The sequence below is a fragment of the Streptococcus sp. HMSC073A12 genome (assembly GCF_001812815.1).
Classification (GTDB): Bacteria; Bacillota; Bacilli; order Lactobacillales; family Streptococcaceae; genus Streptococcus; species Streptococcus vaginalis.
This window is the reverse complement of sequence record NZ_KV810530.1, coordinates 173,014-215,827: the sequence shown is the minus strand read 5'-3', so window position 1 is coordinate 215,827 and position 42,814 is coordinate 173,014. Positions and strand designations below refer to the sequence as shown.

Below are 42,814 nucleotides of genomic sequence, written 5' to 3'. Positions count from 1 at the left end.
GACAAGAACGAACCTAAGGCTAAAGACCAAACGGAAAACCAATCTAATACCAATTCAGGTACAAAAGCTTTACCAAATACTGGTGAAACTAATAGCCCATTCTTTACAGCTGCTGCAATGGCTGTCATTGTAAGTACAGGTGTATTATATGGTTTAGTACATAACAAGAAAAGTGAAGAGACAGAGTAGTAAGTCTGGTAACGTACTCATATAGGCTCTTTATTAACTGTAGTGAGTTGACTGCATCTAACATCGAGAGAGGACAAAAAGTTGTCTTCTCTCTTTTGATGTTTAAGGCAATGAAAATGTGTGTTTTAAAGTTTGAAAAGTTTTAAAATCCGGAAGCTAGGTATTTGAGGTCCTTGATAAGCTTACTGATTGACTCCAAATTGGCATTGAAAATAAGAAAGCTTCAAGGTGCTCAGGATCTTGTTCTTGCCTTTCAAGAATGTCCTGAAGATAATCTGAAAGATAGGACGGACATTCGAGTAGGAGAAGTCGTTTTTGAATGAAAACTCTTTTAGTTTTGAGCCGTATATTTTTGTAGTAAAAAATATACCCGACAAAGGTAAGTGTAACAGTGGTACTGACATCTTAGATGATAATAGTAAATCAGTCCGTTCTCTTTGTAAGTTAATTTCATCGAAAAAGCACCCCAAAAGTTAGTCAGGAAATCTAACTTTTGGGGTGCAGTCTATAAAGGTAAGTGCTAGTTTTTTTATTGTTCAATCTTTACTGAAAAAGAATGGAGGTGCAAATTGTTTTAATTTGTTAAAACAGTCTTGCGCTTTTTGATTGTCCTCACAGATAATCAAGCAGACATCATCACCACAGACGGTTGCAACAATCTCAGAAAACTCCAAAGCGTCTAAGATAGAGCCGAATGATTGTGCCAAACCAGGGAGCGTTTTCATGACAACTTGATGTTGAACAGGACGCAACATAATCAAGGCATCTTCCATATAGAGACGCAGGCGTTTTTCCCAGCGTGAAGGTGCCATGCTATTGATAATATAATAAGAAATATCTGCTTCATGTACTTTTACTAAGTTCAAAGCTTTAATGTCTCGAGAAAGTGTGGATTGCGTCACTGTAACGCCATTTGCTGAAAGCAAATCTTGTAATTCTTGTTGTGTGTGAATTTTTTTCTCTAGGACAAGCGAGCGAATGAGTCGATGACGGCTTTCAATTTTATTCATATTTCACCTATTATTTTATAAACATAGCATCTCCAAAGCTGAAAAAGCGGTATTTTTCATCAATGGCATGTTGATAAGCGGAGAGCACCAATTCTCGCCCTGCAAAGGCTGAAACGAGCATGACGAGAGTGGACTTTGGAAGGTGGAAATTGGTAGAAAAAGCATCTACGATTTTCCAATCGTAGCCAGGTTTAATAAAGATGTTGGTCCAACCAGAGTCAGCTTTTATTTCCCCGTTAAACTTTGAACCAATTGTTTCCAGTGTACGGATAGAAGTTGTTCCAACTGCAACGACATGATGTCCACTAGCTTTGACTTGTCGAAGCGTGTTAGCTGCTTCTTCAGACAATGTATAGAATTCTGAATGCATCTCGTGTTCGTCTACATTGTCTACAGAGACAGGACGGAAGGTTCCTAGACCAACATGAAGCGTCAGATAGACTAATTTTACGCCTTTAGCTTCAATCTGAGCCAGCAGCTCTTTGGTAAAATGAAGCCCGGCAGTAGGAGCAGCCGCTGAGCCATTTTCTTTAGCATAAACAGTCTGATAGCGTTCACGGTCTTTTAATTTTTCATGAATATAAGGTGGCAAAGGCATTTCGCCCAGACTTTCAAGCACTTCCAAGAAAATCCCTTGGTAATGGAAACGTACAATTCGTCCGCCGTGTTCTAATTCTTCTAAGACAGTTGCTGTTAAGCGCCCGTCACCAAAAGATATAGCTGCTCCGACTTTTAAGCGCTTGGCTGGCTTCGCTAGCACTTCCCAATCATCTCCTGTGATGTTTTTCAACAGTAGTAATTCAACATGTCCGCCTGTTTCAGACTTTTCACCATGAAGGCGTGCTGGCAAGACGCGCGTATCATTCATAACCAAAGCGTCTCCAGGATGTAATTGATCAATAATGGCATCAAAGTGCGTATCTTCCATTTGACCAGTTTCGTGATTGACGATTAAAAGGCGGGAAGCATCTCGCTTTTCTAAAGGGGTTTGTGCAATTAATTCTTCTGGTAAATGAAAGTCAAAATCAGCAGTATTCATACATTCTCCTTAGGCTGTAATTAAAATCCATAACGAATAACAACAAGCAACAAGTGGCAGGCACATGAGTAAAATGCCTAAAATCAATAGGGTATAATACCAGATTCGCTTGGTTTTGAAAAGGAGCGCAGCGATAACAAATGCAACTCCCAGTAAAAATAAACAGAGTAAATAGACTAACATTCTTCTATTATAGCACGATTTTTCGTGCAAACAAGCTCGGATTTTTTAAAAAGAAACAAATTCTCTTGACAAAAATCGGTCTATACCATATAATGTAATTAAATAAGGAAAAGGAGTTTAGCGATGAGAATTATTCAAGTGGAAAATCAAGTAGACGGCGGTAGAGTAGCCTTTGAATTATTAAAAGAAAAATTAGCTGAAGGAGCTAAAACGTTAGGCTTAGCGACAGGGAGCAGTCCTTTGAGTTTTTACGAGCAAATTGTTGAAAGTGACCTTGATTTGTCAGGCTTAACCAGTGTGAATCTAGACGAGTACATAGGATTAAGTGGGGAAAATCCTCAGTCTTATCGTTATTTTATGCAAGAACATTTATTTAATCAAAAGCCTTTTAAAGAAAGCTTTTTACCAAATGGTGTTGCTGAAGATGCGGAAGCAGAAGTGAAACGCTACAACCAAATTTTGGTAGAACATCCTGTTGATTTGCAAATTTTGGGAATTGGTACAAATGGTCATATTGGGTTTAATGAACCAGGGACGAGCTTTGATAGCACGGTTCATGTAGTGGATTTGGAGCAATTAACTATTGAAGCGAATGCTCGTTTCTTTGATAAAATAGAAGATGTACCGACGCAAGCTTACTCAATGGGGATTCGGAATATTCTCGATGCAAAATCTATTATTTTATTTGCTTATGGTGCTTCAAAAGCTAAAGCGATTGCAGGAACAGTAGAAGGACCGATTACAGAAGAACTACCAGGAAGCGTCCTTCAAAAACATGAAGATGTTGTCATTATCGCAGATAAAGAAGCTTTAAGCATTTTGAAAAAATAAGAATCTATTTCCTATCTAATTTTTAGGTAGGTTTTTTGACATTTTGAAAAAAGTTCGTTATCTTATGGATAAAGTGTGCTATACTAGAAGATAAGTGAGAACTTAGGAGGATTCTAGTGAAAAAGCTGTTAGCTATTGTTTGTCTTTTTGTGTTGTATGTGGGAGTAACTGCTGCTCGTGCAGATGAGTTGGTTGATATGGCACAAAAAATGTATCCAAACGAGAAGATCAATCCAATCAATCGACCTAAATCGTCCTTGATTGTAGATGCTAATACGGGAAATATCCTTTGGCAAGACAATATTGATGAAGTTCGTGATCCTGCCAGTATGAGCAAATTGATGACCTTGTATTTAGTTTTTGAAGCAATTCAGCAAGGAAAGTTGAGCGAAAATACAGTTATCAAAGCAACACCACGTGATGAAGCAATTGCCAAAATTTACGAAATTTCCAATAATAAAATTGTGGCGGGAGTAGATTATACTGTCTCTGAATTGATTACGATGACAGCTGTTCCATCTTCAAATGCGACAACTGTTATGTTAGCCAATTATTTATCTAACAATGATCCAGATACATTTTTGGACATGATGAATGCCAAGGCAAAAGAATTAGGTATGACCAATACAAAATGGTTCAATGCTAGCGGAGCTGCAGCTGTTTCTTTCAAAGGCTTGTATACTCCACAACGGTATGATAACAATGCAGCCAATCAGACAACGGCGCGCGATTTAGCCATTTTAGGGTACCATTTCGTCAAGAATTATCCAAATATTTTAAATTACACCAATAAACCAGTCGTAACGGTAAAAAAGGGAACGCCGTATGAAGAAACCTTTGAAACCTATAATTACTCACTTCCCGGTGCCAAATATGGCATTGAAGGCGTCGAAGGTTTAAAGACGGGGTCAAGTCCACGAGGAGCTTTTAATTACATCGCAACGATTAAGCGAGGGGAACAACGTTTGATTAGTGTTATCATGGGAGTTGGGAATTGGTCTGACCAAGACGGAGAATATTACCGCCATCCATTTGGCAATGCCTTGATTGAGAAAGCTTATGCTGATTATGAGTACAAAAAAATTTTCAAGGCTGGAGAACAAACAATCAATGGAAAAAGATATAACCTGTCAAAAGATTTCTATGCAACAGTGAAAAAAGACACAGCAGCAAAAGCAGTTGTGGAAAATGACGTATTGAAAAATGATAATGGTTTGGAGCAACTTTCTTCGCTTATTTCAAACGGAGATAATGTCACAGAAGTAAAGAATACAGCAATTAAAAACAGTACAGCTAAATCAACTGTAAAAACTACAACAGCAAAATCTAGCGGAAAAAGTTTGAAGCAACTCTTTTTAGATTATCACATTCTGGTCGCAGTTCCGTTGCTTATTCTTTTGCTTATTGTCGTTTTTGAAGCAACGAAACGTAAGCAAAGAAGAAAACAGCGTACGACTAACGATACACAATTATCTCGTCGTCAGAAACGTTAATTACTCATTTGTAGAATAGAAAGCTCGATTGGTTGGTCCAATCGGGCTTTGTCACCTTTTTAGGGAGAAGGAAAAATCATGTTTAGGAAATTTCAAAATAGCTATTTTGCTTATTTTTTGATGTATAATTTTTATTTTTTATCATACTCATTGTTTTCAACTTTAATTTCAGTTTATATGCTGGATAAGGGGTATTCGGCTAGTCAGGTTTCACTTGTTGTCTCTGCCTCGTTCTTTTCTTCAATGCTTGTACAGCCTATTATGGGTGTTTTGAATGACGCGATTGGCATTAAAAAAGTAACCATTTATAGCTTTCTTTTCATCATCGTTGGAGCAATTTTTTTCATGCAAGCCAATAATCTCTTGCTCTTGACAATTTGGTACAGCGCTGTTTTAATGCTAATCAACGGTGTGAATCCTGTTATGGACGTTCTAGCTGCTAGAAGCCCTTATACTTATGGGAAAATCCGTATCTGGGGGACTTTTGGCTATGCAATGGGCTCACAATTAGCAGGGCTGATTTATAAGTTCATCTCTCCGCAAGCGATTTTCATCGTGTTTATCGGTATGATGTGTGTGAGTATTCTTGGAGTGCTGGGAATTGAGCCAAAACAAGATCAGCGTCCTAAAAAAACGACACAAACGAAAAATGATTCCTATATTGGACAGATTTTTAAAAATAAAACATATTTGTTTTACCTCGTTATTGTAGCGCTCTATTCTGGAGTCGGGAATACTGGTCACACTTATATACCATCTATGTTAGAGCATAGTGGTTTAAGTGTCAATGTGGCGACGACTGTGGTAGCTATTTCTGTTATTTGTGAGTCGCCCTTGATCTTCTTTTCTTATCTTTTTATGGATAAACTTCCGATTAAAAAATTGCTTTATATTCCCCTGCTCATTTTGCTCTTACAGTATGTGATTTATGGTCTGGATTTTGGATTGACTTCCAAGATTCTTTTGACCTTGATGTCAAAGCACGCCACAGGAATGTTGTTGATTATGGTGACTTTAAAGATTGTTGCTAATGTAGTAGATGAAAAATATATGGTGACAGCTATTGTCCTTGTTCAAACAGCCCGAAATTTGGGAACCATTCTTATCCAAAATATTGCAGGAGACATTATTGACAAATCTGGCTATGAAATGATGAGCTTTTTCTTAGCTGGTGTGATGATTGTAGTGCTTGTTTTAGCCTTCTTTTTGAAAGTGCCAAACAAGCCAAATCAGAAATTATTCGGTTAAAATAAGAGAGGTATAAAAAATCTGGATTGAAAGTCTCCAGCTTCATAGCATATTGTATAATAAAGCAATGACGAATTAGTTACCGGATAAGGCTCATGAAACGAGTCTTAACCTTGTTTGCTTTTTAAGATCGAAAAAACACTTTTGATGAAAACGTCGTTTTTGTCATTCACCATCTCAACAGTCTCTCAGGCTGTGGGGTGAGACAGAACTAAAAATTTTCAAATTTTAGTTCTGTTTCACTCTTTTTAATTTACTCATTTAGTTTTTTCTTAAATAAAAAGAGCCAAACATAGGCAATCAGGCTGACACATCTATAAACGACTAAAAATGGAAGTGTAATACTAACAGGCTTGATACCAAGTAGAAAAAGTCCTGTTTTTAAAACTCCGTCTATAAAACCAGCAAAGATAAAAGTAGAAACTTTCTTTTGCTGAAAGAAAGGAGGTAAGCTAAAAGGAAAAGTAAAGAGGGAAAGATAAAACGGGCGTGAATCAATGGGTAAAAAGTACAATAAAAAAGCTATCATAGTACAAGTTATAGCAATAATAGGTATATAAATCAAAAACTTTTTGTAATCATGAAAGAATTTTGTAATCATAGCGGAATGAGATGACCTTTCTTAGATAGAGAAACATAATGTAGATTTTATATTCTTTTCCTTCATTATAGAAAGAAATGAGCCAAAAAAGCAACCGCTTTCACAAACTTTGGATTTATTTTCCGCATTGCTGTGGCAAAAATATGGGTTTTAAAAGCGCTTTCTTAGGAGTATAATAAAAGTATCAAAATCAGGAGGACTTTAGACATGTCAACATTTAAAGACGGATTTCTCTGGGGTGGAGCAGTTGCAGCTCATCAACTAGAAGGTGGTTGGCAGGAAGGCGGCAAGGGCATTAGTGTGGCTGATGTGATGACAGCAGCTCGCCATGGGGTTCCGCGTGAAATTACGGCTGGAGTGTTGCCAGGCAAATACTACCCAAATCATGAAGCAATTGATTTTTATCATCTTTATAAGGGGGACATTGCTCTGTTTGCGGAAATGGGTTTCAAGTGCTTCCGAACTTCTATTGCTTGGACGCGGATTTTTCCTAAGGGAGACGAAGAGCAGCCCAATGAAGCTGGTTTGCAGTTTTATGATGACCTTTTTGATGAATGTCTCAAATACGGGATTGAGCCAGTTATTACTCTGTCGCATTTCGAAATGCCTTATCATTTGGTGACCGAGTATGGTGGCTGGAAAAATCGTCAGGTGATTGACTTCTTTGTCCGTTTTGCAGAAGTTGTTTTTGAGCGTTATAAGGATAAAGTCAAATACTGGATGACTTTCAATGAAATCAATAACCAAGCTAATTATCAGGAGGATTTTGCTCCCTTCACTAACTCTGGGATTGTCTACAAGGAAGGCGATGATCGCGAAGCAATCATGTATCAGGCGGCTCACTATGAGCTGGTAGCTTCTGCGCGAGCAGTTAAAATCGGTCATGAGATCAATCCTGACTTCCAAATCGGTTGTATGATTGCCATGTGTCCGATTTATCCAGCTACTTGCAATCCTAAGGACGTCCTCATGGCGATGAAAGCTATGCAGAAGCGTTATTACTTTACAGATGTGCATGTCTTTGGCCGATATCCTGAGCATATTCTCAAATACTGGGAAAGGAAGGGAATCAAGGTGGACTTTAGCGAGCAGGATCAAAAAGACTTGCTAGAGGGCACTGTTGACTATATTGGTTTTAGCTACTACATGTCCTTTGCTATTGACTCCCATCGGGAAAATAATCCTTACTTCGACTATATAGAGACTGAAGATTTGGTTAAAAATAACTTTGTCAAGGCTTCTGAATGGGAATGGCAGATTGACCCAGAAGGCCTGCGCTATGCTCTCAATTGGTTTACGGATCATTATCATCTACCGCTTTTCATTGTGGAAAATGGCTTTGGAGCTATTGACCAAGTGGAAGCAGACGGTATGGTACACGATGATTACCGGATTGACTATCTGGGTGCTCATATCCGCGAGATGAAAAAGGCCGTGGTAGAAGATGGTGTGGATCTCATGGGCTACACGCCTTGGGGCTGTATTGACCTAGTATCAGCAGGTACGGGTGAAATGCGCAAACGCTATGGATTTATCTATGTCGATAAGGATGACGATGGCAAGGGGAGTTATGAACGTTCACCGAAGAAGTCCTTTAACTGGTATAAGGAAGTCATTGCATCAAATGGAGAAACTGTAGACTAGATAAGGGATTTTATGAGTAAAAAAATAACCTATGTCATCAAATTTTCTAAAGGAGTCGCTGTGCCAGACTTGGCTGCCAATCCAGCTATCACTCAGCATTTGACGATTAAGTTGAAAAATGCAGACGGCTTTTTCGTAGACAGTGACATCAATGATGCCAAGATTCGCGAATTGATTATGGAAATCTATGGTTTGGAAAAGAAGGATGTCCAGGTCCTGTTAAAATATCCAGGTATCATGAATGCCTACATCTGATGGAAAGACACTGATCCCAAAAGGAGTGGAAGAGGAATGGAGATTTTTCTTCCGCCCATTTTCTTTGAGAGGAAAATGTACTTTTCTTCGTCAAACTCTTCAAAATAGATGGTTGGTGGGTATTTCCAGTCAATAAAATTTGATACAAGTTGAAGAGTTTTTCGTAGACTATGCGTCACTTGGCCATAGGCTCATCAAGAGCGCTGGTCGTTACTTATTATTCAGGAGATAAACATGATTGGCAGTATTGCTGCTATTTTAACAACCTTTGCCTTTTTGCCCCAGGTTTTCAAAGTCATCAAGACCAAGGACACAGAGTCTATTGCGCTTGGCATGTATCTGATGCAAGTTGTTGGTATTGCTTTGTGGCTGTTTCATGGCTTGGTGATTAACGATCTGCCTTTGATTATGGCTAACAGCGTTTCTTTGGTTTTATCAGGAACTATTCTCCGTTATAAGTTAAAATATAAGTAAAAAAAGTGACTAAGGAAATGTTTCCGTTTAACTAAGGAAAAAAATAAGATGGAAGTTGCAACCGTTTTCATATATAATGAGTTTATAAAATAAATTTTATTTATAAGGAGAAAATCTTATGGCTAAAGCATTGATTATCTGTGCAGCAGGTATGTCATCTTCTTTGATGGCAAAGAAAACAACGGAATTTTTAAAGAGCAAAGGGCATGACATTGAAGTAGATGCTATTAGTGCGACAGAAGGTGGAAAAGCCATTGCTGCTGCTGAATTTGATCTTTATCTCATTAGCCCTCAAACAAAAATGTATTTCAAGCAATTTGAGGATGCTGGAGCAAAAGTCGGCAAACCTATTGTACAAATTCCTCCGCAAGCCTACATTCCTATTCCAATGGGAATTGAAAAAATGGCAAACCTCATCTTGGAAAAGATTTAAATTTTCAGCTCAAAAAGGGTAAAATAGTTCTTATAAATGCGGAAGGAGAACTGTATTGCTACATCAGAAAGAAAAATTGATTCTTCAATCTTTGTTGGAAAATAAAGATCATTATATTACAAGTAAGGAATTAGCTAGTCAGCTTTCTTGCTCTGATCGTACGATAAGAACTTACCTGAAATCATTGATGGATTGGAAGCCTGATGAAACTGGTTGGAAGATTACAGCCAAGCAAGGTTATGGTTATCGACTTGAACTTCAAGATAAAGCTCTCTATCGAAACTTTATAGAAACAGAATTTTTTACAGAGCAAAACTCTGCTAAGACTGAAAATATAGAGGATCGTTACAATTACATTTTAAATAAATTGCTCTTTGAGCAGGAAAAACTTTATTGTGATGACTTAGCAGAAGAGCTGTTTGTCAGTCGTTCAACCTTGTCAGCAGATTTCAAGAAAATCAGACAAGACTTGGCAAAGTATGATTTACAAATCGAGAGCAAAGCCAATCGTGGTATTTATGTAAAAGGCAGCGAACGGAATAAACGACGTTTTATCATGGATTACTTTTTTCGTGATAATTTCTTTCAAAGTTTGCACAATTACATTAACATTGAAGTTCCAGGACGGCAAATCAGCTTAGAAGAATTGACGATTATCGTATTGGACGAATGTCGTGAAGGTCACTTAAAGTTGTCAGATTTTGTGATTCAAAATTTAGTCATTCATATTGCCTTATCGTTTAAAAGGATTGCAGAAGGCTTCCAAATTAGCAAGATTGAAGACTGGGAACAAGGTAATTATCTGGCAGAACGAAAGATTGCTGAGAAAATTTTACACAGAGTGTATTTGGCAACTGGGCTGGAATTTCCCAAAGAAGAAGTAGACTATATCACGCTCCATTTGATTTCAAAAGCTTCTTGTCAAGAAAGCCAGAATACCAAAATAGACACCAATCAAGAAATTCGCAAGCAGCTACTAGAGGCGTTAGAGCAAGTCGAGCATGTCAAGGCTTATCAATTTCAGCATGATTTTCAATTAGTTGAAGGAGTTGTTGTTCATTTATCTACTTTCTATGTGCGTTTGCAAAATCATGTGATGCTTGAAAATCCCCTTTTACAGGATATTCAACAGCAAGCACCAGCAGTTTTGGAAATGACACGAGAAATTTTGCAGGAAATGCCGATTTTTTCTAAGGAAGACTTATCAGATGATGAAGTGGCTTATGTGGCACTGCATTTCATGGCTGCTTTGGAGCGATTAAAGGAAAAGCAAAAGTTTAACATTTTGGTGATTTGTGCTACGGGTTATGGATCGGCATTAATGCTAAAAAATCGGATTGTCAATGAGCTGGGTAACTTAGTTCACATTGTAGATGTGATTGGTTATTATGAGTTGGATGATGAACGTTTGAAAGATATTGATTTCATCATTTCGTCTATTGACTTGTCAAATTTAGTCTTTAGTGTTCCTGTTTTTACTGTTAGTATCTTTTTAAATGCAGAGGAATTAAAGTCCATCAAGCAAAAGGTCAGTCAGTTAAAGCCGATTGGAACCTGTTTGCCAGTTAAAGCGATGATAACATTTGATAAAGATAGTGAAAGGATTTTTGATGAATATTTCTCTCCATCTTGTTTTATTCTCATGCAGGATGCGTCAAAAGAGCAGATTTTGCAAGAATTATTAACAAAAATGGAGCAGGGAGAAGAAAAGGATTTTGTTACACATATGCAAGAGCTAATCAAGCAGCGTGAAAAGATGAGTTCTGTCGTTTTTTCAGAACAAGTTGCGGTGCCTCACCCGATTAAGCCCCTTGCAAAGAATCATAAAATTGGTGTTGCCATTGTGAGAAATGGCGTGCAGTGGAATGAAGAAAGTCCTAAAATTCAACTCATTTTTCTCCCTTCTCCGTCCGTTTATGGGAATGAAGAAATGGCAACGTTGACATCAAAGATTGTTGATTTGTTAGAGCAGCCTGACCTGCAAGCAAAGATATTGAGCTGTCAGTCGTTTACAGAATTTAAAGCATTATTTTTAAACATAAAGTAAAGGAGATTGTCTATGAATCAGGAAGAATTACAAGTTGCAGCTTTTGAAATTATCCTGCATAGTGGTTCAGCAAGAACAACAGTTCATGAAGCATTTGCAGATATGCGCGAAGGGCATTATGATGAAGCTGCTGAAAAGTTAGAAGCTGCCAATGCAGAGCTATTGGAAGCTCATCATGCACAAACAAATTTGCTACAAGAATACGCAAGTGGAACGGAAATCAAAATTGAAATTATCATGGTGCATGCTCAGGATCATTTGATGACAACTATGACCTTGCGTGAGGTAGCACTTGAAATGCTCAGTCTTTATCGAAAGATTGAAAAGTAAAAGATGAATGAAAGGGGAAAACATGACTGAAAAAGAGAAACAAGAACTAGAAGCAAGACGAAAAGAAGCAGCAATAAAAAACATGTACTACACGCGTTTCTTTTCAGTCCGCTACGCGACAGCATTTTTCTTCTTTGCTAATCTTTATTGGATGCTAATGCTGTATCTTTCAAAGGCTGGTTTAGTTTTGCTGTTGCCTTTGTTGCTAACTGTTCTAGCGGCGTTGGCAATGTGGGAACAAACACGAATGTACAGCGTTCATCAAAAAGAAGCGACATTAACGCGGTTCTTTTACAATATTTCTGCTTTAGCAAATGTTTTGCTACTGATAATTGTTTTTGTGGGACAGTATCATTTCCTCTTTCCATTTTTTTCGATTAGTACAACCACTGTAACCGTTTTAACGGTTGTACTTTTATTGGGGCTACTTTTAGCCATTCTAATGTTAAGAAAATTAAGTCGGATTCATCACCATACAGATAAGCAATATAAACGCATTCAAGAATATATTGCCACTGTTCAACGTTAGTTTATAAATTATATTTCAAACATCATAGGAGGATATATTATGAATAAATTGTTTGAATTTCTAGAAAAGTACCTCATGGGACCAATGGGGAAAGTCTCTACTTGGCGTCCTGTTCGTGCTATTGTTGCTGCCGGGATGGCCAGCATTCCCTTTACAATCGTAGGGTCTGCTTTCTTGGTTCTTAGTGTTATACCGCAAGCCTTTAATCTTCAATTTATTGTTGATTTGTGGGCGAATTCATTTGATAAGATTCAAGCTCTATACTTGTTAGCTTATAAGTGTACAATGGGGATTTTGTCTCTCTATTTTGCCATTGTTATTGGGTATGAATACACAAAAATTTATGTCGAAGAAGAAGGGCTCAACCTCAATCCACTCAATGGTGGTCTCTTAGCGGTATTTGCTTACTTTTTGACCATTCCTGAATTAACTTATTCTAAAGGAGTGATTTCAGCCGTTACAGGAAAAGCAACAATTGGTGGTTGGACTGTTGGCGGAGATAGTTTGACACGTTTATCTACATCAGGTATGTTTACTGCGATTCTGATGTCCATTTTCGCTGTGCAACTATATCGCCTTTGTGTGCAGAAGAATTGGGTCATCAAGATGCCTGAAGCTGTTCCAGAAGGAGTTGCTCGTTCATTTACAGCCCTCATTCCAGGTTTTGTCATTGCATTTGCAGTACTCTTCATTAACGGTATCTTTATCCTATTTGGTACAGATATTTATAAAGTTATTGCAATTCCGTTTGCCTTTGTTAGCCATATCACTAATACATGGCTAGGTATCGTTGTGATTTACTTATTGGTTCATGCTCTTTGGATTGTCGGTATTCACGGTGCTAATATCGTTATGGGACTGGTTAATCCGATCTTGCTTGCTAATATGGCACAAAACGTTGACGGCAAATTCATTGCTTATGCAGGTGAATTTACCAACTCTTATGTAACAATCGGTGGTTCTGGTGCGACCTTATTGCTTTGCTTCTATATTGCTTTCCGTGCGAAGTCAGATCAATTACGTATGCTTGGAAAAGCAGCTATGGGTCCAGCTATTTTCAACATCAACGAACCCCTTATCTTTGGTCTACCAATTGTGTATAATCCAATGTTGACCATTCCGTTTATTTTGGCTCCAATTGTCTCTGCTTCAATTGGTTACTGGTCTGTCCGACTTGGACTAGCTGGTAAAGCAATTGCCCAAACACCATGGCCAACACCTATTGGTCTTGGAGCTTATGTTGGTTCAGGTGGTAATATTGGTGCTTTCGTAGTTGCACTTGTCTGTGCTCTGTCTGCCTTTGTGATTTGGTATCCATTTATTAAGATGTATGATACGAAGTTGTACAAAGAAGAAATGGGCGGCGCTGAAGCGATTCAATAATTTTGTTTCCCCTTATAAAAAATTTGAAGCTGGAACGAAAGTCTCCAGCTTCAATTTATATAGTGCAATAAACCAAGGTCGCAGTAGCTGTTTGCTCAAAGCACTACTTTGAGGTGGAGGATGAGAGTGGGGCAGAAATCAGTAGTTTTGTAGAAACTTGATTTCATCGTCCCACCTCCGCACGGTTGAGTAGGGCTGTAAAAGTTGATTTATCAACATATTAGAGTCCACTCAACTACTGCGTCTTATAATTCTAACTATATAAACAAAGGAAGCTGAGCACTTTGCCCCACCTTCAAAGTTCTTCATTTTTCAAGCTCAGAAAAGCACTTTTGATAAAAACTTTGTTTTCTTTATCCACCAGCTCAACAGTCTGGAAGACTGTTGAGCAACTTTGCGGGGGTGAAACAGAACTTAACTTAAAATTTTTAAGATGAGTTCTGTCTCACTCTTTTTTTACGAATAATTTAAGTAAAAGGGGAAAATAATCTATGTTAATGGCTTGTCAGGAAAACGGAAAAATGCTAAATGCTGTGGAAGATACGGTAAATCCGTTGGATAGGTTTCTCTGCCCGGCTTGTAAGGAAGCGGTGCGATTTAAGAATGGCAAGGTGATGCGATCGCATTTTGCTCATATTTCCTTGAAAAACTGCCATTTTTCTACGGAAAATGAAAGTGCAGAGCACCTAAATCTGAAAACTGCTTTGTTTACTTGGGCTAGAAAATCCAATCATGCGATTCAAGTAGAAGCTTATTTACCAGAATTGCAGCAAATCGCAGATTTGTTAGTTGAAAAACAAATTGCGCTTGAAGTTCAGTGTAGCTCGCTTAGTCAAAAACGCTTAAAAGAGCGTACGGACAGTTATCGTCAGCATGGTTATCGCGTCTTTTGGCTCTTGGGAAAGAAACTTTGGCTGAAAGATTCCTTGACCAATTTACAAAAGGACTTTCTCTATTTCAGTCAAAATATGGGCTTTCATCTATGGGAATTAGACGAACAGCAACAGCTCTTGAGGCTTAAATACTTGATTCATGAAGATTTGCATGGCAAGGTTCAGTATAAGGAGAAAAGTTTTGCTTTTGGTAAAGGAAACCTTTTAGACATCTTTCGTCAGCCATTCTGCAAGCAGGAAATGACGAGTTTTCTGGCAAAAGAAGATAAAAATATTTGCAGTTATGTGCGCCAGCAGCTCTATTATCAGCAGCCCAAATGGATGAAATGGCAGGCAGAATTGTATCAAACGGGTGATAATTTATTAACCAAAACGGCTAGTGACTTTTACCCGCAAGTCCAACCTGTTCGTTCCAGCTCTTTCTGCCAGATTTTTCAAGATCTCACACCTTATTACCAGCAATTTTCAGCTTATTATGAAAAAGAAAAAAATAAAAATTTCCAAATTCTCTATCCTCCAGCTTTTTATGCAAAGATTTTTGGCAATATTTATGATAGAATAGGAAGGACGGAGGAAATTTTATGGCAAAACAAAGAAATGAAATTGAAGAAAAATACACTTGGGACCTAACAACGATTTTCACAACAGATGAAGCTTTTGAGGCAGAGTTAACTCAAGTTTCAAAAGAATTAAAAGAAGCCAGCAGCTTAGCAGGGCATCTTTTGGACTCATCTGACAGCCTTTTAAAAACAACAGAAATCCAATTGGACTTGATGCGTCGTATCGAAAAACTCTATTCCTATGCTCACATGAAAAATGACCAAGATACGCGCGTGGCAAAATATCAAGAATACCAAGCCAAAGGAATGGCCATTTATAGTGAGTTCGGACAGGCCTTTGCTTTTTATGAGCCAGAATTTATGGCAATCACAGACGAGCAATATCAGACTTTCTTAGCTGAAAAGCCCGAATTGCAAATCTATCAGCATTTCTTTGATAAGCTACTGCAAAAGAAACCTCACATCCTTTCTCAACGTGAGGAAGAATTGTTAGCAGGAGCTGGTGAAATTTTTAGTGCTGCGGGTGAAACTTTTGGAATCTTAGATAATGCTGATATTGTCTTTCCAACCGTGCACGACGAAGAAGGAAATGAAGTGCAATTGACGCACGGAAATTACATTAGTTTAGTGGAGTCGAAAAATCGTACAGTCCGCAAGGAAACTTATGAAGCGCTTTACAGCGTCTATGAGCAATACCAACATACTTATGCTAAGACACTCCAAACGAATGTTAAAGTTCATAATTACAATGCCAAAGTTCGTAATTTTTCTTCTGCGCGTGAAGCTGCTTTGTCTGCTAACTTTATTCCAGAAAGTGTTTATGATAGCTTAGTGTCTGCGGTCAACAAACACTTGCCACTCTTACATCGCTACATTGCCCTACGTGCAAAGATTTTAGGCCTTTCTGATTTGAAAATGTATGACCTCTATACACCATTGTCAGAAGCAGATTACAAATTTACTTATGAGGAAGCCTTGATGAAAGCAGAAGAAGTCTTAGCTATCCTTGGAGAAGATTATCTAGGTCGAGTAAAAGAAGCCTTTTCAGATCGTTGGATTGATGTTTATGAAAACCAAGGCAAGCGCTCTGGGGCTTATTCTGGTGGTTCTTACGATACCAATGCTTTTATGTTGCTCAACTGGCAAGATACGTTGGACAATCTTTTCACGCTGGTTCATGAAACAGGTCACAGTATGCATTCTAGCTATACTCGTGAAAATCAGCCATACGTTTACGGAGATTATTCTATTTTCTTAGCTGAGATTGCTTCTACGACCAATGAAAATATCCTGACGGAGAAATTATTGGAAGAAGTAGATGACGATCAAACCCGCTTTGCGATTCTGAATCATTTCTTGGACGGTTTCCGTGGAACTGTTTTCCGCCAAACTCAATTTGCCGAGTTTGAACATGCCATTCACAAAGCTGACCAAGAAGGTCAAGTCTTGACGAGTGAATTTTTGAATGATTTGTACGCAGATTTGAATGAAAAATATTATGGTTTGACGAAAGAAGACAACCCACAAATTCAATACGAATGGGCACGGATTCCGCATTTCTACTATGATTACTATGTTTTTCAATACTCAACCGGTTTCTCAGCTGCTTCTGCCTTAGCAGATAAGATTGTTAACGGAACGCAAGAAGATAAAGAGAAGTATCTCAACTACTTGAAAGCAGGAAATTCTGATTATCCGCTAAATGTCATTAAAAAAGCTGGTGTAGATATGGAAAAAGAAGACTACCTCAATGCTGCTTTTGCAGTCTTTGAACGTCGTCTTGATGAATTTGAAGCACTCGTAGAAAAGTTAGGACTGGCATAAAATGGTTGAATCCTATAGTAAAAATGCCAATCACAATATGCGTCGTCCCGTTGTCAAAGAAGAAATCGTCGATTTTATGCGGACACGGCAAAAGCAAGTTTCGGGCTCCTTAAAAGAGCTCGAAACTTTTGCTCATGCAGAAAATATTCCCATTATTCCTCACGAAACAGTTGCCTATTTTCGTTTTCTGTTAGAAACTTTACAGCCACAGAAGATTTTGGAAATTGGGACAGCCATTGGTTTTTCAGCTCTTTTAATGGCAGAACATGCACCGCACGCACAAATCACAACGATTGATCGAAATCCAGAAATGATTGCTCTTGCCAAAGCGAACTTTTCCAAGTTTGATAAGCGCAGGCAAATTACATTGCTGGAAGGAGATGCAATGGATATTCTTCCTCATTTGAAAGATTGCTATGACTTTGTCTTTATGGACTCTGCTAAGTCCAAATACGTTGTCTTTCTGCCAGAAGTTCTGAAGCGCCTTTCTTCAGGAGGAATTATCATCATAGATGATGTTTTTCAAGGTGGAGATGTCACAAAGGAGATGAGTGAAGTTCGCCGAGGTCAACGAACGATTTATCGAGGGTTGCACCAATTATTTGATAAAACACTGAATCAGCCTGAATTGACTTCAACCTTGCTACCACTTGGCGACGGCATTCTGATGATTAGAAAAAAATGAGAGATTTAATATTTTCTAAACTTTCACAGTTTTTAGGAAAATTTAAGATATTAAATCTATTTTATGGTACAATAAGAAAGTGAATTAAAAAAAGGAGTTTTCATAATGAAGAAAAAAATTCTAGCAGGAGCCATTACGCTTTTGTCAGTTGTAACATTAGCGGCATGCTCGCAAGCTGGTGGTAAAGATATTATCACGATGAAAGGAAATACAATTACTGTCAATGATTTCTATGACAAAGTAAAAAATAATGCAGCTGCTCAACAAGTACTTCTCAATATGACCATTCAAGAAGTTTTTGAAAAGAGCTATGGTAAACATGTTACAGAAAAAGAAGTCAATGAAACGTTCAATAAGAGTAAGAGCACTTACGGAACTGCTTTCCAACAAGTATTGGCAAGAGCAGGATTGACGGAAGATACTTATCGTGAACAAATCAGAACCAATAAATTGGTCGAATATGCTGTCAAAAAAGCAGCTGAAAAAGAATTGACAGATGCAAACTATAAAAAAGCATACGAATCTTATACACCAGAAGTGACTGCTCAAATCATCAAGGTAGATAGCGAAGATAAGGCAAAGGAAGTATTGGAGAAAGCAAAAGCTGAAGGTGCTGATTTCGGACAAATTGCCAAGGAAAATTCTACGGATACGAAGACCAAAGATAAGGGTGGGGAAGTGAAGTTTGACTCAGCTTCAACAGATGTTCCAGATGCTGTTAAAAAAGTGGCTTTTTCCCTTGAAGCAAACGGTATTTCTGATGTTATCACCGTTAAATCATCAACCTATTCTTCAAGTTATTATATTGTGAAACTAAATAGTAAGTCTGAAAAATCAGCAAACTGGAAAGACTACAAGAAACAACTGAAAAATGTTATCTTGACACAAAAACAAAATGATCGAACCTTTATCCAAAAAATTGTTGCCAAAGAATTACAAGCAGCCAATATTAAGGTGAAAGATCAAGCTTTCCAAAATCTGTTCTCACAATATGTCAAGTCAGATAGCAAATCAACATCTAGCTCGTCATCTTCATCAAAATAAGTTGACGAAAAGCTCATAAGTGAGTATAATAGGACTATTGAGAATTGATTTTTGACCTCTTAGTTCAGAGAATTGGCGGTGCTGCAAGCCATGTAAGAACGAAAATCATGCTACTCAAAGGAAAAATTGCATATATAATGAGAATGACAAGTTCATTGAATGAAGGTGGTACCGCGGTTTTTCGCCCTTCGTCTAGTGGACTTGTCTTTTTGCGAGGAACCGTCATGAAGACTTATCTTGTAAAACAAAAATTTCGCTTTGGTGGTGAGAAATTTGACATCAAAGATGATCGTGGGAACATTGATTATCAAGTGGAGGGAAGCTTTTTAAAAATTCCCAAAACTTTTACGATTTATGATGACAAGGGTGAAGTGGTCAGCCAAATTCAAAAGACTGTGCTAACAGTCTTACCTCAATTTGAAATTCAATTGCGCAATGGTTCGAGTTTTTATATCCGTAAAAAATTCACTTTTTTACGAGATAAATATGAATTTGATAACTTAGATCTGCGCATCGAGGGGAATATCTGGGATTTAGAATTTCGTCTGCTGGATGCGCAGGGACAAGTGATTGCAGAGATTTCAAAAGAACTCTTGCACCTGATGTCCGCTTATCAAGTTGTAGTTTATGAAGATGCCTACGCGGATTTAGTGGTTTCATTGTGTGTGGCTATTGACTATGTAGAAGCTCTTGAAAGTAGTTCTTAAAACTCACATGGGCAATAGAAAAATCAGTTAGAGAAATGTTTTAAGGAGAAGAAAATGAAACAATTATCAAGTGCTCAAGTACGCCAAATGTGGCTAGATTTTTGGGCCTCAAAAGGACATGCTGTCGAACCGTCTGTTAGTCTAGTACCGGTCAATGACCCGACTCTACTCTGGATTAACTCTGGCGTTGCAACATTAAAGAAATATTTCGACGGGACTATTATTCCAGAAAATCCACGGATTACCAATGCGCAGAAAGCGATTCGGACGAATGACATTGAAAATGTCGGAAAAACAGCACGTCATCATACTATGTTTGAAATGCTGGGGAATTTTTCTATTGGTGATTACTTCCGTGATGAAGCGATTGAATGGGCATTTGAGCTCTTGACTAGTCCTGATTGGTTTGATTTTCCAAAAGACAAGCTCTACATGACTTACTATCCAGATGATCATGATTCTTATAATCGTTGGATTTCAGTTGGTGTCGATCCAAGTCATTTGATTCCAATTGAAGACAATTTCTGGGAAATTGGTGCAGGACCTTCTGGACCAGATACAGAAATCTTCTTTGACCGTGGGGAAGCATTTGACCCTGAACATCAAGGAATTCGTTTGCTTGCAGAAGATATTGAAAATGATCGTTATATTGAAATTTGGAATATTGTTTTGTCTCAATTCAATGCTGATCCAGCTGTTCCAAGAAGTGAATACAAGGAGTTGCCGCACAAAAATATTGATACGGGTGCAGGTCTAGAGCGCTTAGTAGCTGTTATTCAAGGGGCAAAGACCAACTTTGAAACAGACCTTTTCATGCCGATTATTCGTGAAGTAGAGAAGTTATCTGGTAAGAATTACAATCCAGATGGTGACAATATGAGCTTCAAGGTCATTGCAGACCATATCCGCTCTCTGTCATTTGCTATTGGCGATGGTGCGCTTCCAGGAAATGAAGGACGTGGCTATGTTCTGCGTCGTTTGCTCCGTCGTGCTTCGATGCATGGTCAAAAATTAGGAATCAATGAGCCTTTCCTTTATAAACTTGTTCCAACTGTCGGAAAAATTATGGAAAGCTATTATCCAGAAGTGCTTGAAAAGCAAGATTTTATCGAAAAAATCATTAAAAGTGAAGAAGAATCTTTTGCTCGCACGCTTCATTCAGGTCAACACTTTGCACAAAGTATTGTAGAAGAGTTAAAGGTAAAGGGACAGTCTGTTATTTCAGGAACGGATGTCTTTAAACTGTACGACACCTATGGTTTCCCAGTAGAATTGACCGAAGAAATTGCCGAAGAAGCTGGTATGACAGTAGACCGCGAAGGCTTTGAAGCTGCTATGAAAGAGCAGCAAGAACGCGCACGGGCTAGTGTTGTTAAAGGTGGATCTATGGGCATGCAAAATGAAACCTTGCAAAACATTACAACTGAAAGCCACTTTAACTATGAAAAAGAGGCTTTATCTGCGGAGTTGGTTGCGATTGTGGCAGATGATAAAGAAGTAGAAGAAGTGGCTTCTGGTAAAGCTTACCTCGTTTTTGCAGAAACGCCATTTTATGCTGAAATGGGCGGACAAGTAGCAGACCACGGACAAATCTTTGACCTTGCAGGCAATCTCGTTGCACAAGTCGTAGATGTTCAAAAAGCGCCGAATGGACAACCGCTCCATACGGTAGAAGTGGTGTCACCACTCACGCTAAACCAAGAATATAAGCTTGAAATTGACCACAATCGTCGTCACCGTGTTATGAAGAATCACACAGCAACACACTTGCTTCATGCGGCTCTTCACAATGTTTTAGGCAAACACGCAACGCAAGCAGGTTCTCTCAATGAAGTAGAATTTCTTCGATTTGACTTCACTCATTTCCAAGCAGTTACAGCAGAAGAGCTACGTCGCATTGAGCAAGAAGTTAATGAAAAAATTTGGGAAGCGATTGACATCAAAACGATTGAAACAGACATTGATACGGCTAAAGAAATGGGTGCGATGGCTCTCTTTGGAGAAAAATACGGAAAAGAAGTTCGTGTGGTGACAATTGGAGATTACTCTATTGAGTTGTGTGGCGGTACTCACATGAAGAATACTTCTGAAATTGGTCTTTTCAAGATTATCAAAGAAGAAGGAATTGGCTCAGGAACTCGTCGTATCCTCGCTGTGACGAGCAAAGAAGCATTTGAAGCTTACCGTGAGGAAGAAGATGCTTTGAAAGCTATTGCAACGACACTGAAAGTCCCACAAATGAAAGAAGTTTCGCATAAGGTTGAAGCCTTGCAAGAACAACTTCGCCAATTGCAAAAAGAAAATGCTGAACTGAAAGAAAAAGCAGCAGCAGCAGCTTCAGGTGAAGTCTTCAAGAATGTTCAGGAAGCTAATGGACACAGCTTTATTGCCAGCCAAGTTTCTGTATCTGATGCGGGTGCTCTACGCACTTTTGCAGACACTTGGAAACAAAAAGACTATTCAGACGTTCTTGTCCTTGTGGCAGCCATTGGTGAGAAAGTGAATGTCCTTGTGGCTAGCAAGACAAAAGATATTCATGCTGGCAATTTAATCAAGGAACTTGCTCCAATCGTAAATGGTCGTGGTGGTGGTAAACCAAACATGGCTATGGCTGGAGGAAGCAACCAAGCAGCTATTCAAGAATTACTTGCAGTTGTTCCTGAAAAAGTATAATGTCATATACTTTAAGTGAGATAGATCTGTGCTTGTCTCTACAAGGATTTCAAAAAATGAAATCTAAGAGAGTTGCATAAAAATCATACAAAAAACGAACAGTTTCGATATTCTGTTAGTCAGAACATCGGAATTATTCGTTTTTTTATTTATACGATTAAGTTCTGGCGTTTTATAAATCCAAAAATAGCTTTCATATTTTTGATAGTTACAATTTTATAAAAATATGGTAAAATAGTTTTGGAGATAAAACGCTTTCATACAGCTAATTATGTTGCGATAAAAAGACAAATATTGCCAGTTAGCGTATGATTTTTTGTAAAAATTTACAAATTTATGATAAAGGAGATGATGTCGTTCAGTAGTACAGTGTAAGGTAGCGGAAACATGCTTTTTAAAGAGAGAAAGGAGATTCTTATGGGACTCATTAAAGCAGGAATTGGTGCCGTAGGCGGCGTATTGGCTGACCAATGGAAATAATTCTTTTACTGTGATGCCATGGACAAGTCCGTCATGGTGGTCAAAGGACAAAAGCAAGTATCTGGACGTTCATCTAATACGAAGGGCAGCGACAACATTATTTCGAATGGTTCTGGAATTGCTGTTGCAGATGGTTAGTGTATGATGATTGTTGAGCAAGGAAAAATTGTTGAAGTCTGTGCTGAGCCTGGTCAATTCACTTATGACACTTCTAGCGAGCCGAGTATTTTTACAGGTAATTTAGGTGATTCCATTAAGAAGACCTTCAAACAAATCGGAAAACGGTTCACTTATGGTGGTGACACAGGCAAAGATCAACGTGTTTATTATTTCAATACAAAAGAGCTGATTGATAATAAGTTTGGCACACCAAATCCGATTCCGTTTCGTGTGGTGGATTCAAAAATCGGCTTAGATGTGGATGTTTCTGTCCGTTGTTCTGGTGTTTATTCTTATAAGATTGCAGACCCACTTATTTTCTATACCAATGTCTGTGGCAATGTCGAAAAAGAATATTTGCGTGAAGAATTAGAATCACAGCTAAAAACCGAATTTATCAGTGCCCTCCAACCAGCTTTCGCTGCATTATCTGATCTAGAATTGCGGCCAAATCAAATCGTTAGCCACAATACAGAACTTGAAAATGCTATGAATGAAGCACTCTCTAGCAAATGGGGCGAGCTTCGTGGCTTGAAAGTCGTCAGTGTAGCTCTTGGTTCAGTAACTCTTCCAGACGAAGATGCTGAAATGATTAAGCAGGCTCAACGTGTGGCTATTATGAAGGACCCAACCATGGCAGCGGCTACCTTAGTCGGTGCACAGGCAGATGCTATGAAAGCAGCGGCTGAAAATCCAGGCGGTGCGATGACTGGCTTTATGGGAGTAGGAATGGCAGCGGGCGCAGGCGGCATGAATGCTCAAAATCTTTTTGCGATGGGACAAGAGCAAGCAGCTAGTCAGCAAACGCAAACAGCGAGTGCAACCTCTCAAACCCAAACTACTGCAGATAAATTGACTTGTCCAAATGGACATGAAGCTTCAGGTAAATTCTGTCCTGAATGCGGTTCACCAAAACCTGTGAGTGACAGCTGGACTTGTACTTGTGGGACTGTCAATAATGGTAAATTCTGTTCAAACTGTGGTCAACCGAAACCAGAAACCCGCCGTCAATATCGTTGTAGCAATTGTGGCTGGCAACCAGAAGATGCTTATAATCCACCTAAATTCTGCCCTGAATGTGGCAATGTATTTGATGAAAATGACCTTGTTTAAAAGCTTTTCTAACTATCTCATAGCTCGATGACAGTAGAAAGGAGGTCATCATGGCTGATTTACAAGAATATAAATGTCCAAATTGTGGTGGTGCTCTTGAATTTAATAGTTCAATCCAGAAAATGAAGTGCCCTTATTGTGATTCCGAATTGGATATGTCAAGTTTGAAGGAATTGGATGAACAATTAAAAACCCAGACTGATGAAAATATGACTTGGAGTACGCAGGCTGGTGGTGAATGGGATACGGGCGAGATTGATCAGCTATCAGTTTATGTCTGTAAATCTTGTGGTGGTGAAATTGTTGCTGACGAGTCAACAGCAGCCACTTCGTGTCCATTCTGCGATAATCCTGTTGTTATGATGGGACGCTTTGCTGGTGATTTAAAGCCAGATTATGTGATTCCATTCAAATTAGATAAAAAGGCAGCAAAGGCGAATCTGAACAAGCATCTCATGGGGAAACGTCTCTTGCCAAAAGTTTTTAAAGACCAAAATCATATTGATGAAGTAAAGGGGGGTTATGTTCCGTTCTGGCTTTTTGACACAGAAGCAGATGCGGATGTTCATTATAAAGCAAGCAGGATTAGAACATGGAGTGATAGTGAGTATGACTATACCGAAACAAGCTATTTTTCAGTTATTCGTTCCGGTCAGTTAGCGTTTGAACATATCCCGGTAGACGGTTCAAGTAAATTGGATGATCAATTAATGGAATCCATTGAACCCTTTGATTTTTCAGAAGCTGTTGATTTTCAGACAGCTTACCTAGCAGGATACCTAGCAGATAAATATGATGTCGGAGCCGAGGAGAGCATTACTCATGCTAACAGCTGTGTCAAGCAAAGCACGGAGGAAACCTTTGAAGATACAGTTACGGGGTTTTCTACCGTTACCCCAGAATCTTCGAATATTCGCTTGATAAATGGTTCAACTAAGTATGTTCTCTATCCAGTTTGGCTCTTAAATACGACTTGGAGGGGCAAAAAGTTTGTCTTTGCAATGAATGGTCAGACTGGTAAATTCGTCGGAGATTTGCCCTTAGACAAGCAAGCTTATAGACGTTGGCTAATCGGACTGGGCGTGGCGGCAAGTATAGTTAGTTATGCGGCTGTATGGCTGATTCACTTACTGTAAGAAGGGAGGATGAGATTATGTTGAAGAAATTCATAACATTACTGACAACTCTTCTTCTCTCCTTTCTCATGATTGGGACTGTCTGTGCAGAAGAAACCAGCTATATTCGTGATGAAGTCTCAGCCTTTTCAAGCAAGGAAATAACAGAGATTAACAAAGCGGCTAAAGCTATTGAAGAACAATATCATTTTAAAGTTTACTTTTTGGCAGCAAAATCAGTAGGTGAAGATGGTATTTTGTCTGATGCTGAAAAGGTTTATCAAGAATCTGCAGGCACAGCTGAAGGTATTCTCCTTGCTGTTGATAAAGAAAAAAAAGAATGGATCCTATATTATGCCGGAAACGCTAAAGAAAAGCTAGGAGCAAAGAGTGACGACATACTTTGGAAAGCTTTTGAGAGTGGGAAAAATATTTATAGCGGTGTTCGGTATTATCTCAATAAAGTAACCAAATTGCTCAATGCATCGGCCAATCCATTACTGGTAGATGAAGCGGACTTGCTGAAGCCGGATCAAGAAAAAGCCTTGTTAGCAAAGCTCAAAGATGTTAGCAAACGCCAAAAATGTGATGTCGTTGTCGTGACCGTTAAGAGTCTGGAAGGAAAAAGTGCTCAAGACTTCGCAGATGACTACTTCGACTACAATGGCTACGGTCAAGGAAAAAATCATGATGGGGTGCTTTTCTTAATCAGTATGGCAGAACGGAAGTGGCATATTTCAACGACAGGCTACGGCATCACTGCTTTTACCGATGCTGGCTTAGACTACCTATCAAAGCAGTTCTTGCCTGATTTAAAAGATGGTGACTACAATGCTGCTTTTACAACCTACGCTGAGCAGTGTGATGAATTCCTCACTCAAGCACGAAAAGGGCAGCCTTATGATGTAAAAAAGTCTCCCTAAGGAGCCTTTAAGTTGGTACTGGATTCCTGGAGCATTGGCTATTGGCTTTGGTATCGCCTTTCTCATCGTAACAGGAATGAAAGGTCAGCTCAAATCTGTCTATCATCAAACCGGAGCCACTGATTACATCAAGAAAAATAGTCTCCAGATTACCAATGCTCAAGAATTCTTCCTCTACTCAAATGTAGATAAGAAAGCAAAACTGGAGCCTAGCAGCTCCAGTGATTCTGGGGGTAGTAGCACACATACATCTTCATCAGACAGAAGTCACGGGGGCAGTGGTGGAAGTTTTTAGATGGATAATAGTGGAAGTTAAAAAAGGTCAGGATATTTATGCTAGCCTTTTTATTACACTTCATTTTACAACGGGGCGAATTTTAAAATTTTCAAACGATGTTGTCCACAATAATTTTATTGCTAGGGAAATTCAACGAGGAATGGTAAAAGATATCAATTTGCTTTACATCATTTTCCAAGTCAGAAAGAATATCTTCATTTTTTGCACTTAGATTGTAAATTCAAGTACAAAAAAGTAGCAAACATCTTTCCTTTTATATTTGCATTGAAATCTGCAATGACTTTTGCATAAAAATAGCGTTTGCCTACTAAACCTAAGACAATCAGCATATTTCCAAGAATTCCCAACATCAAGATTTGCCAGAGAATTTTTAAATTTTTCGTTTGAAAACTATCAATAATCATCCGAACGAGCGTTGGGTTTAAAACTGACTCAATCCATGTCAGCACGATAAACAGAAAGTAAATCGCTAGTAGTTTTTTTGAAATAAATCGTTTCAGCATATTTGATAAGTCCTATCTAAAATACGAATATTTAAAAACTCTCAAAAAGCTGTTTGAGAGTTTTAAGCGCGCCGTAGCAGTTTTTTAATCAAACTGAGAATTTTAAATTTAAGTGGTTGTGGATAATAGCGGAAGGTGCCCATTTTGCGAACAATGTAGCCATTGAAATTTTGCTTGAAACGGAGCACGCCGTCTGAGCCATCGAAAATTCCTGTAATACCAAGAAAATTGTAAAAGGGAATATGTCGCTTGATAGCTTCTTTCATGACATATTCTTGGAGAAGCGCTGGGGCATAAAATTTGTTAAATTCAGGATAGGAACCACTAAAGAGGTAGGTCGCTTCTTGTGGTGTATAGAGGAAGAGGCTGCCAGCAAGCACTTGGTCTTCCATTCCATATTTATCTATCAATTCTTGTGCTCCGGCTTTACGTGTTTCAAAGCTTTCAAATTGGCTGGAGAATTCACGCAGTTGATTGTGTTTTTTCTCTGACTGAGGATTTTTTTCTAAATCCGCTTTTAATTTTTGAATTTTTTGTTTTAGTTTTTCTTGATCATGTTGCAGATGTTGCAGATAATCTTGAAAATTAAGCGTTGCAATCATAAAGTCCGCTTGATTGCCAAAAGCATCGTAGAAATCTTGGTAATAATCCAAAGGTTTGTCACTATATTCACGCCGTTCGGAAGTGGCAGAAGTGATTTCCTTGAAAATATTTAATTCATCTCGCTTCAATTTTTTTAATTGAATGCCGAAAGTATTGGCTTTTTTTACAGTCGATTTACCATTTTTGCTGAAGGATTTGAGCAGATCTTTTTCAGTTAGTTCAGTCAGGTCTTTGACATAGTGCCAATCAGGTTCGCCGCCTGGATAACCTGTCTGCAATCCATCAAATTCATAACCTAAGTCTGTCAACTCTTTTATCAATTCTGTTTTTTCGGGCGAAGTAGGTTGACCATTGCTGTCAAATGTTTGATAAGTTTCATAAGGTTTGATAATTAGCTCTAAAGCACCATTTTCTTTGGCGTAGGTCTTGAGTTCACGGTAAAAAGCTTGTAGGTCGTGAGGATTTGTTGAAACAGGACCGCAATTGATTTCCATGTGCAGTCCGCCTGTCATGGGCATACTGTAGAGCACGGCTGAAACGGTTAATTCACCGTGTTCATCTGTGTGACCGACATATTGGCAAGTAAAACCGCGTTTCGCTAAGAGCATTTCCATTTCTACTGTTTGCATAAAAGAACGTTGAGTGCAAGACGCGCTATGGTTTACAAATTCTTCCTGACTAAGTCGTTTGAATGTCATACGATTCCTTTCTTAGTGTTTGCTGCGGAATTTCTTTCTCAAAGTATAGGCAAGGTTAGAGAGATGATAGAGTGGATTGGTTGGCAAGTTAAACTCACCGACAAACTCTTCAATGGTTGGATTGAACTTGGACTTAAAGTGATAAAGTCCGCCGTCTAAATCATTTTCAACACCACCCATGTTTTGCCAGTTCGCCCCACGGTCAAAGGCGTGCTTTGCTGTTTCATACCAAGTGAGGAGAGCTGGCTGGTAGCGGCGGTATTCTTCATCCATTCCAGCATAGATATTTTCAGAAGTGGCACCATATTCGAGAACCAAAGTTCCAGAGAGAGGAACAATAGTTGCTCCCTGTGCTATTTTTTCTGACAAGAAATCCATTTCTTCTTGCAGTCGTTTTTGTTCTTGCTTATTGTTTTCAATTTTACCAGGTTTAGTTTTTTCAGTGAATTTGCTGGCTTCTTTTTCAGCTTTGGCTTTTTGAGCTTGAAGACTTTCTAGACGCTCATTTAGGTCAATGCTTGCAAGTGTGATATAGGAATGCTCTGGGTAAGTATCAAGGAGTTTTTGATAATAGTCCTTCCCCCGCAAGTGAATACTCTTTCGATTCTCGGTTTTTTTCATCAAAGCAGAGAAATCATCCAAAAGTTCTTTGCCACCAAACTGGACTTGAATGCCTTTGTTTCGTGCAGTGCGAATGGCTTGGCGTGTACTTTTTGATAAAAGTTCTTCGCTGAAATTATCCTTATAAATATTTGCTTGAAAACGTGGCTGAATCGTTTCATCAAGTGATTCTGTTCGCCCCACCCAAATAGCTCCCGCTTTCTGGAGATTTTGAATCACGTCAAGTGTTTCTTGCTGTTCTTTTCTGTTTTCTCCGATTTGAGCCTGCACGAGGAAAAGACTCGGATCAAACTTGATAAAAAGGGCTTTTTTAGTTTTAGCAAATTGTTTCAAGGAAGTCAGGACAAATTGCAGTAATTCTTGATTCTGATAATCCATAATAAGACCGCGAGGAATATAAAGCATAGTCATACCGAGCGGCAAAGGCTTAATGAGAATACTAGCAGAAGCCACTAATTGGTTATTTTTGTAAAAGCCAATTCGTTCATTGTTCCAATTATCTTTGACCTTTGCCCAAGAAGCACTTTGAAGCAAGTTGGTTTGAGAACTTTTCTTAACAAAATCATCGTGTTCTTGAGCAGATATTCCTATTTTATAAGTGTACATTAGTTTAAAACCCACTCTCTAATAGCGTATGCAACGCCGGATTCATCGTTTGATTTGGTGATATATTTGGCAATTTTCTTCAACTCGTCAGTCCCATTTTCCATTACAACAGGATTTCCCACAACTTCTAGCATCGCACGGTCATTTTCTTCATCACCAATTGCCATGGTTTCCTCTTTTGTCAATCCTAATTTTTCCGCTAGATGCACGACTGCAGCCCCTTTATTGACGGATTTTTTGACAATTTCTAAGTAAAAAGGTGCTGATTTCACGAGTGTGTATTTGTCATACAATTCTTTAGGGAGTTTGGCGATTGCTTGATCTAAAATTTCTGGTTCGTCAATATACATGATTTTGACGATTTCTTTGTCTACCATCTCTTCTGGAGTGCGGTAGTAGACTGGCATATTGACCAGTCCGGCTTCGTAAACGGTATATTTTCCAATGTTACGGTTAGCAGTATAAATACCGTCCTTGGTGATAGCGTGCATGTGAACCCCTAATTTGCGACTGAGACATTCAATATCCAAATAATCATCGTAGGTTAGAGTTTCTTTGATATATTCTTCCCCTGTAACTGTATCTTGAACCAGCCCGCCATTGAAGGTAATGACATAATTACCTGGCTCGTTTAGGTGTAACTCTTCAAGCAAATTTCTCACTCCTGGAATGGGGCGTCCAGTTGCAATGACAATCTTTACTCCAGCAGCTTTGGCATCTTGTACAGCAGAAAAAACTTCTGGTGTGACTTCTCTTTTGGTGTTTAATAAGGTTCCGTCAATATCAACGGCAACTAGTTTAATACTCATGTTCGTATGCTTCTCCATATATAAATTGGTCGTTTTTGATATACGACAAGAAAGTTTTACTATTTTCACTAAAAAGTCCAGCTTCTTTCAGCATTTCTTTTGGGAAATAGAAACGGTTGTCGCCGTGCCTTGTGCCTGCTAATGTTTCGACGATAGGGGATAAAGTGGACAACTCCGCGAGACTGCCATCCTTTTGGATAATTTCAATCTGAGTGCGTGGTTTTTCGACATCTGGACGGTAAAAATCATAAGGTAAGTCAAAATTACGATGAATGGCAGTGTAATAATCAGGGTCAAAACCAACTTCCGCAACTAAGCTCCGCATGACATTCAGATATTTCTCATTTTCTTTTGAAAAAATAATAGATTTAAAGACTTTGCGGTTGATGAAACGCTGTGCTAAGTCAGATAAAATCGTATCAGGACTCGTCATCCAGACCTGAAAATAAGTATTCATCACGCCGTCATCCAGTGCTAGATAATCTTTCAAGGTCACTCGCTTTTCAAAGAAAGGAATGAGGTTGGGAGAAGAGAGTGCAAAATAGTCTTTCTGCTTTTCGTAGAGAAATTTAGCTCGCTTGAGCAAGTTTTGCAAGAGCACTTCCATTGCCCGACTAGCAGGATGAAAATAAACCTGCATATACATCTGGTACCGACTGACGACATAGTCTTCCACGGCATGCATGCCGTGGCGTTTGAAAGCAATGCCATTTTCAACAGGACAAATAACGCGCAAAATCCGTGTTAAATCAAATTGTCCATAAGAAGCGCCTGTATAGTAGGAGTCTCGCAAGAGATAATCCATGCGATCGACATCAATCTGACTGGAAATAAGTTGCACCACCTGTTTGTTTGGATAGGTGTGGTTGATAACGCTGGCTACTTTTTCCGGAAAATCAGGCGAAACTTGAACCAGAACTTTGTTAATCTCTGTTTCAGGGTTTGTGATAATCTGGCGTGTAATTTCCTCGTGGTCGGTATCAAAGAGACGCTCGAAAGTATGTGAATAAGCGCCGTGACCGACATCGTGCAAGAGGGCTGTTGCCATGACAAGTAAGCTTTCATGACAATCCCAAACCTCTGGATATTTTTCGTCAAAGATTTTTGTAATTCGTCTTGAAATTTCATATGCTCCGAGGCAATGCGAAAAACGGCTGTGCTCGCCTCCGTGAAAAGTATAGCCGGAAGTTCCTAACTGTTTAATGCGGCGCAGTCGTTGAAATTCTTTGGTGTTTATTAAATCATAGATGACTTGGTGATCCACATGAATGTAATTGTGGACGGGATCACGAAATACTTTTTCAATCATGGCTCTATTATACCACATCTCGTCTAGCAGTCCAAATAACAAAGTAATCTATAACCTCTGAAAATAGCGATTCAAACTTGCTGTTTTAATTCAAAAATTCTCCCATTCAGAGCTATGGTAAAATAAAAGTATAAGAAAAAATGGGAGAAATATTTTTGATTTTCTGTTAAAATGAAAAAAGAAATAGGAAGACGAGGAAATTTAAAGAGTGAAAATTAGAATCCAAAATCGAATTCAAATGGATGAGCAAGTAGAGCAAATTGACCAAAGTTACGCTGTAGATTGGACTCAAAAGGGCGCTTATCATTATTTATTGTTTAAAAATGAAGAAGGAGAGAAGGTTGTGCTGAAGTTTCATGATGAAGAACTAGTCATGACACGCTTCTCTACTCATAAATCTTTGATGCGGTTTATCAAAGGAGGAGAAGCCTTGATTGGAATTCCCACACCGGTCGGCATACAGCAATTTATCACAAAAACAAGTCATTACCAGGTTGATTTGAAAAAGCAGACACTTGAACTGCATTATCAATTGAGAACACCTGATGGCGGTCGAGCTTTTGCGGATTATCAAATGGAAATTTCGTGGAGGTAGAAAGTGATGGGAAGAATCCTTTTTAGTTTAGTAATAGCGGCTATTTTTATTCTCAGCAGATTTATTTGGTTTTTTATAACAAGACAAAGCTTAATATGTTCTTTGACCTAACAGGGACACTTGTCATAGCGATTATTTTATTTATTGCGTCTTATTCTTTGTTGGGTAAAATAGATAGAAATTGAACTTTTTTTGCTTGAAAAAATTGAAGAATTTGATATAATAAAAACACTCAAGGGAGTAGCTAGCGGGATATCCGTTACAAGGTCGTCAATACGAAAGCAATTTCCGGCCTTGTATGAAACAGCGAGACTTGTTGCAATAAACAGGTCTCTTTTTGTTTGTCAAAAAGGGATCAAAGGAGGAAATATTTTGTCAAAAGAACAAAAACGCCAAGCGTTTTATACGCAAGGTTCGGAGGAAGTTTTAAAAAATTTAGAAACTTCTGAGCAAGGTTTATCAAGCAATGAAGCCGCTAAGCGTTTAGATGAATACGGACGCAATGAACTGGATGAGGGAGAGAAAAAATCCCTTCTGATGAAATTCGTTGAGCAATTTAAGGATTTGATGATTCTTATTTTGCTGATTGCGGCTATTCTTTCGGTTGTGACTTCAGGTGGTGAAGATATTGCAGATGCGATTATTATCCTAGCTGTGGTCATTATTAATGCCATTTTTGGAGTTTACCAAGAAGGTAAGGCAGAAGAAGCAATTGAAGCACTCAAATCTATGTCTAGCCCAGCTGCGCGTGCGCTGCGTGACGGGCATGTGACAGAAGTAGACTCAAAAGAATTGGTCCCTGGAGACATCGTTATGCTGGAAGCAGGTGATGTGGTACCTGCTGACATGCGTCTTTTAGAAGCAAATTCTTTAAAAATTGAAGAAGCGGCTCTGACTGGCGAATCCGTTCCAGTTGAAAAACATCTGACTGTTGATGTAGCTACTGATGCAGGTATTGGCGACCGTATCAATATGGCATTCCAAAATTCAAACGTTACGTATGGACGTGGAATGGGTGTCGTTGCCAATACAGGTATGTTTACAGAAGTCGGTCATATTGCTGGTATGCTCCAAAATGCTGATGAAACAGATACTCCACTCAAGCAAAATCTAAATGGCCTTTCAAAAGTGCTGACCTATGCGATTTTAATCATTGCAGCAATCACTTTTGTGGTCGGCGTATTCGTTCAAGGAAAAGACCCGCTGGGCGAATTGATGACATCAGTCGCACTTGCTGTGGCAGCAATTCCAGAAGGACTTCCTGCTATTGTGACCATTGTCTTGGCACTTGGCACACAAGTTTTGGCGAAGAGAAATTCCATTGTCAGAAAGCTTCCTGCAGTTGAGACGCTTGGCTCTACTGAAATTATTGCTTCTGATAAGACTGGTACATTAACTATGAACAAAATGACAGTTGAAAAAGTCTTTTATGACGGCAGTTTGCATGAAGCAAAACAAGATATTGACCTTGGACTCGACTTGCCATTGCTACGCTCGGTTGTCCTTGCTAATGATACTAAAATTGACCAAGACGGAAAACTCATTGGTGACCCAACAGAAACAGCCTTTGTTCAGTATGCACTTGATAAAGGGTATGATGTTAAAGCTTTCTTAGAGAAATATCCTTGTGTCGCAGAGTTGCCGTTCGATTCTGAACGTAAGCTCATGTCAACCATTCATCCTTTGCCAGATGGTAAATTCTTGGTTGCTGTAAAAGGTGCGCCAGATCAACTTTTAAAACGTTGTGTGGCTCGTGACAAGGCAGGCGATATTGCGCCGATTGATGAGGCAACGACTCAGTTAATTAAGGAAAATAACTCAGGTATGGCTCATCAGGCTCTGCGTGTGTTAGCTGGTGCCTACAAAATTATTGATGAAATTCCAGAAAACTTAACGTCTGAAAATCTTGAAAATGATTTAATATTCACAGGTATGATTGGGATGATTGATCCTGAACGACCAGAAGCTGCTGAAGCTGTTCGAGTGGCTAAAGAAGCGGGTATCCGTCCGATTATGATTACGGGTGATCACCAAGACACAGCGGAGGCTATTGCTAAACGTCTTGGAATTATCAATGATGATAGTAAAGACCATGTCATGACTGGTGCTGAGCTTAACGAATTGTCAGACGAAGAGTTTGAAAAAGTTGTTGGTCAATATTCTGTCTATGCGCGTGTATCTCCTGAGCATAAGGTGCGAATTGTCAAAGCATGGCAACATCAAGGCAAGGTTGTTGCTATGACAGGTGACGGTGTAAATGATGCACCAGCCTTGAAGACAGCCGACATCGGTATCGGAATGGGGATTACAGGGACAGAAGTTTCGAAAGGTGCTTCTGACATGATTCTGGCTGATGATAATTTTGCAACGATTATCGTGGCTGTTGAGGAAGGACGGAAAGTCTTCTCTAACATTCAAAAGACCATTCAATATTTGCTTTCAGCCAATACAGCAGAAGTGTTGACGATTTTCCTTGCAACTCTTTTTGGCTGGGATGTGCTGCAGCCGGTTCATCTTCTCTGGATTAACCTTGTGACAGATACTTTCCCAGCTATTGCACTAGGGGTTGAGCCAGCTGAGCCGGGTGTGATGACGCATAAACCGCGTGGTCGTAAGTCTAGCTTTTTCTCAGGTGGTGTCATGAGTTCGATTATTTATCAAGGGCTTTTGCAAGGTGCTTTGGTACTCGGTGTTTATGCTTATGCTTTGATGAATCCAGTTCATGTTGGTGACATGAGAGCTATTCATGCGGATGCGTTGACCATGTCCTTTGCAACGCTTGGACTAATCCAGCTTTTCCATGCCTTTAATGTAAAATCTGTTTATCAATCACTTCTAACAGTTGGGCCATTCAAATCTAAAACTTTCAACTGGTCTATTCTTGTTTCATTCATTTTATTGGCTTCTACCATTTTGGTTGAGCCACTAGAAGGAATTTTCCATGTAACAAAATTAGACCTCTCACAATGGGCAGCCGTTCTCATTGGAAGTTTCTCCATGATTATCATCGTAGAAATTGTTAAATTTGTTCAACGTAAATTAGGCATGGATAAAAATGCCATTTAAGACAGAAAAGTCATCTTCGGGTGGCTTTTTTAATTGTCAAACTATAATAAAAAATTGCCGTGAATACGACAATTTTAAGTCCTTATTACAAGCCATAAATACGAACATCTGGATCTTGTTTCCAAAGTGGTTGAAGTCCAACAAAAACATCATTTTTGAACATATCACTTTGTAGATAATTTTGAGCGTGCTCAACAGAGTCAAAACCATGTAAAACTTGCACATCTTCTGTGCGAATAAGTAAGTTCTTGCTCACAGCCCCTTCGATAGTATCTAGAAATGGCTTGCGATAGTCATTATAAACTTTCGCTACGGCAGGAAGACTTTCATTCGGAATATCTAGAGTGATTTGTAAATATGCTTTAACTTGAGACATAGTATTAAGTTCCCTTTCCTTTTATTTGAATTTATTATAAAATAGTGCTATTTTAAATGCAATATGTTACCAAATTAGTGAGTAACTAACTAACTATAAGCAGAAATGCTAGATATTACAGATACTGTTCTCTCTAGAACTTTGAAAGAATTGATGCAAAATAATATGGTAGAAAGACGACAATATAATGAAATCCCTATGCGTGTTACTTATCAGTTAATAGAAAAAGCAGAGTCTGTGATACCAATTTTTGAAACGATATGTCAATGGTCAAAAAAGTATTTAGCGCCTGATGATATTAATAATAGTATTTATGGACAGTTTCCTAAACAGGATGGTGAGTTTTTCATCTTAGCCGAGGAATAAAATGGTAAGAATAAAAGATAGTTTACAGCAGAAGTTACTTGATAATCAAGTGCATTATGAAAGGGAGGAAATTCTTTGGATGTTAGATTATATCGGTCATCCTGATTATAAAATACGAGATGAGTTAATTTTTGTTACTCTAGCTAGAGCCATACAAGAGCAACTATTTACAAAGGAACAGTTTGATTTTGTAGCGATTGAGGCTCTAAAACGACAAGGACTCTTGTATAAAAAAGAAGAGGTTGGTCAAGCGACTCTGACTCGATCTTTTACGGCTTTATTATTCGCTAATTTGCTAAATGCAGATGCTAAGAAAAATTCACTTTATTTTAAAAGACTTTCTAGTCAGCAAAGAATGGCTCTATTTGAACAAGGAATGTCTTATTTGCTGTATGAAAATGATAGGACTGACTATTCTGAAGAATATGGTTGGGTGCATGCCTTTGCTCATGGTGCAGATCTTTTAGTTGAGATTATTTGTCACCCAGATTTTCCTATAACACGAGTAAATGAAGTTCTACAAGTATTAGAAAAGATGTTTAAAAGAGTGAATTGGCGCTTTATCAGTGATGAGGACTGGCGTTTGGCACGAGTCATCTATCAGGCTGTTTTAAATGAAAGACTCTCACAAACCAGAGTTGCAGCTTGGTTAACTTCACTTGACTTTCCACTAGAAAACTCAACAGACTTCTTACAATTTTCTAATGCTCGTTCGTGCTTGTTAGAAGTTTATCTTCAGTTAGACAAAGAAAAAGCTCTATCAGACGAGCTAAGAGAAGCTATTCAGTTGTTTTCGTACTAAATATCAAAAATGATAAGGGCATCTTCTAGTTCTTTTCGGAGGTGCTTTTTCTTATATGATTGGAAAAGAGATAAGTCTTGTACTGCATTATAGCGTTTGTGGAGACGGTACATTTGAGGGATTTTGTATTGAGGATAATCTTCAAAAAATTGCTGAGTCAACTGCCATTCGCGGATGTAACCAAGAGGTCTTGTATGATAGCAGACACCGTCAATCATTCGAGCGGAGTGGCGGTGGTGAAGATGACCAAAGACAACATCTTTCACACCATATTTGACAAAGAGATTATGAAAGGATTGACTACCCAGAAAAGCATTAAAGCGCTGAAAATAAGGGTGATTGTAAAGAAAATCTTTGTGAGGAACAAAATGCATAGCTAGGATAATAGGATCATTCAGAGAAGTCAAAATTCTCTCAAGTTGTTCTAGGGTCTGTTGAGTGAGTATAGGGTCATCAGTGTTGCGGTTCAATCGTCTATCAAACCAGAAAAATTGCTTGGTCCGTTTGTGTTCTTCAGGTGTTTTTTCGGGAACGAAGCCATAGTCATACCAACCTGCTAGGCTAATAAACTGAGTCTGTCCAAATGATTGTACATTGAAATTGTGCTGTTAAATGTCGTCTTCTGTCATTCCTAGCATGTCATGATTGCCTAAATTGTAAGAAACGGAGAAGGATTTTTTGAGCTTTTGTAAAAAAGGCAAACTAATGTGTTCAAAATCATTAGACAGATCCCCTGCAAAGTGAATGTGGTCAACTTTTTTCTTTTTTAGTAAATCAATCAAAATGGTGATGTCTTTATCGGTAAATTGGTTTGAATCCAAATGAAGATCGCTCATAAATGCTAAATTTGTCATGCTCCTAGTGTAGCATATTTGAGGTAAAATGAAAGAAATAAATTTTTCGTCAAAAATCATAGGAAAGTTTAAGTCTTTTGGTGTAAAATAGAAGTAAGTGGAGGTCTACGAAAGATAAAATTAGTAGCATTTGACATGGACGGTACATTTCTGCGCTCAGACAATACCTATGATGTGGAGCGCTTTGAGAAAATTTATCGACCATTGCAAGAAAAAGATATAAAAGTAGTCGTCATTTCAGGCAATCAGTATGCCTAACTGGCTTCATTTTTTCCAAAATATCAGGATGAGTTAATTATTGTTTCAGAAAATGGAGCACTAATTTTTGAAGGCGAGAAGTTATTACGAGAAGAAAAAATCGCTAGAACAGAGATTGAAAAGGTTTTAGACGTGCTTGTGTTAGAAGGATTAGAAAATGCGACAACTCTTTGCAGGCTTCATTCTGCTTATTTGATCAAGTCAGCGCCCAAACAGTACAAAGAAGAAATTGCAATTTATTATCATGCATTGAAAGAAATCTCTAATTTTCAGGATTTACCAGAAGATGATTTTGTCAAGTTAGCTTTATTGGTGCCAGAAAAAAAACAGATCAACTCCTTGAAAAGCTAAATTAAGTTACTGGTCAACTCGTTCAGGCAGTTTCAAGTGGACATGGTTCGATTGATATCATCCAAAGAGGTGTTCATAAAGGCTCTGCTCTTGAATTCCTTAGTCAGCATTTTGGTATTGCACTACAGGAGATGATGGCTTTTGGGGACGGTGGAAATGACCTAGAAATGCTAGCTTATGTGGGTCACAGCTATGCGATGGCAATGCTCCTGAAAAGGTCAAGAAAACAGCAAAGTATCAAGCGCCAAGCAATCAAGAATCAGACGTTTTAGAAGTTCTTGAACAAGAGATTGTAACATAACTCATTACATACGCATCATTTTGGTATATCTATCCTCTTAATATTTTTAGCCAGACGGCAACCTATCTAATAATCATGTAACAAAGAACGAAATTTCTTGATTCAGAATTAGAAATTTTATACAATAACTATTATTGGACTCTGTCAGAAATTAGAAAAAAATACTGACTTGTGATATAATAAAACGATATGTGAAAAGAGGTAAGTATGGATATTTCAGAAATTCGTCAAAAAATTGACGCAAATCGCGAAAAATTAGCTTCTTTCAGGGGGTCTCTTTGACTTAGAAGGTCTGGAAGAAGAAATTGCAATCTTAGAAAATAAGATGACAGAACCTGATTTTTGGGATGATAATATTGCGGCGCAAAAAACATCTCAAGAATTAAACGAACTTAAGCAAACCTATGATAACTTCCAGCAAATGGCTGATTTATTTGACGAATCAGAGATTTTGCTTGATTTTCTAGCGGAGGATGATTCTGTACAGGAAGAGTTGGAAGAAAAATTAGCAGAGTTGGAAACAAAAATGACCAGCTATGAAATGACACTCCTCTTGTCGGAACCTTATGATAATAACAATGCTATCCTTGAAATTCATCCAGGCTCTGGTGGAACAGAAGCTCAAGACTGGGGGGATATGTTGCTGCGGATGTATACACGCTTTGGCAATGCTCATGGTTTCAAGGTTGAAGTATTGGACTATCAAGCGGGAGATGAAGCAGGAATTAAGTCTGTTACTTTGTCTTTTGAGGGACCTCATGCCTATGGTTTGTTGAAGTCTGAAATGGGAGTTCATCGCTTGGTGCGCATTTCGCCATTTGACTCAGCTAATCGTCGTCACACTTCTTTTACTTCAGTGGAAGTCATGCCGGAGTTGGATGACACGATTGAAATTGAGGTGCGAGACGAAGACATCAAGATGGACACTTTCCGTTCCGGTGGTGCTGGCGGGCAAAATGTCAACAAAGTTTCAACCGGTGTTCGTTTAACCCACATACCAACGGGAATTGTGACACAATCCACTGTTGACCGCACACAATATGGAAACCGTGATCGGGCAATGAAATTGCTTCAATCGAAACTCTACCAAATGGAGCAAGAAAAAAAAGCAGCTGAAGTGGATTCCTTAAAGGGAGACAAAAAAGAAATTTCTTGGGGAAATCAAATCCGCTCTTATGTCTTTACGCCCTATACCATGGTGAAGGATCATCGAACTGGTTATGAAGTAGCCCAAGTTGATAAAGTCATGGATGGCGATTTAGATGGCTTCATCGATGCCTACTTGAAATGGCGGTTAAACTAAACATTAAATTTACGAGAGTGGAATAAACAACCATAATTGCAATGCAATCATGGTTGTTTATTCCACTCCCTCAACTATCTTACGAAAGGAACTCTTAACAATAAATGTCAATTATTGAAATGAGAGATGTTGTCAAAAAATATGACAACGGGACAACAGCCCTGCGTGGTGTGTCCATTGAAGTAGAGCCAGGAGAATTCACCTATATTGTAGGTCCTTCTGGAGCAGGGAAATCAACTTTTATTCGATTATTGTATCGTGAAGTGAAAGTTGATAAGGGAAGTCTGCAAGTTGCTGGCTTTAATCTTGCTAAAATTAAAAAACGTGATATTCCAATGTTGCGTCGTAATGTTGGCGTCGTTTTCCAAGATTATAAATTGCTACCCAAAAAGACGGTGTATGAAAATATCGCCTACGCTATGGAAGTTATTGGAGAACGCCGTCGGAATATCAAAAAGCGCGTTATGGAAGTGTTGGATTTGGTTGGTTTAAAACACAAAGTCCGTTCATTTCCAAATGAACTCTCAGGAGGGGAGCAGCAGCGAATTGCCATTGCTCGTGCGATTGTGAACAATCCTAAAGTTTTGATTGCCGATGAGCCGACAGGAAATTTGGACCCAGATAATTCGTGGGAAATCATGAATCTACTGGAGCGAATTAACCTGCAAGGGACGACGGTTCTAATGGCGACCCACAATAGCCAAATTGTAAATACTTTGCGTCACCGCGTTATTGCCATCGAAAATGGTCGTGTGGTGCGTGATGAAGCAAAAGGAGAGTACGGATACGATGAATAGTAGATTTTTAAGTCACCTGCTTGAATCGCTCAAAAGTTTGAAGCGAAATGGTTGGATGACAGTTGCTGCAGTCAGCTCCGTGATGATTACACTAGGGTTAGTCGCAATCTTTGTGTCAGTCATTTTAAACACGGCGAAGCTAGCAACAGATATTGAAAATAATGTGCGGGTTATGGTCTATATGCGACCAGATACAGCGGACAATGAAGAGACTATTACAAAAGAAGGTCAAACAGTCAAAAATGAGGACTACCATAAGGTATATGATGCCCTCAACAAAATGTCAAATGTGAAATCAGTAACATTTTCTAGCAAGCAAGAACAATTAAAGAAACTAACAGAAGTCATGGGTAAAGATTGGAAACTCTTTGAAGGAGATGCCAATCCCCTACATGACGCTTATATTGTCGATACAACCGACCCCAAATACGTCACGTCTGTCGCAAACAATGCGAAGAAAGTGGAAGGGGTTTCTGAAGTAGAATACGGTGGAGCCAATACAAAACGTATTTTTGCGTTAGCTAATTTTATCCGTACATGGGGAATTGTAGGAGCGCTCCTCTTAGTCTTTATTGCTGTTTTCTTGATTTCAAATACTATTCGGATTACGATTATTTCACGCAGTCGTGAAATTCAAATCATGCGTCTGGTGGGAGCAAAAAACAGTTACATTCGAGGTCCGTTCTTGTTAGAAGGAGCTTGGATTGGCTTGCTTGGGGCAGTTGTTCCAGCTGGCTTGGTCTATTTTATTTACGAAATGACCTATAAGTCATTTAATCCATCTCTTGCTAGTCAAAATCTTTCAATGATTGTACCCAAAACCTTTATTCCATTGATGATTTCTTTCCTTTTTGTAGTAGGAATTATCATCGGAGCATTTGGCTCGGTTCTCTCAATGAGACGATTCTTGAAAATTTAAAAAAGAAGTGATAATAAAAACCCTATTGAACCCTGACCCGAAAGTTAGACAGAAAAATCTAACTTTCGAGATGCAGTTCATTTAGGGCTTTTTTAATGCAAAAATGGATTAAACATTTTTTCATGAACAATGGTGGTTTGAGGACCATGACCAGGGTAAACATCATAATCAGGCAAGACCAGCAACTCGTTTTTGATGCTAGAAATGAGTTGTTCTATATTTCCAGTATAGAGGTCCGTTCGACCAATTGATTCGCAGAATAAAGCATCGCCAGTTAAAACAAAGTGCTCGTTAGGAAAGATGATTGAAACACCACCGATTGAATGTCCTGGTGTTGGTACGACGTAAAAATAAAAATCATCTAGACTGTAAGGACTATGATAGTCAAAAAAGACATCGGCAGGCTGGAGAATGATGTTATCAATATCTTGGTGGCGAGCTAGTCCAGATAGATTATACTCTGGAGTGTAAAGCCAAGTTGCTTCACTTTCAGCGACATAGACAGGTGGATGTCCAAAATGTTGACGAACTAAATCAACACTCATAATATGATCGTAATGAGTATGGGTCAGCAAAATAGCTGTAATTGGCTTATTGATTTCTTGGATTTTTGCTGCAATTTTATCCCAGTCACTACCCGGATCAACTACGATGAGGTGATGCTCATTTTCTAAATAATAAGTATTTTCATATGCTTGAGCGTTTAAAGTTTTATGAATTGTTATCATGAGAACTCCTTTCACTTCATAGTTTAGCAAAAAATATGAAAAATGACATAAAAGAAATATTAAGTTATTTATCAAGGTAAAATAAGGCATAAAACGTGATACGAAATAGTTGGATTTATGGTATAATTTTTCTAATATGACACAAGAAAAAAGAAAATATGCTGTGGTGGATTTAGAGGCAACGAGTGCCGGCAGCAACGCAAAGATTATTCAAGTCGGGATTGTGCTGATTGAAAATGGTCAGATTGTTAAAACTTATGAAACCGATGTGAATCCTCATGAGAAGCTGGATTCTCATATTTGCCAATTAACAGGATTGACAGAAAAGCGATTGAGAAGGGCGCCAGACTTTTCTCAAGTAGCTCGTGAGATTTATGAGTTGATTGAGGATGCCATTTTTGTGGCTCATAATGTGAAATTTGATGCTAATTTATTGGCAGAAGCCCTCTTTTGGGAAGGATTTGAATTAGTGACTCCGAGGGTAGATACAGTAGAGCTTGCGCAAGTCTTTTTCCCAACGTTTGAAAAATACAATCTAGGAATATTATGTGAACAGTTAGACATTCCTTTGAAACATGCGCATACAGCGCTTGCGGATGCCTCGGCAACGGCTACATTATTTTTAAAAATACAAGAAAAAATCCAAAAACTTCCGAAAGAATTAGTGGAATATTTGTTGAAATTTTCGGATAGTTTGATTTACGAATCACGCTTAGCAATAGAAGATGCTTTTAACCAAATGTCGGACATAACTTTCCACGATTTGATGAAGTGTCAGGGAATTTT

40 protein-coding genes and 4 pseudogenes (1 of these 44 cut by a window edge) are annotated in these 42,814 nt (G+C 38.6%); 32 read left to right on the top strand and 12 right to left on the bottom strand.

The window, feature by feature from the left end:
• Positions 1 to 189, top strand: a 189-nt coding sequence (locus tag HMPREF2876_RS03850) for an LPXTG cell wall anchor domain-containing protein (RefSeq protein ID WP_148131430.1), incomplete at its 5' end; no start/stop codon positions are given.
• Between the two features lie 57 nt (positions 190 to 246).
• Here HMPREF2876_RS03850 and HMPREF2876_RS10865 read toward each other — a convergent pair.
• The 3 genes and pseudogenes from HMPREF2876_RS10865 to queA all read right to left on the bottom strand — a co-directional run.
• Positions 247 to 488: pseudogene (locus HMPREF2876_RS10865) on the bottom strand (transposase); the annotation flags it as partial.
• A 237-nt stretch (positions 489 to 725) separates the two neighbouring features.
• The gene (locus HMPREF2876_RS03845) at positions 726 to 1,199 is read right to left on the bottom strand and encodes an arginine repressor (RefSeq protein ID WP_003037450.1); all 474 of its coding nucleotides are present in this window, start codon (positions 1,197 to 1,199) and stop codon (positions 726 to 728) included.
• 10 nt (positions 1,200 to 1,209) lie between these two features.
• Complete coding sequence (gene queA / locus HMPREF2876_RS03840; protein ID WP_070584232.1) at positions 1,210 to 2,238, bottom strand: tRNA preQ1(34) S-adenosylmethionine ribosyltransferase-isomerase QueA; 1,029 nt, start codon at positions 2,236 to 2,238, stop codon at positions 1,210 to 1,212.
• 306 nt (positions 2,239 to 2,544) lie between these two features.
• Here queA and HMPREF2876_RS03835 point away from each other — a divergent pair, with 306 nt between their 5' ends.
• From HMPREF2876_RS03835 to HMPREF2876_RS03825, 3 genes are all read left to right on the top strand, one after another.
• Positions 2,545 to 3,252 (top strand): glucosamine-6-phosphate deaminase, encoded by a 708-nt coding sequence (locus tag HMPREF2876_RS03835; protein ID WP_070241586.1) that lies wholly within the window; start codon positions 2,545 to 2,547, stop codon positions 3,250 to 3,252.
• A 116-nt stretch (positions 3,253 to 3,368) separates the two neighbouring features.
• Positions 3,369 to 4,745, top strand: coding sequence for a DUF1958 domain-containing protein (locus HMPREF2876_RS03830; protein ID WP_024051963.1), 1,377 nt, complete (start codon positions 3,369 to 3,371; stop codon positions 4,743 to 4,745).
• A 78-nt stretch (positions 4,746 to 4,823) separates the two neighbouring features.
• Entirely contained in the window at positions 4,824 to 5,993 is a 1,170-nt protein-coding gene (locus HMPREF2876_RS03825) for an MFS transporter (protein ID WP_070584231.1), read from the top strand.
• Positions 5,994 to 6,246: 253 nt separating this feature from the next.
• Here HMPREF2876_RS03825 and HMPREF2876_RS03820 read toward each other — a convergent pair whose 3' ends face one another.
• Positions 6,247 to 6,594 (bottom strand): hypothetical protein, encoded by a 348-nt coding sequence (locus tag HMPREF2876_RS03820; protein ID WP_070584228.1) that lies wholly within the window; start codon positions 6,592 to 6,594, stop codon positions 6,247 to 6,249.
• 207 nt (positions 6,595 to 6,801) lie between these two features.
• Here HMPREF2876_RS03820 and HMPREF2876_RS03815 point away from each other — a divergent pair, with 207 nt between their 5' ends.
• The 18 genes and pseudogenes from HMPREF2876_RS03815 to HMPREF2876_RS10860 all read left to right on the top strand — a co-directional run bounded on the left by HMPREF2876_RS03815 (position 6,802) and on the right by HMPREF2876_RS10860 (position 26,160).
• Positions 6,802 to 8,238 (top strand): 6-phospho-beta-glucosidase, encoded by a 1,437-nt coding sequence (locus tag HMPREF2876_RS03815; RefSeq protein WP_024051960.1) that lies wholly within the window; start codon positions 6,802 to 6,804, stop codon positions 8,236 to 8,238.
• A gap of 12 nt (positions 8,239 to 8,250) precedes the next feature.
• Positions 8,251 to 8,493, top strand: coding sequence for a hypothetical protein (locus HMPREF2876_RS03810; protein ID WP_024051959.1), 243 nt, complete (start codon positions 8,251 to 8,253; stop codon positions 8,491 to 8,493).
• Between the two features lie 234 nt (positions 8,494 to 8,727).
• Positions 8,728 to 8,967 (top strand): SemiSWEET transporter, encoded by a 240-nt coding sequence (locus HMPREF2876_RS03805; protein ID WP_024051958.1) that lies wholly within the window; start codon positions 8,728 to 8,730, stop codon positions 8,965 to 8,967.
• A 118-nt stretch (positions 8,968 to 9,085) separates the two neighbouring features.
• Positions 9,086 to 9,400 (top strand): PTS cellobiose transporter subunit IIB, encoded by a 315-nt coding sequence (locus HMPREF2876_RS03800; protein WP_003073302.1) that lies wholly within the window; start codon positions 9,086 to 9,088, stop codon positions 9,398 to 9,400.
• A gap of 55 nt (positions 9,401 to 9,455) precedes the next feature.
• Positions 9,456 to 11,447, top strand: a complete 1,992-nt coding sequence (locus tag HMPREF2876_RS03795; protein WP_070584226.1) for a BglG family transcription antiterminator — start codon at positions 9,456 to 9,458, stop codon at positions 11,445 to 11,447.
• Positions 11,448 to 11,459: 12 nt separating this feature from the next.
• The gene (locus tag HMPREF2876_RS03790; RefSeq protein ID WP_021001470.1) at positions 11,460 to 11,777 is read left to right on the top strand and encodes a PTS cellobiose transporter subunit IIA; all 318 of its coding nucleotides are present in this window, start codon (positions 11,460 to 11,462) and stop codon (positions 11,775 to 11,777) included.
• A 22-nt stretch (positions 11,778 to 11,799) separates the two neighbouring features.
• Positions 11,800 to 12,306: a hypothetical protein gene (locus tag HMPREF2876_RS03785; protein WP_024051956.1), complete on the top strand. Its 507-nt coding sequence runs from the start codon at positions 11,800 to 11,802 to the stop codon at positions 12,304 to 12,306.
• Positions 12,307 to 12,345: 39 nt separating this feature from the next.
• Entirely contained in the window at positions 12,346 to 13,689 is a 1,344-nt protein-coding gene (gene celB / locus HMPREF2876_RS03780) for a PTS cellobiose transporter subunit IIC (protein WP_070241592.1), read from the top strand.
• Positions 13,690 to 14,180: 491 nt separating this feature from the next.
• Positions 14,181 to 15,212: a competence protein CoiA gene (locus tag HMPREF2876_RS03775; RefSeq protein ID WP_024051954.1), complete on the top strand. Its 1,032-nt coding sequence runs from the start codon at positions 14,181 to 14,183 to the stop codon at positions 15,210 to 15,212.
• Entirely contained in the window at positions 15,164 to 16,966 is a 1,803-nt protein-coding gene (pepF, locus tag HMPREF2876_RS03770; RefSeq protein WP_070241593.1) for an oligoendopeptidase F, read from the top strand. Before HMPREF2876_RS03775 ends, pepF begins: the two co-directional genes overlap by 49 nt.
• A gap of 1 nt (position 16,967) precedes the next feature.
• A complete protein-coding gene (locus HMPREF2876_RS03765; RefSeq protein ID WP_024051952.1) occupies positions 16,968 to 17,651 on the top strand; it encodes an O-methyltransferase in 684 nt (227 codons plus the stop codon).
• 105 nt (positions 17,652 to 17,756) lie between these two features.
• Positions 17,757 to 18,695 carry a peptidylprolyl isomerase PrsA gene (prsA, locus tag HMPREF2876_RS03760; RefSeq protein ID WP_024051951.1) on the top strand — a complete coding sequence of 313 codons (939 nt, stop codon included), beginning with the start codon at positions 17,757 to 17,759 and terminating at the stop codon, positions 18,693 to 18,695.
• 137 nt (positions 18,696 to 18,832) lie between these two features.
• A complete protein-coding gene (locus HMPREF2876_RS03755; protein WP_081333904.1) occupies positions 18,833 to 19,402 on the top strand; it encodes an LURP-one-related/scramblase family protein in 570 nt (189 codons plus the stop codon).
• Positions 19,403 to 19,456: 54 nt separating this feature from the next.
• Entirely contained in the window at positions 19,457 to 22,075 is a 2,619-nt protein-coding gene (gene alaS / locus HMPREF2876_RS03750) for an alanine--tRNA ligase (RefSeq protein ID WP_070584224.1), read from the top strand.
• Between the two features lie 417 nt (positions 22,076 to 22,492).
• Positions 22,493 to 23,827, top strand: a pseudogene (locus HMPREF2876_RS03745) (SPFH domain-containing protein).
• A 50-nt stretch (positions 23,828 to 23,877) separates the two neighbouring features.
• Complete coding sequence (locus tag HMPREF2876_RS03740) at positions 23,878 to 24,963, top strand: TFIIB-type zinc ribbon-containing protein (RefSeq protein WP_070584221.1); 1,086 nt, start codon at positions 23,878 to 23,880, stop codon at positions 24,961 to 24,963.
• Between the two features lie 17 nt (positions 24,964 to 24,980).
• Entirely contained in the window at positions 24,981 to 25,865 is an 885-nt protein-coding gene (locus tag HMPREF2876_RS03735; protein ID WP_224784197.1) for a TPM domain-containing protein, read from the top strand.
• 34 nt (positions 25,866 to 25,899) lie between these two features.
• Positions 25,900 to 26,160, top strand: coding sequence for a hypothetical protein (locus tag HMPREF2876_RS10860; protein WP_224783671.1), 261 nt, complete (start codon positions 25,900 to 25,902; stop codon positions 26,158 to 26,160).
• A gap of 197 nt (positions 26,161 to 26,357) precedes the next feature.
• Here the strand turns inward: HMPREF2876_RS10860 and HMPREF2876_RS03730 are convergent, their stop codons facing one another.
• The 5 genes from HMPREF2876_RS03730 to HMPREF2876_RS03710 form a co-directional block, all read right to left on the bottom strand.
• Positions 26,358 to 26,666, bottom strand: coding sequence for an ABC transporter ATP-binding protein/permease (locus HMPREF2876_RS03730; protein ID WP_224784198.1), 309 nt, complete (start codon positions 26,664 to 26,666; stop codon positions 26,358 to 26,360).
• A 62-nt stretch (positions 26,667 to 26,728) separates the two neighbouring features.
• The gene (locus HMPREF2876_RS03725; protein WP_024051941.1) at positions 26,729 to 27,967 is read right to left on the bottom strand and encodes an aminoacyltransferase; all 1,239 of its coding nucleotides are present in this window, start codon (positions 27,965 to 27,967) and stop codon (positions 26,729 to 26,731) included.
• Positions 27,968 to 27,979: 12 nt separating this feature from the next.
• The gene (locus HMPREF2876_RS03720) at positions 27,980 to 29,194 is read right to left on the bottom strand and encodes an aminoacyltransferase (RefSeq protein WP_024051940.1); all 1,215 of its coding nucleotides are present in this window, start codon (positions 29,192 to 29,194) and stop codon (positions 27,980 to 27,982) included.
• Positions 29,194 to 30,003 (bottom strand): sugar-phosphatase, encoded by an 810-nt coding sequence (gene yidA, locus HMPREF2876_RS03715; protein ID WP_024051939.1) that lies wholly within the window; start codon positions 30,001 to 30,003, stop codon positions 29,194 to 29,196. Before yidA ends, HMPREF2876_RS03720 begins: the two co-directional genes overlap by 1 nt.
• Positions 29,993 to 31,312: an HD domain-containing protein gene (locus HMPREF2876_RS03710; RefSeq protein WP_042753997.1), complete on the bottom strand. Its 1,320-nt coding sequence runs from the start codon at positions 31,310 to 31,312 to the stop codon at positions 29,993 to 29,995. Before HMPREF2876_RS03710 ends, yidA begins: the two co-directional genes overlap by 11 nt.
• A gap of 208 nt (positions 31,313 to 31,520) precedes the next feature.
• Between HMPREF2876_RS03710 and HMPREF2876_RS03705 the strand changes: the two genes are divergently transcribed.
• Positions 31,521 to 31,907: a YwiB family protein gene (locus HMPREF2876_RS03705; protein ID WP_024051937.1), complete on the top strand. Its 387-nt coding sequence runs from the start codon at positions 31,521 to 31,523 to the stop codon at positions 31,905 to 31,907.
• Between the two features lie 372 nt (positions 31,908 to 32,279).
• Entirely contained in the window at positions 32,280 to 34,973 is a 2,694-nt protein-coding gene (locus HMPREF2876_RS03700; protein ID WP_070241596.1) for a cation-translocating P-type ATPase, read from the top strand.
• Positions 34,974 to 35,058: 85 nt separating this feature from the next.
• Here the strand turns inward: HMPREF2876_RS03700 and HMPREF2876_RS03695 are convergent, their stop codons facing one another.
• Entirely contained in the window at positions 35,059 to 35,349 is a 291-nt protein-coding gene (locus HMPREF2876_RS03695) for a hypothetical protein (RefSeq protein ID WP_024051935.1), read from the bottom strand.
• A 105-nt stretch (positions 35,350 to 35,454) separates the two neighbouring features.
• Here HMPREF2876_RS03695 and HMPREF2876_RS03690 point away from each other — a divergent pair, with 105 nt between their 5' ends.
• Entirely contained in the window at positions 35,455 to 35,715 is a 261-nt protein-coding gene (locus HMPREF2876_RS03690) for a winged helix-turn-helix transcriptional regulator (RefSeq protein WP_024051934.1), read from the top strand.
• A 1-nt stretch (position 35,716) separates the two neighbouring features.
• A complete protein-coding gene (locus HMPREF2876_RS03685) occupies positions 35,717 to 36,517 on the top strand; it encodes a DUF2785 domain-containing protein (RefSeq protein WP_024051933.1) in 801 nt (266 codons plus the stop codon).
• On the opposite strand, the pseudogene HMPREF2876_RS03680 reads toward HMPREF2876_RS03685, so the two are convergent.
• A pseudogene (locus tag HMPREF2876_RS03680) lies at positions 36,514 to 37,371 on the bottom strand (metallophosphoesterase). The gene HMPREF2876_RS03685 and the pseudogene HMPREF2876_RS03680 overlap by 4 nt on opposite strands.
• A 135-nt stretch (positions 37,372 to 37,506) precedes the next feature.
• On the opposite strand from HMPREF2876_RS03680, the pseudogene HMPREF2876_RS10855 reads away from it, so the two are divergent.
• From HMPREF2876_RS10855 to ftsX, 5 genes and pseudogenes are all read left to right on the top strand, one after another.
• Positions 37,507 to 37,980: pseudogene (locus HMPREF2876_RS10855) on the top strand (HAD hydrolase family protein).
• Positions 37,981 to 38,030: 50 nt separating this feature from the next.
• Positions 38,031 to 38,252, top strand: coding sequence for an HAD family hydrolase (locus tag HMPREF2876_RS10850; RefSeq protein WP_308216927.1), 222 nt, complete (start codon positions 38,031 to 38,033; stop codon positions 38,250 to 38,252).
• Between the two features lie 236 nt (positions 38,253 to 38,488).
• Positions 38,489 to 39,584, top strand: a protein-coding gene (prfB, locus tag HMPREF2876_RS03670) for a peptide chain release factor 2 (protein WP_117625132.1) whose coding sequence is annotated in 2 segments (ribosomal slippage) — positions 38,489 to 38,560 and positions 38,562 to 39,584 — 1,095 coding nt in all. Because the reading frame shifts where the segments join, the coding sequence is not laid out codon by codon here.
• 104 nt (positions 39,585 to 39,688) lie between these two features.
• Positions 39,689 to 40,381 (top strand): cell division ATP-binding protein FtsE, encoded by a 693-nt coding sequence (gene ftsE, locus HMPREF2876_RS03665; protein ID WP_003025346.1) that lies wholly within the window; start codon positions 39,689 to 39,691, stop codon positions 40,379 to 40,381.
• Complete coding sequence (ftsX, locus tag HMPREF2876_RS03660; protein WP_024051927.1) at positions 40,374 to 41,300, top strand: permease-like cell division protein FtsX; 927 nt, start codon at positions 40,374 to 40,376, stop codon at positions 41,298 to 41,300. Before ftsE ends, ftsX begins: the two co-directional genes overlap by 8 nt.
• Positions 41,301 to 41,392: 92 nt before the next feature.
• On the opposite strand, the gene HMPREF2876_RS03655 is transcribed toward ftsX, so the two are convergent.
• Complete coding sequence (locus HMPREF2876_RS03655) at positions 41,393 to 42,028, bottom strand: MBL fold metallo-hydrolase (RefSeq protein ID WP_024051926.1); 636 nt, start codon at positions 42,026 to 42,028, stop codon at positions 41,393 to 41,395.
• A 136-nt stretch (positions 42,029 to 42,164) separates the two neighbouring features.
• Here HMPREF2876_RS03655 and HMPREF2876_RS03650 point away from each other — a divergent pair, with 136 nt between their 5' ends.
• Positions 42,165 to 42,814: the 5' end (the start) of a bifunctional DnaQ family exonuclease/ATP-dependent helicase gene (locus HMPREF2876_RS03650; protein WP_024051925.1), read on the top strand. The gene runs 1,810 nt beyond the window's last position; only the first 650 of its 2,460 coding nucleotides appear in the window; its start codon is at positions 42,165 to 42,167; its stop codon lies off the right edge, out of view.

What these genes read in the sequence shown, in the direction of transcription:
- HMPREF2876_RS03845 (WP_003037450.1), bottom strand. Translation starts at nt 1,199, where the DNA reads ATGAATAAAATTGAAAGCCGTCATCGACTCATTCGCTCGCTTGTCCTA.
- queA (WP_070584232.1), bottom strand. Translation starts at nt 2,238, where the DNA reads ATGAATACTGCTGATTTTGACTTTCATTTACCAGAAGAATTAATTGCA.
- HMPREF2876_RS03835 (WP_070241586.1), top strand. Translation starts at nt 2,545, where the DNA reads ATGAGAATTATTCAAGTGGAAAATCAAGTAGACGGCGGTAGAGTAGCC.
- HMPREF2876_RS03825 (WP_070584231.1), top strand. Translation starts at nt 4,824, where the DNA reads ATGTTTAGGAAATTTCAAAATAGCTATTTTGCTTATTTTTTGATGTAT.
- HMPREF2876_RS03820 (WP_070584228.1), bottom strand. Translation starts at nt 6,594, where the DNA reads ATGATTACAAAATTCTTTCATGATTACAAAAAGTTTTTGATTTATATA.
- HMPREF2876_RS03815 (WP_024051960.1), top strand. Translation starts at nt 6,802, where the DNA reads ATGTCAACATTTAAAGACGGATTTCTCTGGGGTGGAGCAGTTGCAGCT.
- HMPREF2876_RS03810 (WP_024051959.1), top strand. Translation starts at nt 8,251, where the DNA reads ATGAGTAAAAAAATAACCTATGTCATCAAATTTTCTAAAGGAGTCGCT.
- HMPREF2876_RS03805 (WP_024051958.1), top strand. Translation starts at nt 8,728, where the DNA reads ATGATTGGCAGTATTGCTGCTATTTTAACAACCTTTGCCTTTTTGCCC.
- HMPREF2876_RS03800 (WP_003073302.1), top strand. Translation starts at nt 9,086, where the DNA reads ATGGCTAAAGCATTGATTATCTGTGCAGCAGGTATGTCATCTTCTTTG.
- HMPREF2876_RS03790 (WP_021001470.1), top strand. Translation starts at nt 11,460, where the DNA reads ATGAATCAGGAAGAATTACAAGTTGCAGCTTTTGAAATTATCCTGCAT.
- HMPREF2876_RS03785 (WP_024051956.1), top strand. Translation starts at nt 11,800, where the DNA reads ATGACTGAAAAAGAGAAACAAGAACTAGAAGCAAGACGAAAAGAAGCA.
- celB (WP_070241592.1), top strand. Translation starts at nt 12,346, where the DNA reads ATGAATAAATTGTTTGAATTTCTAGAAAAGTACCTCATGGGACCAATG.
- HMPREF2876_RS03775 (WP_024051954.1), top strand. Translation starts at nt 14,181, where the DNA reads ATGTTAATGGCTTGTCAGGAAAACGGAAAAATGCTAAATGCTGTGGAA.
- pepF (WP_070241593.1), top strand. Translation starts at nt 15,164, where the DNA reads ATGGCAAAACAAAGAAATGAAATTGAAGAAAAATACACTTGGGACCTA.
- HMPREF2876_RS03765 (WP_024051952.1), top strand. Translation starts at nt 16,968, where the DNA reads ATGGTTGAATCCTATAGTAAAAATGCCAATCACAATATGCGTCGTCCC.
- prsA (WP_024051951.1), top strand. Translation starts at nt 17,757, where the DNA reads ATGAAGAAAAAAATTCTAGCAGGAGCCATTACGCTTTTGTCAGTTGTA.
- HMPREF2876_RS03755 (WP_081333904.1), top strand. Translation starts at nt 18,833, where the DNA reads ATGAGAATGACAAGTTCATTGAATGAAGGTGGTACCGCGGTTTTTCGC.
- alaS (WP_070584224.1), top strand. Translation starts at nt 19,457, where the DNA reads ATGAAACAATTATCAAGTGCTCAAGTACGCCAAATGTGGCTAGATTTT.
- HMPREF2876_RS03740 (WP_070584221.1), top strand. Translation starts at nt 23,878, where the DNA reads ATGGCTGATTTACAAGAATATAAATGTCCAAATTGTGGTGGTGCTCTT.
- HMPREF2876_RS03735 (WP_224784197.1), top strand. Translation starts at nt 24,981, where the DNA reads ATGTTGAAGAAATTCATAACATTACTGACAACTCTTCTTCTCTCCTTT.
- HMPREF2876_RS03730 (WP_224784198.1), bottom strand. Translation starts at nt 26,666, where the DNA reads ATGCTGAAACGATTTATTTCAAAAAAACTACTAGCGATTTACTTTCTG.
- HMPREF2876_RS03725 (WP_024051941.1), bottom strand. Translation starts at nt 27,967, where the DNA reads ATGACATTCAAACGACTTAGTCAGGAAGAATTTGTAAACCATAGCGCG.
- HMPREF2876_RS03720 (WP_024051940.1), bottom strand. Translation starts at nt 29,194, where the DNA reads ATGTACACTTATAAAATAGGAATATCTGCTCAAGAACACGATGATTTT.
- yidA (WP_024051939.1), bottom strand. Translation starts at nt 30,003, where the DNA reads ATGAGTATTAAACTAGTTGCCGTTGATATTGACGGAACCTTATTAAAC.
- HMPREF2876_RS03710 (WP_042753997.1), bottom strand. Translation starts at nt 31,312, where the DNA reads ATGATTGAAAAAGTATTTCGTGATCCCGTCCACAATTACATTCATGTG.
- HMPREF2876_RS03695 (WP_024051935.1), bottom strand. Translation starts at nt 35,349, where the DNA reads ATGTCTCAAGTTAAAGCATATTTACAAATCACTCTAGATATTCCGAAT.
- HMPREF2876_RS03690 (WP_024051934.1), top strand. Translation starts at nt 35,455, where the DNA reads ATGCTAGATATTACAGATACTGTTCTCTCTAGAACTTTGAAAGAATTG.
- HMPREF2876_RS03685 (WP_024051933.1), top strand. Translation starts at nt 35,717, where the DNA reads ATGGTAAGAATAAAAGATAGTTTACAGCAGAAGTTACTTGATAATCAA.
- ftsE (WP_003025346.1), top strand. Translation starts at nt 39,689, where the DNA reads ATGTCAATTATTGAAATGAGAGATGTTGTCAAAAAATATGACAACGGG.
- ftsX (WP_024051927.1), top strand. Translation starts at nt 40,374, where the DNA reads ATGAATAGTAGATTTTTAAGTCACCTGCTTGAATCGCTCAAAAGTTTG.
- HMPREF2876_RS03655 (WP_024051926.1), bottom strand. Translation starts at nt 42,028, where the DNA reads ATGATAACAATTCATAAAACTTTAAACGCTCAAGCATATGAAAATACT.